This window comes from Novosphingobium oxfordense, from assembly GCF_044029435.1.
Lineage (GTDB): Bacteria > Pseudomonadota > Alphaproteobacteria > Sphingomonadales > Sphingomonadaceae > Novosphingobium.
In genome coordinates this window covers 3,446,580-3,504,250 of sequence record NZ_CP147005.1, presented here as the reverse complement: position 1 = coordinate 3,504,250, position 57,671 = coordinate 3,446,580, and the positions used below count along the sequence as shown (strand labels likewise).

At 62.0% G+C, this 57,671-nt stretch carries 51 protein-coding genes and 3 pseudogenes (2 of these 54 cut by a window edge); 31 read left to right on the top strand and 23 right to left on the bottom strand.

Going from position 1 to position 57,671, the window contains the following annotated elements; genetic code table 11:
* Positions 1-122, bottom strand: partial view of a ligase-associated DNA damage response DEXH box helicase gene (locus tag WBP07_RS16735; protein WP_395392738.1) — the start only. 2,374 nt of this gene lie to the left of the window's left edge; the window shows 122 of its 2,496 coding nt (coding positions 1-122); its start codon is at positions 120-122; its stop codon lies beyond the left edge, outside the window.
* Between the two features lie 104 nt (positions 123-226).
* On the opposite strand from WBP07_RS16735, the gene WBP07_RS16730 reads away from it, so the two are divergent.
* Positions 227-1,498 (top strand): MgtC/SapB family protein, encoded by a 1,272-nt coding sequence (locus WBP07_RS16730; RefSeq protein WP_395392736.1) that lies wholly within the window; start codon positions 227-229, stop codon positions 1,496-1,498.
* 11 nt (positions 1,499-1,509) lie between these two features.
* On the opposite strand, the gene pgmG is transcribed toward WBP07_RS16730, so the two are convergent.
* From pgmG to WBP07_RS16715, 3 genes are read right to left on the bottom strand one after another with little or no spacing between them, the layout of a single operon-like run.
* Complete coding sequence (gene pgmG / locus WBP07_RS16725) at positions 1,510-2,910, bottom strand: phosphoglucomutase/phosphomannomutase PgmG (protein WP_395392735.1); 1,401 nt, start codon at positions 2,908-2,910, stop codon at positions 1,510-1,512.
* A complete protein-coding gene (locus WBP07_RS16720; RefSeq protein WP_395392734.1) occupies positions 2,910-3,233 on the bottom strand; it encodes a J domain-containing protein in 324 nt (107 codons plus the stop codon). Before WBP07_RS16720 ends, pgmG begins: the two co-directional genes overlap by 1 nt.
* Before the next feature lie 10 nt (positions 3,234-3,243).
* Positions 3,244-4,056, bottom strand: a complete 813-nt coding sequence (locus WBP07_RS16715; RefSeq protein WP_395392732.1) for a division plane positioning ATPase MipZ — start codon at positions 4,054-4,056, stop codon at positions 3,244-3,246.
* Between the two features lie 138 nt (positions 4,057-4,194).
* On the opposite strand from WBP07_RS16715, the gene panC reads away from it, so the two are divergent.
* The 8 genes from panC (at position 4,195) to WBP07_RS16675 (ending at position 12,881) form a co-directional block, all read left to right on the top strand.
* Positions 4,195-5,052: a pantoate--beta-alanine ligase gene (panC, locus tag WBP07_RS16710; protein ID WP_395392731.1), complete on the top strand. Its 858-nt coding sequence runs from the start codon at positions 4,195-4,197 to the stop codon at positions 5,050-5,052.
* A 145-nt stretch (positions 5,053-5,197) separates the two neighbouring features.
* Entirely contained in the window at positions 5,198-5,980 is a 783-nt protein-coding gene (locus WBP07_RS16705; protein ID WP_395392730.1) for a CsgG/HfaB family protein, read from the top strand.
* Between the two features lie 105 nt (positions 5,981-6,085).
* Positions 6,086-6,775 carry a response regulator transcription factor gene (locus WBP07_RS16700; protein WP_395392728.1) on the top strand — a complete coding sequence of 230 codons (690 nt, stop codon included), beginning with the start codon at positions 6,086-6,088 and terminating at the stop codon, positions 6,773-6,775.
* Between the two features lie 5 nt (positions 6,776-6,780).
* Complete coding sequence (locus tag WBP07_RS16695; protein ID WP_395392727.1) at positions 6,781-8,136, top strand: sensor histidine kinase; 1,356 nt, start codon at positions 6,781-6,783, stop codon at positions 8,134-8,136.
* Between the two features lie 19 nt (positions 8,137-8,155).
* Positions 8,156-8,629 carry a hypothetical protein gene (locus tag WBP07_RS16690; RefSeq protein WP_395392726.1) on the top strand — a complete coding sequence of 158 codons (474 nt, stop codon included), beginning with the start codon at positions 8,156-8,158 and terminating at the stop codon, positions 8,627-8,629.
* Between the two features lie 63 nt (positions 8,630-8,692).
* Positions 8,693-9,097 carry a hypothetical protein gene (locus WBP07_RS16685; protein ID WP_395392725.1) on the top strand — a complete coding sequence of 135 codons (405 nt, stop codon included), beginning with the start codon at positions 8,693-8,695 and terminating at the stop codon, positions 9,095-9,097.
* Between the two features lie 89 nt (positions 9,098-9,186).
* Positions 9,187-11,478 carry a TonB-dependent receptor gene (locus WBP07_RS16680; protein WP_395392723.1) on the top strand — a complete coding sequence of 764 codons (2,292 nt, stop codon included), beginning with the start codon at positions 9,187-9,189 and terminating at the stop codon, positions 11,476-11,478.
* The gene (locus tag WBP07_RS16675) at positions 11,478-12,881 is read left to right on the top strand and encodes a PepSY-associated TM helix domain-containing protein (protein ID WP_395392722.1); all 1,404 of its coding nucleotides are present in this window, start codon (positions 11,478-11,480) and stop codon (positions 12,879-12,881) included. The genes WBP07_RS16680 and WBP07_RS16675 overlap by 1 nt, the downstream gene beginning before the upstream one ends.
* Positions 12,882-12,926: 45 nt before the next feature.
* Here WBP07_RS16675 and cydX read toward each other — a convergent pair whose 3' ends face one another.
* From cydX to WBP07_RS16660, 3 genes are read right to left on the bottom strand one after another with little or no spacing between them, the layout of a single operon-like run.
* A complete protein-coding gene (gene cydX, locus WBP07_RS16670; protein WP_395329407.1) occupies positions 12,927-13,043 on the bottom strand; it encodes a cytochrome bd-I oxidase subunit CydX in 117 nt (38 codons plus the stop codon).
* 10 nt (positions 13,044-13,053) lie between these two features.
* A complete protein-coding gene (gene cydB, locus WBP07_RS16665; protein WP_395392721.1) occupies positions 13,054-14,202 on the bottom strand; it encodes a cytochrome d ubiquinol oxidase subunit II in 1,149 nt (382 codons plus the stop codon).
* Between the two features lie 39 nt (positions 14,203-14,241).
* Positions 14,242-15,828 (bottom strand): cytochrome ubiquinol oxidase subunit I, encoded by a 1,587-nt coding sequence (locus WBP07_RS16660; protein WP_395392720.1) that lies wholly within the window; start codon positions 15,826-15,828, stop codon positions 14,242-14,244.
* 126 nt (positions 15,829-15,954) lie between these two features.
* Here WBP07_RS16660 and WBP07_RS16655 point away from each other — a divergent pair, with 126 nt between their 5' ends.
* The gene (locus tag WBP07_RS16655) at positions 15,955-17,532 is read left to right on the top strand and encodes an ATP-binding cassette domain-containing protein (protein ID WP_395392718.1); all 1,578 of its coding nucleotides are present in this window, start codon (positions 15,955-15,957) and stop codon (positions 17,530-17,532) included.
* Entirely contained in the window at positions 17,529-19,115 is a 1,587-nt protein-coding gene (locus WBP07_RS16650) for an amino acid ABC transporter ATP-binding/permease protein (protein WP_395392717.1), read from the top strand. The genes WBP07_RS16655 and WBP07_RS16650 overlap by 4 nt, the downstream gene beginning before the upstream one ends.
* 4 nt (positions 19,116-19,119) lie before the next feature.
* Here the strand turns inward: WBP07_RS16650 and WBP07_RS16645 are convergent, their stop codons facing one another.
* From WBP07_RS16645 to WBP07_RS16635, 3 genes are all read right to left on the bottom strand, one after another.
* Entirely contained in the window at positions 19,120-19,503 is a 384-nt protein-coding gene (locus WBP07_RS16645) for an ArsR/SmtB family transcription factor (RefSeq protein ID WP_395392716.1), read from the bottom strand.
* A gap of 1 nt (position 19,504) precedes the next feature.
* On the bottom strand, positions 19,505-20,146 hold the full coding sequence (locus tag WBP07_RS16640; protein ID WP_395392715.1) for a peroxiredoxin: 642 nt from the start codon (positions 20,144-20,146) through the stop codon (positions 19,505-19,507).
* A gap of 442 nt (positions 20,147-20,588) precedes the next feature.
* Positions 20,589-21,605, bottom strand: a complete 1,017-nt coding sequence (locus WBP07_RS16635; RefSeq protein WP_395392714.1) for a M48 family metalloprotease — start codon at positions 21,603-21,605, stop codon at positions 20,589-20,591.
* 95 nt (positions 21,606-21,700) lie between these two features.
* On the opposite strand from WBP07_RS16635, the gene WBP07_RS16630 reads away from it, so the two are divergent.
* Entirely contained in the window at positions 21,701-22,504 is an 804-nt protein-coding gene (locus tag WBP07_RS16630; RefSeq protein ID WP_395392713.1) for a metallophosphoesterase family protein, read from the top strand.
* Positions 22,505-22,664: 160 nt separating this feature from the next.
* Positions 22,665-22,916 (top strand): hypothetical protein, encoded by a 252-nt coding sequence (locus tag WBP07_RS16625; protein ID WP_395392712.1) that lies wholly within the window; start codon positions 22,665-22,667, stop codon positions 22,914-22,916.
* 312 nt (positions 22,917-23,228) lie between these two features.
* On the opposite strand, the gene WBP07_RS16620 is transcribed toward WBP07_RS16625, so the two are convergent.
* Entirely contained in the window at positions 23,229-24,377 is a 1,149-nt protein-coding gene (locus WBP07_RS16620; RefSeq protein WP_395392711.1) for a polysaccharide biosynthesis/export family protein, read from the bottom strand.
* Positions 24,378-24,584: 207 nt separating this feature from the next.
* Between WBP07_RS16620 and WBP07_RS16615 the strand changes: the two genes are divergently transcribed.
* The 9 genes from WBP07_RS16615 (at position 24,585) to WBP07_RS16575 (ending at position 39,554) form a co-directional block, all read left to right on the top strand.
* On the top strand, positions 24,585-25,748 hold the full coding sequence (locus tag WBP07_RS16615) for a capsule biosynthesis protein (RefSeq protein WP_395392710.1): 1,164 nt from the start codon (positions 24,585-24,587) through the stop codon (positions 25,746-25,748).
* 2 nt (positions 25,749-25,750) lie between these two features.
* Positions 25,751-26,548, top strand: coding sequence for an ABC transporter permease (locus WBP07_RS16610; RefSeq protein WP_395395821.1), 798 nt, complete (start codon positions 25,751-25,753; stop codon positions 26,546-26,548).
* Positions 26,545-27,192 (top strand): ABC transporter ATP-binding protein, encoded by a 648-nt coding sequence (locus WBP07_RS16605; RefSeq protein WP_395392708.1) that lies wholly within the window; start codon positions 26,545-26,547, stop codon positions 27,190-27,192. Before WBP07_RS16610 ends, WBP07_RS16605 begins: the two co-directional genes overlap by 4 nt.
* A 64-nt stretch (positions 27,193-27,256) precedes the next feature.
* Positions 27,257-28,150: a class I SAM-dependent methyltransferase gene (locus tag WBP07_RS16600; RefSeq protein ID WP_395392707.1), complete on the top strand. Its 894-nt coding sequence runs from the start codon at positions 27,257-27,259 to the stop codon at positions 28,148-28,150.
* A gap of 99 nt (positions 28,151-28,249) precedes the next feature.
* The gene (rfaE1, locus tag WBP07_RS16595; protein ID WP_395392706.1) at positions 28,250-29,713 is read left to right on the top strand and encodes a D-glycero-beta-D-manno-heptose-7-phosphate kinase; all 1,464 of its coding nucleotides are present in this window, start codon (positions 28,250-28,252) and stop codon (positions 29,711-29,713) included.
* Positions 29,710-30,696, top strand: a complete 987-nt coding sequence (gene rfaD / locus WBP07_RS16590; protein ID WP_395392704.1) for an ADP-glyceromanno-heptose 6-epimerase — start codon at positions 29,710-29,712, stop codon at positions 30,694-30,696. The genes rfaE1 and rfaD overlap by 4 nt, the downstream gene beginning before the upstream one ends.
* Before the next feature lie 9 nt (positions 30,697-30,705).
* Entirely contained in the window at positions 30,706-31,275 is a 570-nt protein-coding gene (locus tag WBP07_RS16585; protein WP_395392702.1) for a D-glycero-alpha-D-manno-heptose-1,7-bisphosphate 7-phosphatase, read from the top strand.
* A gap of 14 nt (positions 31,276-31,289) precedes the next feature.
* Positions 31,290-32,468: an AGE family epimerase/isomerase gene (locus tag WBP07_RS16580; RefSeq protein WP_395392700.1), complete on the top strand. Its 1,179-nt coding sequence runs from the start codon at positions 31,290-31,292 to the stop codon at positions 32,466-32,468.
* Between the two features lie 66 nt (positions 32,469-32,534).
* Complete coding sequence (locus WBP07_RS16575; protein ID WP_395392698.1) at positions 32,535-39,554, top strand: glycosyltransferase; 7,020 nt, start codon at positions 32,535-32,537, stop codon at positions 39,552-39,554.
* Between the two features lie 76 nt (positions 39,555-39,630).
* Here WBP07_RS16575 and WBP07_RS16570 read toward each other — a convergent pair.
* Positions 39,631-39,864 (bottom strand): annotated as a pseudogene (locus tag WBP07_RS16570) (integrase core domain-containing protein); the annotation flags it as partial.
* Between the two features lie 40 nt (positions 39,865-39,904).
* Positions 39,905-40,030: pseudogene (locus WBP07_RS16565) on the bottom strand (transposase domain-containing protein); the annotation flags it as partial.
* A 61-nt stretch (positions 40,031-40,091) separates the two neighbouring features.
* On the opposite strand from WBP07_RS16565, the gene WBP07_RS16560 reads away from it, so the two are divergent.
* The 3 genes from WBP07_RS16560 to tnpC (WBP07_RS16550) are packed head-to-tail and all read left to right on the top strand — an operon-like array spanning position 40,092 to position 42,401.
* Positions 40,092-40,490 carry a transposase gene (locus WBP07_RS16560; RefSeq protein WP_395392696.1) on the top strand — a complete coding sequence of 133 codons (399 nt, stop codon included), beginning with the start codon at positions 40,092-40,094 and terminating at the stop codon, positions 40,488-40,490.
* Between the two features lie 29 nt (positions 40,491-40,519).
* Positions 40,520-40,846 (top strand): IS66 family insertion sequence element accessory protein TnpB, encoded by a 327-nt coding sequence (gene tnpB, locus WBP07_RS16555; protein ID WP_395392694.1) that lies wholly within the window; start codon positions 40,520-40,522, stop codon positions 40,844-40,846.
* A 31-nt stretch (positions 40,847-40,877) separates the two neighbouring features.
* Positions 40,878-42,401 carry an IS66 family transposase gene (gene tnpC / locus WBP07_RS16550; protein ID WP_395392692.1) on the top strand — a complete coding sequence of 508 codons (1,524 nt, stop codon included), beginning with the start codon at positions 40,878-40,880 and terminating at the stop codon, positions 42,399-42,401.
* A gap of 151 nt (positions 42,402-42,552) precedes the next feature.
* Here tnpC (WBP07_RS16550) and tnpC (WBP07_RS16545) read toward each other — a convergent pair whose 3' ends face one another.
* The 3 genes from tnpC (WBP07_RS16545) to tnpA all read right to left on the bottom strand — a co-directional run bounded on the left by tnpC (WBP07_RS16545) (position 42,553) and on the right by tnpA (position 44,975).
* Entirely contained in the window at positions 42,553-44,196 is a 1,644-nt protein-coding gene (gene tnpC / locus WBP07_RS16545; RefSeq protein WP_395392691.1) for an IS66 family transposase, read from the bottom strand.
* 72 nt (positions 44,197-44,268) lie between these two features.
* A complete protein-coding gene (tnpB, locus tag WBP07_RS16540; protein WP_036524680.1) occupies positions 44,269-44,610 on the bottom strand; it encodes an IS66 family insertion sequence element accessory protein TnpB in 342 nt (113 codons plus the stop codon).
* A complete protein-coding gene (gene tnpA / locus WBP07_RS16535; protein WP_395392689.1) occupies positions 44,607-44,975 on the bottom strand; it encodes an IS66-like element accessory protein TnpA in 369 nt (122 codons plus the stop codon). The genes tnpB (WBP07_RS16540) and tnpA overlap by 4 nt, the downstream gene beginning before the upstream one ends.
* Positions 44,976-45,052: 77 nt before the next feature.
* Here tnpA and WBP07_RS16530 point away from each other — a divergent pair, with 77 nt between their 5' ends.
* The 4 genes and pseudogenes from WBP07_RS16530 (at position 45,053) to WBP07_RS16515 (ending at position 46,525) form a co-directional block, all read left to right on the top strand.
* Positions 45,053-45,184, top strand: coding sequence for a hypothetical protein (locus WBP07_RS16530; RefSeq protein WP_395392687.1), 132 nt, complete (start codon positions 45,053-45,055; stop codon positions 45,182-45,184).
* Positions 45,174-45,596: an IS66 family transposase zinc-finger binding domain-containing protein gene (locus WBP07_RS16525; RefSeq protein WP_395392686.1), complete on the top strand. Its 423-nt coding sequence runs from the start codon at positions 45,174-45,176 to the stop codon at positions 45,594-45,596. The genes WBP07_RS16530 and WBP07_RS16525 overlap by 11 nt, the downstream gene beginning before the upstream one ends.
* Positions 45,597-45,647: 51 nt before the next feature.
* A pseudogene (gene tnpC, locus WBP07_RS16520) lies at positions 45,648-46,315 on the top strand (IS66 family transposase); the annotation flags it as partial.
* Positions 46,316-46,384: 69 nt separating this feature from the next.
* Positions 46,385-46,525, top strand: coding sequence for a transposase domain-containing protein (locus WBP07_RS16515; protein ID WP_395395820.1), 141 nt, complete (start codon positions 46,385-46,387; stop codon positions 46,523-46,525).
* A gap of 192 nt (positions 46,526-46,717) precedes the next feature.
* Here the strand turns inward: WBP07_RS16515 and WBP07_RS16510 are convergent, their stop codons facing one another.
* The 7 genes from WBP07_RS16510 to WBP07_RS16480 all read right to left on the bottom strand — a co-directional run bounded on the left by WBP07_RS16510 (position 46,718) and on the right by WBP07_RS16480 (position 55,752).
* Positions 46,718-48,349: a glycosyltransferase family 2 protein gene (locus WBP07_RS16510; RefSeq protein WP_395392684.1), complete on the bottom strand. Its 1,632-nt coding sequence runs from the start codon at positions 48,347-48,349 to the stop codon at positions 46,718-46,720.
* A gap of 86 nt (positions 48,350-48,435) precedes the next feature.
* Positions 48,436-48,756 carry a hypothetical protein gene (locus WBP07_RS16505; RefSeq protein WP_395392683.1) on the bottom strand — a complete coding sequence of 107 codons (321 nt, stop codon included), beginning with the start codon at positions 48,754-48,756 and terminating at the stop codon, positions 48,436-48,438.
* A gap of 698 nt (positions 48,757-49,454) precedes the next feature.
* On the bottom strand, positions 49,455-50,504 hold the full coding sequence (locus WBP07_RS16500; protein ID WP_395392682.1) for an IS110 family transposase: 1,050 nt from the start codon (positions 50,502-50,504) through the stop codon (positions 49,455-49,457).
* 111 nt (positions 50,505-50,615) lie between these two features.
* Positions 50,616-52,211 carry a glycosyltransferase family 2 protein gene (locus WBP07_RS16495; RefSeq protein ID WP_395392680.1) on the bottom strand — a complete coding sequence of 532 codons (1,596 nt, stop codon included), beginning with the start codon at positions 52,209-52,211 and terminating at the stop codon, positions 50,616-50,618.
* Positions 52,212-52,386: 175 nt separating this feature from the next.
* Entirely contained in the window at positions 52,387-53,241 is an 855-nt protein-coding gene (locus WBP07_RS16490) for a hypothetical protein (RefSeq protein ID WP_395392678.1), read from the bottom strand.
* A gap of 125 nt (positions 53,242-53,366) precedes the next feature.
* Entirely contained in the window at positions 53,367-54,245 is an 879-nt protein-coding gene (locus WBP07_RS16485; protein WP_395395819.1) for a hypothetical protein, read from the bottom strand.
* Between the two features lie 202 nt (positions 54,246-54,447).
* Complete coding sequence (locus tag WBP07_RS16480) at positions 54,448-55,752, bottom strand: capsule biosynthesis protein (RefSeq protein ID WP_395392677.1); 1,305 nt, start codon at positions 55,750-55,752, stop codon at positions 54,448-54,450.
* 251 nt (positions 55,753-56,003) lie between these two features.
* Between WBP07_RS16480 and WBP07_RS16475 the strand changes: the two genes are divergently transcribed.
* On the top strand, positions 56,004-57,497 hold the full coding sequence (locus WBP07_RS16475; RefSeq protein WP_395392676.1) for an LTA synthase family protein: 1,494 nt from the start codon (positions 56,004-56,006) through the stop codon (positions 57,495-57,497).
* Between the two features lie 58 nt (positions 57,498-57,555).
* On the top strand, positions 57,556-57,671 hold the start of the coding sequence (locus WBP07_RS16470; protein WP_395392675.1) for a sterol desaturase family protein. It continues 658 nt past the right edge of the window; 116 of the gene's 774 nt are visible here — the first part of the coding sequence; its start codon is at positions 57,556-57,558; its stop codon lies beyond the right edge, outside the window.

Sequence of the window (57,671 nt, the reverse complement as noted above, 5' to 3'; positions counted from 1 at the left end):
GCTACCAGCATTTCCTGCTGGTGACGGCGCACACGCCAGCCGCGCCCGGCGAACCAATCCGCGATCTCGGCCGGGATATCGGGAACCTTCGGGTCGGTCTTTCGGGGTCTGCGCACCACCATAAGCAATAAGGTGGAGAGAAAAGCCTTCTGCCGCAAGCACGTCCGGCTTGCACTTCGTGTCCCGTCCGGTCACCATTGCACATCCAGCTAGCGGAGCGAGGCCCATGCCGATCGCCCTCGACCTTTCCGATCTGCTCAGACTGGCGGTAAGCCTTGCCCTGGGGCTGCTGGTGGGTATCCAGCGCGGCTGGGCCCAGCGCGAGCGATCGGCCGGCACCCGCTTTGCCGGCGTGCGCACTTTCGCCTTGATGGGCCTCGCCGGCGGCATATCCGGCATCCTGTTCCGGGGCGCGCCCGGCCCCGCCACCGTATTGCTGGCCGGCGCGGGGCTGCTGATCCTGATCGGCTATTTGCGCGACAGCCGCGTGAACGAAACCGTCAGCGGAACCACCAGCCTGGTCGCCCTGCTCACGCTGGCCAGCGGTTTCCTGGTCGGCGTGGGGGAGCGCATAACCGGCACCGCCATCGCCGTGGTCATGGTGCTGCTGCTGGCGCTGCGCGAACAACTGTACGGCTGGATCGACAAACTGAGCCAGCGCGAGGTGCTGTCGATCGCCCGCTATGCGTTGATTGCCCTGGTGATCCTGCCCTTGCTGCCGGACCAGCCTTTCGGCCCCTATGACGCGTGGAATCCCCGCAAGCTGTGGCTGGTGGTGGTGCTGGTGTCCGGCTTCTCGTTCGCCGACTATTTCGCCACGCGCGTGTTGGGCGCCAAGCGTGGGATCATCGCCACCGCTGCCGCCGGGTCGCTGGTCTCCTCCACGGCCGTTACCGCGTCGCTGGCGAGCCGGATGAAGCTGGGGGAGGAGCCGCGGGTCGTCTTTCCCGCCGCCATCGCCTTCGCCTCCGTCATCATGTTCCTGCGCGTCTTCGTGCTGGTCGCCCTGCTGGCCCCCGTGGCCCTGCCCACGCTGGCGCGGCTGATCGCGCCGGGGCTTGTCGTGGGTATCATCGCCGCCGGCTGGTACTTACGCCGCAGCCGCGCGGCGACCGTTCCCAATCCCGGCCACGAACTGGCGATGCGCAACCCGTTCGACATCGGCCCGGCGCTGATGCTGGCGGGGCTGGTCATGGTGCTGACGGTCGCCTCGCTATGGGTGCTGCGCAATTTCGGGGAGCGCGGACTGGCCGTGGTGCTGGCGATCTCCGGCACGGTGGACGTCGATTCCGCGATCATCACCATGGGCGGGCTGGCCGGCCAATCGCTCGACGCGCGCACTGCCGGGGTGGTGCTGGCCATTCCGGTGGCGCTCAACACGCTGTTCAAGGCCGGCGTGACGGTAAGCCTTGCCGGTTGGCAGCAAGGCAAGAGCGCGGCCTTGCCGCTGGCGGCCAGCGCGCTGGCGGTAGGCATCGCCGTCCTGACCCTGCCCTGAGCCTGTAGAACCTATCGCGACAATCCCGACGCCGCGAGTTGAGCGTCGATCTCGCCCAGCAGCCGCTGGAGCCCTTCCACCGTCTCGCTCTCCGCCCGCGCTGTCAGCATCGCCTGCGTGTTGGATGCGCGCAGCAGCCACCAGCCATCCGGCGTGGTGACGCGAACCCCGTCCACCGCCACGACATCCGCACCCGCAGCCAAGAGGCGCTCTCGCACTTCCTCGACAGCCGCGAACTTGCGGGCTTCCGATGCGGAGAACCGCAATTCGGGCGTGGCGATCAGGCGCGGCATGGCGTCGTGCAGTTCGGCGACGCTACGATCCAGCCGCAAGGTCGTCCCGATCAGGCGAAGCGCTGCGTAGAAGGCATCGTCGAAGCCGTAATAGTCGTCGGCGAAGAACATGTGCCCGGTCATCTCGCCCGCCAGCAGCGCGCCGGTTTCCTTCATTCTGGACTTGATAAGCGCGTGCCCGGTCTTCCACATGTCCGCCACGCCGCCCATCCGCGTGACGCCGTCGAACAGTGCGCGGGAGGCCTTCACATCGGCGATCACCTGCGCTCCCGGATTCCGGCGCAGCAGATCCTCTGCGAAGATCAGTAGCAACTGGTCCCCGGCCAGCGCACGCCCCGCACCGTCGATCACCCCGATCCGATCGGCATCGCCGTCAAAAGCGACACCGAAATCGAGGTTCTTCGCAGCGACGAGCGCGCGCAGGTCTGCAAGATTGGCGTCTTCGCTCGGATCCGGATGGTGGTTCGGAAATGCCCCATCCACTTCAGTAAAGAGAAGATGATGCTCCCCAGGCAATCGGGAAGTGAGCAGCTCCAGAACTGGACCGGCAGCCCCGTTGCCGGCATCCCAGCCGATCCGCAACCGGGCCAGCCGGTCTTCGGGCAAGCCGACCAGAGCCGGGAGCATTCCCGCGACATACTCGGCGATGACGCTGCGATCTTCTATGCCGCCATCCTTGAGGCCGGGGTCGTCCTGCCATTCCCCAGCTGCCGCCAGATCACCAAGCCGCTGGATCGCCGCCCCGAAAAAAGGGCGACCGTGCAATACCATCTTGAAGCCATTCTGATCGGCGGGATTGTGGCTGCCAGTTATCTGAATGCCGCCCTGCACGTCTTCGGCTGAGGCTTCGGCGAAATAGAGCATCGGGCTACTGGAGAGGCCGATCCGCACGACCCCCACGCCGCTGGCCGTAAGGCCCTCCACCAACGCGGCTTCCAGCGCGGGAGAACTGACGCGGCCATCGCGCCCGACCACCGCCTTGCGTCCGCCTTCGCGCCGCAACATGGTGCCGAACGCGCGGCCGATGGCATAGGCATCGTCCGCGCCCAGGTTTTTGCCGAAAGTGCCGCGAATGTCGTATTCGCGCAGGATCGTGGGATCGAACCGATGCGCCCGCATCAGGCCTGCGTGCCGCCGTCCAGCGTTTCCAGCAGCAGGTCGCGCGCGGCATTGGCCTCGTGAATCTTCTCGCTGGAACCGCCGCGATCGGGGTGGACCTGGATCACCCGGCGCCGGTGCGCCTCAAGGATCGCTTCCCGGCTGGCCCCCTCAGGCACGCCCAACACGGCGCGGGCCTGCGTCTGCGCGTGGATTTGCGCGAAGCTGGGGGCCTTGGACTCGCGCGATCCGGCAAGGTAGCGGCGCCAGTTCCGCCAGGGCCATTGCCCGGTGGCGAGTTTCCAGGCGATGCAGCCCAGCGCGATCAGCCAGATCAGCTTCATGGGAGGGGCTTCAGCCTTCGTCCGACAGTTCGAACTGCGGCTCACGCCGTTCGGGCATCGGCAGGTTCAGGCCAGCCACCAGCCCGCGCAGTTCCTGCCGGGCGACGAGGTGGCTGGTGCCCAGCTCGCCCAGATGCCCCTTGTCGAGCAAGGTCAGGCCCGACGGGAACAGCTCGCGGAAGATAACGCGTTCGGACAGGCCGGGCGAAATGCGGAAGCCCACGCGCTTGGCCAGTTCCTTCAGCGCGCCTTCCAGGCGGCGCATGTTCTTCGCTTCCACGTGCTGGACGCGGTTGCGCACCACCACCCAGTCCAGCTCGCGGCGGCCTTCGTTGATGGTCTTTAGGCCGCGCTTCTTGCGGGTTTCCCACATGAGTTCGGCGTAGAAAGACAGCTTCTTCACGCGGAAGGTCTCGTTCTCCACCTGTCCGATCAGGTCGAAGTCCACGAAGCTGTCGTTCAGCGGCGTCACCAGCGTATCGGCAGTGGCGGCCACGTGGCGGGCGAACTGGTCGTCGCGGCCGGGCGTGTCGAACACCAGGAAATCGTAGCCGTCGGCGATCTGCTCGGCCAGTTCGTCCAGTTCGTCGATATTGTCGCCGTCGTAGACCGCGAAGCGGGCGCCGGGCAGCGCGATTTCGCGCTGGCGTTCCGTCTCCATGCGGTTTTCCAGATAACGGTAGAGCGTGCGCTGGCGCGGATCGAGGTCGATCGCGGCCACCTTGGCGCCCTGATAGGCCAGTGCGATGGCGACGTGGACGGCTGTGGTGGACTTACCGGTGCCGCCCTTTTCATTGGCGAAAACGATGCGATGCGCTGTCACGGACCCTAGCTTTCCCTGTTACCGCCGGCCCTGCCCGGCAGGCGAATTCTCAACCGCTTCTTGCCGCCCGGGGCACGCCGGCGCTAAGGGCTGGCGCGAGGACCGGTCAAGTCCATCCTAACGGAGCAGCCACCCCCAATGCAAACCGTCCACAGCCTTGATCCACTGCGCAGTGCCATCGCGACCTTGCGCCAGACCGGGACTGTAGCCCTTGTCCCCACCATGGGCGCGCTTCATGAAGGTCACCTGACACTGGTGCGCGAAGCGCGGAAACGGGCGGATCACGTGGTCGTTTCGATCTTCGTGAACCCCCTGCAATTCGGCGTGAACGAGGATCTGGACGCCTATCCGCGCCAGCTCGAGCGCGATTGCAATCTGCTGGCGCCCGAAGGCGTGGCGCTGGTCTGGGCGCCCACGGTGGATGCGATGTATCCGCAGGGCTTTGCCACCAATATCTCCGTCACCGGCGTGTCGGACGGCCTGTGCGGCGCCTCGCGCCCCGGCCATTTCGATGGCGTCGCCACCGTCGTCTGCAAGCTGTTCCATCAGGTGCTGCCCGATGTAGCCCTGTTCGGGGAGAAGGACTGGCAGCAACTGGCCGTGATCCGCCGCATGGCGCGCGATCTGGACCTGACGCGCCCGCATGTCGATGCGATCATCGGCGTGGAAACGGTGCGAGAGGAAGACGGCGTCGCCCGCTCCTCACGCAATGCTTACCTCACCGCCGAACAGCGCGCGGCGGCGGTTACCCTGCCCACCGCGATGAAGGCCGCGATTGCCGCCATCGAAGCGGACGCACCCGTTTCCGCCGCTCTGGCCGATCTGGAGAAAGCGCTGCTGGCCGGCGGCTTTGCCTCGATCGACTATGCCGAACTGCGCGATGCCGAAAACCTCGTCCCGCTGGATGCCCGCTCGGATCGGCCGATGCGACTGCTGGTCGCCGCGCGGATCGGCAAGGCTCGCCTGATCGACAACATGGCCGTCGTCCCGCTTTGAGGCGTTTTCTTACGCGAGAAACTGTCAATAGGGATTGAATCTGACAGAAATAGTCATTTGTTTGCAAACGATTCAACCTTAAGGTCCCCGCGCAATGGGCACGCCGCGCCAGGTCACCGCGCGGCGCAACAGAGGGACCAACATCATGAAGACGTTCGCATGCGCGCTCGCCGCGCTTGCCATTGTGGCAGGCGCTCCTTCGGCTTTCGCGGAAGACAGATCCTCCGGCCGCAAGCTGCAGGACAAGGGTACGCAGCAGATCCCGGTCTGCCGCAAGAACCTGGGCACCGTCGCCATTATCGAGCCGGATAGCCAGTGGTGGCGCGAACTCAGCCTGGGCAGCCCGGAAGCGATCCTGCGCGTGTTCGTGCAGCAGTCGCACTGCTTCACGCTCGTCAACCGTGGCCGTTCGCTGCAGAACAGCGCCATGGAGCGCGCGCTGGCCGAACAGGGTGAGCTGCAGCGCGGTTCGAACGTCGGCAAGGGCCAGATCAAGGCGGCGGACTACTTCCTGCAACCGGACATCGTCTCCACCAACAACAACTCCGGCGGTGGCGGCGTGGGCGCCGTGCTGGGCGGCGTGGGCGGCCTGTTCGGCCATGGCATCGGCGCCATCGCCGGCGGGCTGAACGTCAAGAAGGGTGAAGCGAACGTCACGCTCTCCATCGTCAATTCGCGCACCACGGTGGAAGAGGCGCTGACCGAGGGTTATGCCCGCAAGTCGGACGTCAGCTTCGGCGGCGGTGGCGGCGGCTTCTTCGGCGGCACCTTCGGCGCGGCCGGCGGCGGCGGCTATCAGAACACGCAGATCGGCCAGATCATCGTGCTCGCCTACCTCGACGCTTATACCAAGCTGGTCACCCAGCTCGGCGGCCTGCCCGAGAATGCCTCGGCAGCAGCGCCGACGGCCACTTCGGCCCCGCGCTGAGGAATACCTATCTGGACGGGGGTCTTTCCGAAGGTCCCCGCCAGAATGAGGCAACTGCATGACCGAAACAGCACGAAGCGCTGAAGCGCGGGGACGCGCTCCGGCATGAGCGCGCTTCGCATCCTCTATATCGAGGACGATGCCCGTGCCGCCGCGCAAGTGGCGGAAGTGACCGAAAGCGCCGGCCTTGCCCTCACCTGGGCCGCGAACGGGCAGGACGGGTTGAAGCGCGCCGGCGTCAATCGCTACGACGTGATCATCCTCGACCGCATGCTGCCCGACCTTGACGGGTTGACCATCCTGGAACGCCTGCGGGAATCCGGCGTCGGCACCCCCGTGCTCATGCTGTCCGCACTGGGCCGCACATCGGACCGGGCAGAGGGGCTGGACGGCGGGGCGGACGACTATCTGGCCAAGCCGTTCGAGGCGGAGGAACTGCTCGCCCGCCTGCGCGCGCTGCACCGCCGCGCTTCCGGCCGCGAACACAGCGCGGTGATCCTCTACGGCGCCTTCGAATGCCACGTGAAGGCTCGCACCGCCTTCCGCGACAACCGCCACCTTGCCCTCAGCCCCAAGGAATTCGACCTTTTCCGCTACTTCATGGAAAATGCCGGTGAAGTGCTGACTCGCGAGATGCTGCTGCGCGACGTGTGGAAGATGAATTTCGATCCCCAGACCAACGTGGTGGACGTCAACATCGGCCGCTTGCGCCGCAAGCTGGAGGACGGGTTCGACAGCCCGGCGCTCGAAACCATCTGGGGTTCGGGATACCGCCTGCTCGACGGCGCGCGCTGACCGCAATGGCCCGGCTGGTTGACATCCGCCGTTCGATCTTCGCCCAGATCGTGCTCTGGGGCATCGCGATCGCCGCGATCATCACCGCAAGCCTTTGGGCGCTGACCGATACGACGATCCAAAGCACCAGCCGCATCGCGCTGCAACGCGCGGTGGATGTCGATCTGGCCGGCATGATCGATATCCACGCCAGCGGCGGGCGCGACGAACTGGCCCGCCGCATCGACGATCGCTTGGCGCTCCAGCCCCGCGACGGCCATCTGGCCCATTACATGCTGGCAGACCGGGCAAACCGCCGCGTGGCAGGCGATTTCGACATATGGCCCGGCCTTCACGCCGCGATGTCCGAAAGCCGCGACATCGCCACGCCCGACGGCGCCCGGGCCTATGCCCGCGCGACCCAGCTCGGCCCCGACCTGAAGCTGGTGGTCGCGCATGAAGACCGCGATATCGGCCCGCTGCGCCGTCAGGTCGCCCTGGTCTACGTGGCCGGCGGACTGCTGGCGATGATGGCCGTGGCGCTGGCGGGCCGGCTGGCCGTATTCAAGCTGGGCGCCCGGATCGAGCGGATCAACGCCGCCTTCCGCCACCCGGACGACGATGCCCTCGCCCGCCTGGGAAAACGCCATCACGATCGTGACGAGATCGACGAACTGACCCGCCATTCGGCCGACGCCCTCGCCCGGCTGCGGCGCCTTGCCGGGGCCCAGCGCGAAACCACCGACCAGCTGGCGCACGAGATGCGCACACCGCTGATGCATCTGGACAACCGGCTGGTGAAGGCGCTTTCGGCGACGCCCGATGCCGAGACCGCCGCGCGCATCGCCGATGCCCGGCAGGAGATCCGCCGTATCGTCCGCATGCTCGAATCGCTGCTGGACATCGCCACCAGCCAGGCGCGGCAAGGCGACCGGCACGGGCTCTGCCCGGTCGACCTCAGCGCGCTCGCCAACCGGCTGGGCGAACTCTATGCCGACAGTGCCGAGGAATCCGGCCACACGCTGAAGCTGGACATCGCGCCCGGCGTGGTGATCGAGGGGGAGGAGATGCAGCTGACCCGCCTGATCACCAACCTTTTGGACAATGCTTTCAAGTTCGTGCCGGCCGGCGGCACCGTGGAACTGCGGTTGAAGCCCGGCCCCTGCCTTACCGTCAGCGACGATGGGCCGGGTGTGCCGGAAGCCGACCGCGGCCGGATATTCGACAAATTCGCGCGGGGGAACGAGCCGGGATCGCAGGATGGGGCGGGCCTGGGGCTAGCCCTGTGCCGGGCGATCGCGGAACGCCACTTGCTCGAAATCGTCCTGCAGCCCTCCCCGCGCGGCGCCTGTTTCAAGGTCACCCCACGGGCCGGACGGTGATCGCAAGGATGTTGGAATCGTGAGAAAGGCCGGCTTCCCGCGCGCCTGCCTGTCACTTTGCGGCGGGCTTGTGAGCGCCGCTGCGGCCGCCAGTCCGGCTTACGACGGAACCTCCAGCACCGGGCAACTGGTAGCAATGGCGCTGGCCGAGGCGCAACTCGCGCGCGATGGAAGCGACGATGCGGCGCTTACCACTGCCTCGAGCGCGATCTTACGCGGCAGCCCACTGGGCTCCGGCTATCGGCTGGGGCAAGTCGCCGCCGGGCAAAGCGAGAGTTTCGAGCAGGTCTTCTTGTCGGGCCGCAAGGCCAGCGTCTCTCTCGCGGCGCGCGGCGGCCAGCCGGTCAATCTGCGCGTGACCGACCGCAATCGCCACACGGTCTGCCCGTCCGGCCCCGCCTGCAACTGGGTGCCACGGTTCACGCAGCGCTATCGCATCGAAGTGCGTAACGAGGGTCGGCAGCAGGCCAACTACTACCTCGTCGTCGACTAGATCGTCGGGGCGGGACAACTTGTCCGATGACGGCGCGACGATTTCCCGCTAGTCACGCTTTTCGTGGGCACCCTTCGGCACTTCTTCCGGACTCATCCGGGCCTCGCGGCATTGCTGCTGGCGCTGACGCTGTGCCTCAAGGCGGTGGTTCCCACCGGCTACATGCCGACGGCGCAGGGCAGCACGCTGACGGTGGAGCTATGCTCCGGCTCGATGCCCGGCGCGAAAGTAACGATCGTGCTGCCTACCAGAGACGGCCACGCCAGCGAGAATGCCGGCAAGACGATGGACCATCCTTGCGCCTTCTCGTCGCACGCAGCGGCGGCCATCGACACCGTGCTGCCGGCGCTTCTGGCTGCGGCGCTGGCCTTTGTTTTCGTCGCGGCAATCCTGCGCGAACCACTGGCCCTGCGCGCCATCCGCGCGCAGATCCGCCCGCCCTTGCGCGGACCACCCGCCCAAGCCTGATCCCCGCCATCGCCGCGCGTTCGCGTGCGGCCCTTCCGGCTTGAGTGCACGTCGCCGCAATCGCGCGCGTGCCGGTCAGGTGACTTTCGATGACCCGTATTCTGCTCGCGCTCGGCGCGGCTCCGCTTGCCCTTATTTCTTTCTCGGCACTGGCCGACGAACCTGCCGATGCCCCTGCTTCCGATTCCATTCTCGTCGTCGGCCAGCGCAATGCGCCGATCAGCCTCGACGCGCGCGGGCTGTCGGTCAGCCTTGGCGATGAGCAATTCCAGGGCGTGAACGCCCAGAACGTGGAGGATCTGATCAAGTACGCGCCCGATTTCTTCGTGCGCAAACGCTTCGCCGGCGATTCCAACGGCGTGCCGGGCTTTCGCGGCACCCATTCGACCCAAAGCGCGCGTACGCTGGTAATGGTGGACGGCTTCACCGTCTCCAACTTCCTTGGCAACTCCTTCGCCTATGCCCCCAAGTGGGGCGTGGTCGGCCCCGGCGAAGTCGAGCAGTTCGACGTGGTCTACGGCCCCTATTCGGCGCGCTATGCCGGCAATTCCATGGGCGGCGTGGTCAACATCACCACCCGCTCGCCCGAACGGACCGAGGCTTTCGCCACCGTGCAGGGCCTGGTCCAGCCCTACGATCAGTACGGCACGCATGACACGTACTGGGGCTGGTCCGGCGAGGCCGGCGTGGGATTCCGGCAGAAGGATGGGCCCTGGTCGCTGCGCCTATCCGGCCGCCACTTCCGCAACACCGGCCAGCCGATGATGTTCTACGGCCTGACGCCATCGACCAGCACCGCCGCCGCCGCGGCAGTCACCGGCGCGGTGGTCGATCCCAAGCAACACATGACCGGCGCGCCCGGCACTGCCACCAACCCGATCTTCGCGGCGCAGAGCCCTGCCGAAATCACGCAGGATCAGGCCAAGCTGCGCCTCGGCTACGACGGAGCCTCGGGCGTGACCGGCGAAGTGCTGCTCGCCTATTGGCACAACCTCGACAACGAGACCGCGCCGGACTGCTACTTGCGCAATGCTGCGGGCGACGCGGTCTGCGAGGGGCTCGTCTCGATCGGCGGGCAGAAATACACCGCCAGCGGCGCCAACTGGTCGCGCGCAATCCGCGACGAACTGCTGGCCGGCGCGAAAGTCTCCGCACCGGTTTCGGACGCGCTGACGCTGGATCTCAATCTCTCGACCTACCAGATCCTGCGCTCCGACGGGTTCACCTCGAAAGGCTACGCGGCCGGAGCATCGGATGGCGCGGGTACGCTGGCGCGGCAGGGGCCAACATACTGGTACACCGGCGACTTGGCGCTCACCGCCGATCTGGGCGGGGCCGAGCTGGCCGGAGGGCTGAGCGGCAATCTCTACAAGACCGATCAGGTCAACTACACGCTCACGAACTGGCGCAGCGATGCCGGCAAGGCGTTCTCGACCGAGACTTTCGGCAAGACCCGCAACCTTGGCGCCTGGGCCGAACTGCGCGTGCCGATCGAGACCGTGACGCTGACATTGGGCACCCGGTTCGAGGATTGGCGCGCTTTCGATGGCGGGCTGGGGCGGCTCAATAGCGGCGGCCAGCCGGTGTTCAATCGCTACGCCAGCCGCCACGCCACCGGCTTCCAGCCCAAAGCCTCGGCCGAATGGGCGATCGATCCCGACACGCGGCTCCAGCTCAGTCTGGCCAAGGCCACTCGTTTCCCGACAGTGGGCGAACTTTTCCAGGGCAGCCTCAACGGTGACGGCAGCTTCAATCCGGACAGCTTCGATCCCAACCTGAAGCCCGAACGTTCGACCGACGCCAACCTGCTGCTCGCCCATCAATTCGGCAAAGTGAAGCTGACCGGATCGGTGTTCTGGCAGCGGGTGAAGGACACGATCTTCAGCTTCACCGGCTTCAACCAGAACGGGGTGACCACCTCCAGCTTCAAGAACATCGACCTGACGCGCCAATATGGCCTGGAGCTGATCGCCGAGGCGCGCGAAGTGCTGCCCGGCCTCGACGTGGACGCCAACGCGGCGTGGATCGATTCGGTCACCCTGCGCAACGATGCCGCCCCCGCTACCGAGGGCGTGCAGTTCCCGCGCATCCCGCGCTGGCGGCTCAATGGCAACTTGCGATACCGGGTGATCGAGCCCGTCCTGCTCTCTATCGGCGTACGCTATGCCAGCCGCCCGAATACCGACCTGTTCGGCCTGCAGCGCGGCGATACCTACGGCTATACCTCCGAACTCTTCGCGCTCGACGCCAAGGTCAGCTGGGATGTGACCGAGCAACTGCGCCTGAGTGCGGGCGTCGACAACCTCACCAACGATCGGGCCTGGGTCTATCACCCCTACCCGCAGCGCAGCTTCCTTGTCGAAGCGGGATGGAAGATGTGATGACGGCCGAGATGCGCCCCGAAATACGCCCCGAAATACGCCCCGAAATACGCAGAGAACGCTGGTACCGCGCGGTCTGGCGCTGGCACTTCTATGCCGGGCTGTTCTGCGTGCCGTTCGTGCTGTGGCTCTCCGTCACCGGCGGGCTCTACCTGTTCAAGCCGCAGATCGAGCAGGCGCTCTACGCCCCCTATCGCAATGTCGCGAGCGGGCCGGCCCCGCGCCTCTCGCCCGACCGGATCGCCGCGCAAGCGGTGGCGGCGGTGCCGGGATCGATGCTGCACAAGTATGTCCTGCCACGCTCTGCGACGGACGCAGTGGAAGTGCTGGTGGGCAAGGGCGCCGGCGAGATGCGCGTCTGGGTCCACCCGCAGACCGGCGCGGTGCTTTACAAAGTGCCAGAGGAAAGCCGGTTCATGCGCGTGGTCTTCCGCCTGCATGGCGAATTGCTCTCGGGCGACTACGGATCGGCGCTGGTGGAAACAGCTGCGTGCTGGACGGTGGTGATGCTGCTGACCGGACTGTTCCTCTGGTGGCCGCGCGGGGCGAGCGGGCTGGCCGGCGTGCTCTACCCCCGCCTGTTCAGGGGGCGCACGCTGTTCTGGCGCGATATCCATGCCGTCACCGGCCTGTGGATCTCACTCGGCGCGCTATTCCTGATTGCAACCGGCCTACCCTGGGCCAATGCCTGGGGCGACTACTTCCGGCAGGTGCGCATCGTCACCGGCACGGCGGCGGACCGGCAGGACTGGTCCGCCGGGTCTTCCGCCGAAGCCCAGCAGCGCATGATGGCGGACGCAGGAATGCGCGCGATGATGTCCGAACATGCCGAACATCACGGCATGACGATGAGCCACTTGCCCGCCAACCCCGCCGCGCTCGATGCCGTGGTGGCGCGCGCCGGTGGCCTTGGCTTCGCGCATCCGGTCGAGGTCAGCCCGCCAACCGCGCCGGACGGCCCGTGGCAGGTGCGCAGTCAGGCCGAGAACCGGCCGATGCGCGACAGTGCCGAAGTCACAAATGACGGCACGCTGATCGGGATCGAGCGCTTTTCCCAGCGCCACTGGATCGACCGCGCGGTGGGCTACGGCGTTGCCATCCATGAGGGCGAGTGGCGCGGACTGGCGAACCAGCTGGTCAATCTGGCGGTCCTGCTCGGCCTCGTCACGCTCTGCCTGTCCAGCGTGGTGTTGTGGTGGCGGCGCAAGCCGCAGGCCATGCTGGGCGCCCCGGCGACATTCGCGCCGCTGCGCCATAGCTGGGCGCTGGTCGCGCTGGTGCTGCTGATGGCGATGCTGATGCCGCTGTTCGGCCTCTCGCTGGGCCTTGCCGTGCTGGCGGAATGGAGCCTCAAACGCCTGGCGCCAAGGCTGGGCCCGTGGATGGGCTGGCGCACCGCATAGGAAAACGGCGGCGCTCCGGATGGGAGCGCCGCCGCTTTCATGACGTCAATCGAGGACCGTCTTCTCTTCGGACGGATCGGTGTGGAACTCATGCCACACGCCGTTGATGATGCCGAAGCCAACCGCCAGGCCGACGCCGAGGATCCAGGAAAAGTACCACATAGTCGGCTCCTCAATAGAAGTCTGGGTTCATGCCCACTTCGTGCTGCGTCACCCGGCCGAACATCACCTTGTAGGCCCAGGCCGTGTAGAGCAGCACGATCGGCAGCAGGATCACCGTCACCAGCAGCATGATGAACAGCGTCGTGTGGCTGGACGACGCGTTCCACGCCAGCAGGCTGGAGCGGGCGTCGATCGAGCTGGGCAGGATGTACGGGAACATCGAAAGGCCTACCGAGGCGATGATGCCCAGGTTCGCCATCGACGATCCGGCGAAGACCAGCGTATCCTTGCGCCCGCGAATGCCGAAGAAGGCGACCAGCGGCCCAGTCAGCCCCAGCAGCGGGGCCAGCACCATCCATGGATAGGCGCTGTAATTCGTCAGCCATGCGCCGGGGGCATGCACGCTTACGGCAAGGCGCGGATTCGATGCCCCCTGCGGATCGACGGCGCCGACCAGCGCGTAGCCGATGTCGCCCATCGCCAGCCACAGGCCGCCCACCGCGTAGAGCGCGAAGGCAACCAGCGCCGCCACTTGTCCGTAAGCCTGCGCCCGATCGCGTGCAGGCCCATGTTCCAGCTTCAGCGTCAACCAGCCGGCGCCATGGAGCACGATCATCGCCACCGACACCACCCCGCAGAGCAGCGCGAACGGCGTGAACAGCCCCAGCAGCGTTCCCTCGTAGAAGCTGCGCAAGTCGCTATCCAGCCGGAAGGGGACGCCCAGCAGCACGTTGCCGATCGCCACGCCGAACACCAGCGAAGGCACGAAACCGCCGACGAACAGCGCCCAGTCCCAGCGCGAGCGCCAGGCCGGATCGGGCCGCTTCGACCGGTACTTGAAGCCCACCGGGCGCAGGATGAAGGCGGACAGCACCAGGAACATGGCGATGTAGAAGCCGGAGAAGCTGACCGCATAGACGAAGGGCCAGGCGGCGAAGATCGCGCCGCCGCCCAGGATGAACCACACCTGGTTGCCTTCCCAGGTGGGGCCGATGGCATTGATCACCATGCGGCGTTCGGCATCGGTGCGCCCCACGAAGGGCATCAGCGCGGCCGAGCCGAGGTCGAAACCGTCGGTCAGGGCGAAGCCGATGAGCAGCACGCCCATCAGCGTCCACCAGATCAGCCGCATCGTTTCATAGTCGAAGGGAATGGACATCGTTGCCTCCATCTTATTGGGGCGTCTTATTCGGGCGTCTTACTCGGCCGGGATCGCGGTGAAGGTGGTGGCAGGCGCACGCTCGGGAGCGGGCTCGCCATCGTACCCTTCGTAGACCTCGGGCCCCTTGCGGATCGTCGCCAGCATCAGCTTGACCTCGATCACCGCCATGATCCCGTAGAGCGCGGTGAAGCCGAAGATGGTGGACCAGATCTGGGGCACCGTCAGGCTCGATGCGCCCAGGAAGGTGGGCAGCACGCCGTCCACCGCCCAGGGCTGACGCCCCAGTTCGGCAACCAGCCAGCCCACCTCGATCGCGATCCACGGCAGCGGCATCACCAGCACCGCCGTGCGCAGGAACCACTTGCGGTCGAACCGGCGCCGGACGGAGAAGGCGAAAGCGGTGGCGAAGAAGGCGATGAAGAAGAAGCCCAGCCCCGCCATCACGCGGAACATCCAGAACAGCGCCGGCACATTGGGCACCGTGGTCCACGCCGCCTTCAGGATCGTGGCATCGTCCGCCGTGCGCGGGTCGGCCACGAAACGCTTCAGCAGCAGGGCATAGCCAAGGTCATCCTTGTTCCGCTCCCACGCCTCACGCGCGGCAAGATCGGTGGGATTGACCTTCAGTTTCTCCACCGCGTCATAGGCCAGTACGCCGGTGCGGATGCGCTGGTCGGCGCGTTCTACCAGCGGAATGATGCCGGTGACTTCGCCCGTAAGGCTGCGCGTCGCGATCAGGCCCAGCACATAGGGGATCTTGATCTCGTGCGTAGTCTCATGCGCGGTGTTGGAAGGCAGGCCGAACAGGTCGAGGCCGGCAGGCGCCTTCTCGGTTTCCCACATGGCCTCCATCGCGGCCATCTTCATCTTCTGGTTGTCCGAAACCGCGTAACCGCTCTCGTCCCCCAGCACCACGACCGAGAGCGAGGAGGCAAGGCCGAAGGCCGCCGCCACGGTGAAGCTGCGCTTCGCCAATTCCAGATGACGCCCGCGCAGCAGATAATAGCACGAGACGCCCAGCACGAAGAGGCTGGCGCAGACGTACCCCGCGCTGACGGTGTGGACGAACTTCGCCTGCGCGACCGGATTGAAGATCACGTCCTTGAAGTTCGACACTTCCATGCGCATCGTTTCGGGATTGAACACTGCGCCCGTCGGATGCTGCATCCAGCCGTTGGCGACCAGGATCCACAGCGCCGAAAGGTTGGAGCCGATGGCGACCATGATGGTCGTCAACAGGTGCCCGCGCTTGGAAAGCCGGTCCCAGCCGAAGAACATCAGGCCCACGAAAGTCGCTTCCAGGAAGAAGGCCATCAAGCCCTCGATCGCCAGCGGCGCGCCGAAAATGTCGCCCACGTAGTGCGAGTAATAGGCCCAGTTCATGCCGAACTCGAACTCCATGGTGAGGCCGGTGGCCACGCCAAGGACGAAGTTGATGCCGAAAAGCTTGCCCCAGAACCGCGTCACGTCCCGCCAGATGGGACGATCGGTTATCACATAGACACTTTCCATAATTACGAGAATGAAGGAAAGGCCAAGGGTCAGGGGAACGAAGAGAAAATGGTACAGCGCCGTAAGGGCGAACTGTAACCGGGAGAGTTCAACCACTGCCATGTCGATCATGTCGAATCCTGCCTTTTGAGCACTCTGGCGAGACAGATTAGGTTGCCTCGAACAGGTTGGTTTCGTAGGGTCGCGTTAGGCTTAGCCACTTGGGCTGTCAAACAATACTTACATGGTTTCCGTAATTTGATCTATGTCAAAACAACAGTGCCGTGGCTGGCCGACGTTGCCGGCGCAGCGCTCCTCTCCTGGGGATTGGCCAGTGGTGTTGGGCTGATTGCCGGACACGCGACTGGGCCGATTGCCGCGCCCGCATCCGGACCCAGCCCCCTGCTGCTGCCCGCCGCGTTGATACTTGGCGGGGCGACCCTGCGTGCCGCTGCGGCTTTCGCCGTCGATCGGCTGGCCGTCGGCTCCGCGCAGGCCCTGGGCCGTGAACGTCGCCGCCGATTGTGGTCAGCCCTCCTCGGCGAACCGCTTACGGATCCGCTAAGCACCGGGGAAAGCACCACACTTGCCATTGACCATAACACGGCAATCGAGAATCGCGATGTCAGGTTTTCCCCTGTCCGCCTGAATGCCGCGATCGGCCCGCTGGTGGTCGCCGCAGTGGTGGCGCCGGCCAGTTGGGTGGCCGCCGCGATCATGCTGGCAACGCTGCTGCCCTTCGTGCTCGGCTCGATCCTGGCCGGCACCGCCGCCCGCCGTGCTTCCGAGCGCCAGCTGGCTGCCCTATCCGCACTGTCCGGCCTGTTCGTCGACCGGATCACCCACTTGCCGCTGATCCGCCACTACGGCGCCGAGGCGCGCATCTCGCAGCAAGTGCGTGAGGCCACCCGGCAGGTCGCGAAGCGCACGGTCGCGGTGCTGCGCGCGGCCTTCCTCTCGAACGCGGTGCTGGAATTCTTCGCGGCGCTCTCGATCGCGTTGGTCGCCGTCTACTGCGGCTTCTCATTGCTCGGCCTGCTGCCGTTCCGCGCCCCGGAAACGCTGACCTTGGTTCCCGCCTTCTTCGTGCTGGCCATGGCGCCCGAGTTCTACCTGCCGATGCGCCGCCTTGCAGCTGCCTATCATGAGAAGCAGTTGGGCGAAGCCGCTGAGGCAGCACTGGCACCCTTTGCGGCGTCCCCCAGACAGCCCGCCGCCGACCACAGGTTCGATGGCTTGCACGTCAACGACCTGACACTCGCCTTTCCCGGCATCGCGGTGGGGCCGCTCAGCTTCACGCTCGCCGCAACCGATCTGGTCGCGCTGACCGGGCCGACCGGCAGCGGCAAGACCAGCACGCTGGCCGCAATCGCCGGACAGCTGGCCCCTGCCGCCGGCTCCGCCACCGGCATGGACGGCTCCCCCCTCCCCAACGCAGCCGTGGCATGGGCCGCCCAGCGCCCGTTGCTGGTAACCGGCACGCTGGCGCGCAATCTGGCGCTGGCCGCCCCGCAGGCAACCCCTGCAGAGATCGGCGCGGTAGCCGAACAGGTTGGCCTCGCCCCCCTGCTCGCAAGGCGGGGAGGCCTGGACATGGCCATCGATCACGCCGGATCCGGCCTTTCGGGCGGCGAGCGCCGCCGGATCGGGCTGGCCCGCGCAATCCTCTCAGGCCGCCCGCTGATGCTTTGCGACGAGCCGACCGCAGACCTCGACGCGGAGTCCGCCGCCGCCGTGATCGCGCTACTGAAGGACCTTTCCTCCTCGCGCTGCATCCTCGTCGCCACGCACGATCCCATGCTCGTTCGCGCCGCAGGGAAGGAGATCGCGCTGTGACCGCCCCCCATCGCAATCCCCTCGCCGTCGCCGGCCTTGCCCGCGGCCGCCTGCTTTTTGCCAGCCTCTGCGCCGGCCTTGCCGCCATCGCGGCCATCGGCCTGCTCGGTGTGTCGGGCTGGTTCCTGACCGGCGCGGCGATGGCGGGCGCCGGCGGAACCGTGGCCGTAGCCGCCTTCAACTACCTCATCCCCAGCGCGCTGATCCGCCTGCTCGCCATCGTCCGCACCCTGGCCCGCTACGGCGAACGCCTGCTCTCGCACAAAGTCGCGCTGGAAAGCATGGCGGACTTGCGCGGATCGCTGTTCGACAGGCTTGCCGCGCAGGACAGCCGCCACGCGCAGGACTCCTCGCCGGGTGAGGCCAGCAACCGCCTGATCGACGACGTCGCCGCGCTGGAAGACCTGGTAATCCGCGAACCCGCATGCCATGCCGCATTGGTTTCAGCGGCAGTGGGCCTGGCCGCCGCATGCCTTGCCGGGATTCCGGCGCTGATCTGGCTCGGTGCCATGCTCGGAATGCTTCCAGCCCTATTCGGGCGCGTATCGCTGGCCCTGACGCGCAAGCCCGCAGACGCCGCCGCCGAAGCACTGGGCAACTTGCGCCGCCATTACATCGAGCTCGCCGCATCGCGCGCCGAGATCGCCGCCTATGGATTGGCCGACGAAGCGCTGGCCGAACTCGAACCCATCGCCGATCGCCTCGATAACGCACGCGCCCGCCTGTTCCGCGCCGAAGCGCTGCAAGGCGGATTGCTGACGCTCTACGGCGCTGCCGCGATGGCCGGCATCCTGCTGCTGGCGCAGGCGAGCGCCCCGATCGTGGCGCTCGCCATGCTGGCAACCGCCTCTGCGGTGGAAGCGATGGGCGGCTTCGCACGCAGCCTCCTGCGCCGCGCATCGCTCGATGCCGGTCTGCGCCGGCTCGCCGTGCTGAGCGCGCTCGATCCCACGCTTGCTCAGCCGGAAACAGCGAAAAACGCGGCGGTCGTGACTCTCGGCGGCCGACAATTCGCGCCGGGCGCCCGCATTGCACTCACGGGCCCATCCGGCGCAGGCAAGACCCGCGTCCTTCTGGCGCTTGCTGGAATGCAGGAGCCCACCGTTCCGCTCGCCGTCGACGGCGAGCCAGTGGACCAGTGCCCTGCCCGCAGACTTGAAGGCCAATTCGCTCTCTCGCCGCAGGACGCGCCGATGCTCATCGGCACCGTGGCAGACAATCTCCGCCTGGCCCGTAAAGGCCTCACCGAAGCGGAAATGTGGCACGCGCTGACGGTAGCGCAGCTTCGGGAACGTATCGCCGGCAGCGAACTGGGCCTGGACACGCCGCTCGGCGAGGCAGGCGGCACACTATCCGGCGGTGAACGCAAACGCCTCTCACTCGCCAGGGCTCTGCTCGCCGGACGGCCATGGCTGCTGCTCGACGAACCCAGCGAAGGATTGGACGCGAAGACAGAAGCCGCGCTGGTAAAAAGCCTCGACTCATGGCTCCGGGAGACGGGAACGGGGCTGATTCTGGTGTCCCACCGCAGAGCCCCGCTCGCACTGTGCGACGCGGAAGTGGAGATCGCTTCGCTGGCCTGAGCGCTCAGCGCAAAACGCGTGCGAAGCCTGCTGCGCCGCCCGGAGACGTACTCACCACATCCACCTGCCGGGAAACCTGCGCGACGCCCGCTTGCGCAGAGCCGGTGCCCGCCTTGGCGATGCCATCGAGAAAGGCGCTCAACGCGCCCATGCGCTCGCCATCAACGCGATAGAAGACTTGCTTGCCGGTCCGCTGCGTCGCCACAAGCTCCGCCTTGCGGAGCACCGCAAGCTGTTGCGAGAGGCCCGGCTGCCCGATTCCGGTCACTTCTTCGATCTCGCCCACCGAAAGCTCGGCAGCGCGAACCGCGTAGAGTATCTGCAATCGCAAGGGATGCGCCAGCGCCCGTAACAACTCAGCGGTCGCGTCAAGGTCATCCTCCCCCACGTCAGCCCTCCTTACCCAACGGCGCGTAAAACCACGCAGCGGGATCCGCCGCCGCGAATGCGGCCGCCGCAGTATCTTCCGGCGCACGCAGCAGATCATCGCCGGCCTGCCAATCGGCTGGAGCCAGCCCCCTGCCACCTCGCACCTGCTGGAGCGCCGCCAATAGTCGCAGCATTTCGGGGATCGAGCGGCCGACAGTCAGTGGATAGCTATTCAACGCCTGCAACACGCCTTCAGGATCGATGAAATAGGTCATCCGCACCGTAGCGCTATCGCCGGCATCAGCCCCGACCATGCCGAAGCCGCGCGCAATCTCCATCGTCGGGTCTTCGATAATGGGAAACTCGACGGCGACCCCGGTCGTGTCGCGAATAAGGCGAATCCAGGCGAGATGCGAATAAAGGCTGTCCACAGACAGCCCGACCAATCGACAATCCAGCGCAGCAAACTGCGGCGCGCCACGTGCCAGAGCAAGCACCTCGCTGGTGCAGACCGGCGTGAAATCGGCGGGGTGCGAAAAAAGAATGAGCCACCTGCCCCGATAGTCCTGCAGATCGAACGGCCCTTGAGTACTGCGCGCCACGAAACGCGGGACGCGATCGCCGATGCGCAACGGCTGTAGCTCGCTCTCCTGCGTTTCCACTCAATCCTCCACTTACCGAAACGAGAACACTTACACGATTATGCGCTATGGCAAATCATGCCATTCAATTATCGGGGGTATCCTGCCGCTCTTTCGCGTTCAACGATGAAATGCACCGAGCATCATCGGATATGCCTTAAGTGAACAATAGCGGGAGCTGATAAGCAAACAGCCCGCATCTCGCCTTCATGAGGGCCCAAATCGAAGCCCCTTGATGGGTTTCCACAATACAAACGGCCAAGAGCCCATTCAACAATCCGCTATGTGCAAGTTCTGCGACAGCGGCCCAGCCCATCAGCCTCGGCCGGGGCATTTCCTCTTACTCATCAGGCTGCCTTACCATAGATCGCTTCGCAGACGCCGCCAGCGCCTACTCCCATCGCCATGCCCTATTCAAAGGGACGTTCGAGATTCAAGTGTCCCTATTTGCGGATCATCCCCATCACCGGCCCGCGACCTGCAGCCTCTGCCAATCGCCATCAAGCGGCTTGTCTCGCTCTGCCAGTATCGCTGGATGAACGGGGCGCTCCGGCCCCAAGGACTTGATGGCATGCTCGATCGTGGCAAGGCGATCCTTCCATGCCGGGTGCGTGCGGCTCCGCAACATCCCGCCGGAATGATCAGGGCCGAACAGGCGCCAGAACCGAACGGCGATCTGCGGATCGTAGCCCGCGTTGGCAAGCAATGATACGGACAGAATGTCGGCTTCCAACTCGGTTTGCCGGAAGTAGCCTATGTTCCGACCGAACTCGGACATCATGCCGTATGCGGCGCCCTTAGCCTCAAGTCGATCCCGATGATGCAAAATGTTGTGCGCCAATTCATGCGCGATCGGTGCTGCCACCAGATCCGGATAATCGGCAAAGAAGCGGCTGCCGATCTGCACCATCTCTCCGTCCGCCTTCGCGATGAACTCGGGACCGGCCACCACCTCAAAACGGGTTCGGCACGCAGGCACCGGATCGACCGTGTAGGCGTAATCGACGCCATCGCGGCGACCGTAGAGTTGCAGCGGTTTATCGGCGGGCAGATGGGCAATCTGTCCGGCGATCTTGATGACCGCTTCCGTGCTCCCCTCGGCATGCAAGTCGGATGGCGCGAAGCGTATCGGGCCGGCGCCAAGCAGGGTATCGTCCGGCTTTACGCCTGCGCCAGCCGCTGGAGATCCATCGATCACGGCCTCCACACCTGCGGGACCATCGAGATGAAAATGGCGAAGGGCTATATCGCGAACATTCAACCCATATTGAGTCGGTGTATGAACGAGAATGCCAAGGCCGGGTTCTTGCCGATCGCACAGGGAAGCGTTGGCGACAGCAAGGCGATAGCCGATTTCCGCCATCTCTGCATCCACGGCGCGGATATCCTCGAGAGGCGGCGGCGGGTCGCTGGCAAGCGATAAAGCGGGATCGCCAAAGGCGATAGTGGAGGCTAACAATATGCAGACCGTACGGCGCATGCCAACTTTCCGGCGTTTTGTGCTTGCAAGTCGGCCGAGTTTCATCATTGCGAACATTCTTCGCTCATTACGAATAAGAGGTACTGCATCTTCCGATGCTTGCGAAATTTTTCTCTCGTACGGCAAAGCCCGTTGCGCCTGTTGCGTGCGCGCCCCACGGGCGACGCATCTACGCCATCGGTGACATCCATGGCCGACTGGATCTGCTGAATGGCCTTTTAGAGCAGATTTTTCGCAACTCAACAGCTCTGGGCGGTCCTCCGGCCGAACTGATCTTCCTCGGGGATCTGATTGATCGCGGCCCGGATTCGGCGGGGGTTATCGAGCGTCTCATGTCCGTGAAGGCCGAACGGCCGGAAACGCGCTTCCTCTTGGGCAATCATGAAGAAGTTTTCCTGAAGGTTTTGGGCGGTGATCGCAAGGCATTACGCCTTTTCCATCGTATCGGTGGTGCTGAGACTGTGCAGAGTTACGGAATAAGCCCTGAAGTTTACGCTGCCGCAGATTTCGACGAGTTGGCCGCAATGCTGGAGGCCGCTGTGCCCGAATCTCATCGAGTCTTCCTTGCCGGTTTCGAGGACTTGATCGCGGAAGGCGATTACGTCTTCGTCCATGCGGGAATTCGCCCCGGCGTTCCCCTCGAAAACCAGAATGCCAGCGATCTGCGTTGGATTCGCGACGAATTTGTCTCTCCTGCGACCGGTCAGCAATGCGGCATACCAGGCAAAGTCGTCGTTCACGGCCATACAATTACCGAGGGCGTCGTCGAAAAACCCCATCGTATTGGCCTAGACACGGGCGCCTATCGCTCAGGCATTTTGACAGCGATGGGATTTGAAAACGATCAGCGCTGGATTCTACAGGAAGAACGCGTTCGCGAATGCGACATGGTAGGTTAACAAAATTTTATTCAATGAACTATTCTGTCAGGGCCGCCTGATTATGGCGCTTTCGCAACAAGCACGCAGGAATTTGTCGTGCAGTATCAATTCGCTTGCGCCGGCGTTCACGCGTTGCTAGCGAATTTAACTCTAGTAACGTTTTCTAGAAAAAAGGCCAATGGATATGCGTATCAGCAACCTCCTCGTCGCCGCAGCCGTAGCATCGTCCCTCGTGGCGGCTCCGGCTATGGCTAACCCGGCAGCTTCGCTGTCGATCGCCAAGGCGAGCAACGTTAAGGCTTCGTCGAAGGGCAAGAAGTCCAGCAACCTGACTTCGACCGCTGTCATCCTCGGCGGCCTCGCCGGCGCTGCTGCTATCGGTGGTATCGTCGCTGCGACCACCGGCGGTGGCAATAGCGACAGCAACTAAGCTGTTCGCTTGCGAATAAAGAAATGGCGGCCATTTGGCCGCCATTTTTTTTGGACACTTCCCTACGTTTGATTGGAAAGCAAGAAGGCAAACAGTGGATAGGCCTTCTCTCCAATCAATCATGCCGTGATCTGACTAACTGGCCTCTGGCGTGCTTGGATGATCAAGCGCCGCTGACCGCGCCGCTCCCGTATCAGCACCATCTCGGGCGGGCTTATCGCAACAGCCTTCGTGCGTCAGGCTCGGTAGTGGATGCGAGTGCTAGACGGACACATCGCATCGCACGTTACCTGCGAGCCGGCATCCCCAACGTTATTTGCTGTTCTGAATGACCGAGACTGCGCTGGTCACCGTCATGATCGGCGAGAATAATTGGCTAATAAGCTGAATCAGCTTGCTGGGCTGGTTCGCCGCTGCATTACCGAAGTAAAGCACATCCTTATCCTTCATGGCGAAGCGCTGTGCCACGAAATAAGTACCGGTCTTCATCATGTTGAGGTGATACACAATCGGTACCTCCTTGCCCTGCTCATCCTGGACATAGCGAAACACAAAGATCGCAGCAGGATCGCCCAGATTCGGGTTCGTACCGCCAGCGGTCGCGATCGCCTCGGCCAACGACACCTTTGAACGGGGGAACGGAATCTGCTGGACAATTCCCGGCGCGCCCATAACGGAATAGGTACGCGGGTTGCTGATGAGCATCAGTCGGTCGCCAGGATAGGCACGCACGTCGAGATTCGGTGTATCGATCAGATCGTTAATGGGAATGTCGACACTGCTACCGTGCCGATACACCCTCAAAGTCAGGTCTTTGGCATTCCCGCGATAGCCCCCGGCCAACGCGACCACATCGGACAGCGTCTCACGGTTGGTCTGCAAAACCAGGCGGCCGGGCCGTGCCACTTCGCCACTGACGATAACCGAATTGGTGATCGCCTGGCCCAGCGTTATCAGCACCTGCGGGTTCTGCGACAGCCCACGCAGCGAGCGGCGGACCATGACCTCGACCTCACCTACGGTGCGGCCTACCACATGAAGCTTGCCGGCATAAGGGATTGAGATGTCGCCATTGTCGTCCACCCGGCTCGGCGGCAGGTGTTGAGCCTGTACCCCCGGATTGGCGCCGATCTGACCAAGCGACCCAGCAGTGCCGACGGATCCGCCGGCAGAAAACAATGTGACGCCAGCCTCATAGATATTGATGTCCAGAACGTCGCCCGGCCCGATCATATCGGTCGGCGGCGGCGGCATATCGGCCAGGGTTGCTGGTGGAGAATCGTTCCCGGGGGCGGGAACGTCGGCGGTCGATTCGACCTGCACCAACTTGATCGGCAGTTCCCCATCAGCCTCGCGCGCCGACTTTTCCACCTGGCTGCCCGTAGGGCCGCTCGCAGGAAGTGTGGCGCAGCCGGCAAGACCCGCAAAGAGGGTCACGGCAACGAACTTCTTTACTTGCATCGTTGGATGAACTCGGGACCACTTGACCAGTCCTCGCTTTAGCACTGCGCTTTGAGAGTGGACAAGGGTGCGCCTTGTTTTTGCGACTGAATGCAGACGGAATAATGGCCAAGCCCACCGCCGGTCTTGCACCCTGCGACATGTTGGCTTAGCCCAGCACTATGCCGTGGTATGGCAAACCGCCCCTGAGGTGCTGCAAAGATATTTATGAACGTTGAGCATTCGTTCCTGTCCGACACGGTCGCCGCAGCTCGCCCTTCCGTTCTCTCCCGATGGATGAAGAAACGGCGCTGGTTCATCATTTTTGTTATCGCGCCGACGATGTTGGCGGCGTTATATTTCGGGCTGTTCGCTTCGGATATCTACGTCTCCGAATCCCGCTTCGTCATTAAGAGCCCCGACCAGAAGCGCGCGCAGCTATCCTCGTTGGCAAATCTTATCCAGACCACCGGGTTGTCGGGCGGACAGGAACAAGCCAACGAAGTCCTCGATTTCGTTCGTTCGCGCGATGCCCTCAAGGCGCTGGAGAAAACCCCCGGTTTCCGCGCCCGCTACGCCTCGCATGATGTAGACTTTCTCTCCCGTTTTCCTCAGCCACTGCACGACAACACGTTCGAGGATTTGTACAAGTACTACGGGAAGCAGGTCGAAGCCCAGCTCGACACGGAGACCGGAGCCTCGGTCATTAGGGTTAAGGGATACACGGCACAGGATGCCTATGAGGTGAACCGCCGCCTTCTCGAACTAAGCGAAGATCTGGTCAATCGCCTCAACGACCGTGTCCGCACCCGCGCCATTTCGGAAGCGCAGCGGCAAGTCGACCTCGCCACCGACCGAGCCAGAACCGCTCGGATCGCCTTGGCTCGATACCGCAATTCTGAGGAACTGATCGATCCTGCGAAGCAAGCGGTGGGTGTACTGGAAATTTCGAACGGCCTGATCGCCCAGCGCGCCGCACTCCAAGCGCAACTCGATCAAATGCGGCGCGTCACTCCCGAGAATCCCTCCATCCCGGCCCTGCAGAACCGAGTGAATGCGATATCTGGCCAGATCGGCGCTCAGGACAATCGTGTGGTCGGATCCCCAAGCGGCATTGCCTCCAAGCTTGGCGGCTACGAAAACCTCCTCGTCGAACAGGAATTTGCAACTCAAAACCTTAACGTTGCCAACGCCGCACTGGTTCAGGCCCGCGCCGACGCCCAGCGCCAACAGTATTATCTTGAACGCGTCGTCGAACCTAACCTGCCCGACATGCCGCTGTTGCCGCGTCGCCTACTGGACATCATCATTGTCGCGGCCGTCGCAACCTGCCTTTACTTCATCGGATGGATGCTGGTTGTCGGTATTCTTGAGCACGCACCGGAAGAGTGACCATGGCGCGCTCAAACCTAGGCAGGCTGCAAGAAGGATGGCGCATCCAAACGCGGGTAATCCACGCGCTCATGATCCGCGAGTTGAACACTCGCTTCGGGCGTGAGAATATCGGCTTCCTATGGATCATGGTTGAGCCCCTGCTCTTCGCCAGCCTGGTCGCGATCCTGTGGCGCTTCATGAAAGGTCCGCAGGAGCACGGCATAAGCATCGTTGGTTTCGTGGTTTCAGGATACATCCCTCTCACCATGTTCCGACACTGTGTGTCCAGATCGGTCAGCATCTTCGTGGCCAATGGCAGCATGATGTATCACCGCCAAATCAAGGTCATCGACTTCGTCCTGGTACGCTTCCTGATCGAGATGCTGGGCAGCATGATGGCATACCTGTTCATCGGCGTAGTGCTTATTCCATTTGAACTATTCCCGATTCCGGCTGACATCGGCATGTTCGTGATCGGATGGCTTCTCTATTCGTTGTTCTGCCTTTCCTTGTGCCTGATCATCGCTCCATTGTCTGAGATGTCGGAAGTGCTTGAGAAATTCATCCCCGTGACCACTTATATCATGATACCTGTCTCAGGCGCGTTCACGATGTCTTCGTGGCTGACGCCGGCTTTGCGCAAATACCTGATGTGGTCCCCTTTCGTGAACTCCATGGAACTGATGCGCGGGGGCCTCTGGGGCGAAAAGGTGACGCCTCATTATGACATCGTGAACCCACTCATCTGCTCTATGATCGGGGCACTGATCGGTTTGGCGCTATGTCGGCACGTACGCCGTACGTTGGTGGTCGAATGATCGTATGCCGCAACCTGAGCAAGAGCTACGCCCATGGCGGAACACGCAAGGACGTGTTCAAGGACGTCAACTTTGCTGTCCAACGGGGCGACCGGATTGCCCTGCTAGGCCGCAACGGCGCGGGCAAATCCACACTAATCAAGCTCATCGGCGGCGTAGAGATGCCTACCGCCGGCAAGGTCGAGCGACGCATGTCTGTATCCTGGCCGCTGGGTTTTGCAGGCGGTTTCCAAGGCAGCCTGACTGGTTATGACAATGCGCGCTTTATCGCCCGCATCTACGATCGCAGTTACAGTGAGATGCGAGACTTCATCGAGGATTTTACCGAGTTAGGTCGCCAGTTGAAGATGCCGGTTAAGACCTACTCATCCGGGATGCGCGCACGCTTGGCCTTCGGGCTCTCGCTGGCAATCGAATTCGACTGTTATCTTATCGACGAAATTATTCTGGTGGGCGATCAGAATTTCAATCGCAAGTGCGCGCAGGAATTGTTCGAAAAGCGCAATGATCGCACCATGATTTTAGCGTCCCATAGCACGGAACTGATCAGCCAAGTCTGCAATCGAGCCATCCTCATCCACGACAAGCAGGCGATGGAATACGAGGACGTGGGTCAGGCAGTGGAAGCCTATAAACAGCTTTGATTGGTCCAGCCTGCTTACCCAAGATAACCTGGACCCTGGTACTGCTCATGATTAGGTAGAGGACATGGATAGCGAAACAAGGCAATCGGCAGCCCATTGGGACCAGATGTATGCAGCGGCACGAGGGGCAACCTGGCATACCGATGAAACGATAAGTGCTTATATCGAGCAGCGTCAGTTCGGTAAGCAGGGGCATTGGCTTGGTCACATATTCCAGGACGTTGTCAAATTTCGCCCCAAACGTCTGCTATCGATCGGGTGCGGCGCCGGTGATCACGAACTGGCTATTGCCAGGGCAGGATTGGCTGAAGAAGTTCACGCCTTTGATGCATCCGAGGTGGGCATCGCGCAGGCACAGCAAACTGCCTTGGCGGAAAACCTCAACGCAAATTTCTTCGTGGATACTTTTGAAACATTCATCGACAGAGAATTTCCTCAGAAATTCGATACGATTATGTTCGTCGGATCGTTGCATCACGTCGAAAACATGAATGACATGCTGGCAAAAGTCAGTTCACTACTGACCGATGACGGCAAGGTCATGTATAACGAATATATCGGCCCGTGTTACATCTCGTTTCCGGATGAACGGGTCGCGCTGATCAACCATGTCTTGCGCAGCATACCCGCCGAGTTCAAGGTCAGCCCCGACGCCCAATGGCGCAATCCCACCATGCAGGAAATCCAGAAGCTCGACCCGAGTGAGGCAGTGCGTTCCGCGTTGATCCCGCAGTTCCTGCGTCTCTATTTCGATGTCGAATGGGAGCGAGGCTTTGGTGGAGGGTTGCTCCATCCCTTGTTCCAGCAGCTCAATGTCAATCGCCTGGCCGTGGGGGATGCTGCAAGCGATGCAGTCGTCTCCATGTTGATTGGGATCGAACAGTTGCTGGAGGACCAAGCTATTCTGCCGTGCGACTTCGTTCTTGGCATTGCTTGCCAAAAGGCGAATGCTGCTTGAAAAGCCTTCGGGTCATGTCTGGCACACTGACCAGATTTAGGATGCCATCGATGTGACCCAAGGCACCGCCGTAACCTTGTTTGGGCGTGAAGTCTCTCTATGAATTTGCCTAATTTTGGACATGTCCGGGTACTTTGCATCGGCGACATCATGTTGGACCGCTTCGTTCAGGGGCGCGTCCGGCGGATCTCTCCCGAAAGCCCGGTTCCGATCATCGAAATGGACGAAGTCGAGAATGTCCCCGGAGGCGCCGCCAATGTCGGCCGCAACATCTGTGCACTGGGTGGGGGCTGCACACTGATCGGAGCGATCGGGCGAGATCAGGCAGGGGACGAGCTGAAAGCGTTGCTGACCTGCGACGGCATGATACCGGTACTCACCTTGGACGATACGCGCCCGACCATCGAAAAGGTGCGCTATGTCGCATTCGGCCAGCACCTGCTTCGCGCCGACAGGGAAATCCCCGGCGACATTTCCGATGATACGGCAGCCGAAATCATCCGTCAGGTGACGGAGCAAATAGCGGATCATCACGTTCTAATCCTCTCCGATTATGCAAAGGGCGTGCTGACGGATGCGGTCATCTCGACCATAATCGGGATTGCTTCCCAGGCAGGGGTTCCAGTTGTCGTTGACCCCAAGTCGATACGGCTCGAACGATATGCCGGTGCAAGCGTAATCACCCCCAATGCCAAGGAAACATCGAGCGCAACCGGCATCGACATTGTCGGAGACGCCGATGCCGAACGCGCCGGGGCGAAAGTCCTGGCGGATACGAAAATCGCCGCGCTCCTGATGACCCGATCAGAACAGGGCATGACCCTCATGACACGGGACGGAGAGGTTGTCCACGTACCCGCCAGTGGCCGCGAAGTTTACGACGTGGTCGGAGCAGGCGACACCGTGGTGGCCACGTTGGCATTGTGCATGGGCGCGGGAATGCCGATGGAAGCATCGGTTCACATTGCCAACGCGGCCGCCGGCGTCGTGGTCGGCAAGCGCGGAACGGCTACGCTCACCCGATCAGAACTGCTGGACGAGCTTTCACGACTGAGCCGCCTCGGCATGTCTTCGAGCAAGGCCAAAGTCATGTCTGCCTCGAGTGCGTTCGACCTTCGCACCCAATGGGATGCGGATGGATTATCGGTAGGCTTCACCAATGGTTGCTTTGACATTCTGCATATCGGGCATATCCGCATTCTGGAGTTTGCGCGCAGCCAGTGCGACCGGCTGATCGTCGGCGTAAATTCCGATGCTTCGGTAAAGCGGCTGAAAGGCCCGACACGCCCGGTAAACGAAGAAGCTGATCGCGCGCATATTCTCGGCGCGTTCGGCTTCGTGGATGCAGTCGTGATCTTCGACGAGGACACGCCCTACGACCTCATCGCCCAATTGCAGCCTGATGTGCTGGTCAAAGGAGCGGACTACAAGATCGAAGAGGTCGTGGGATGCGATATCGTGCAGAAGCGGGGCGGCAAGGTCGTAACCTTCGAACTTGTTCCGGATCGCAGCACGACCGGGATCATCGCCAAGGCGGCGGCAACTTCGAAGGATACAGCATGATTGTCGTAACCGGCGCAGCAGGTTTCATAGGATCCAACATCGTCGCCGACCTGGAAGCCAGAGGTCTGGGGCCGATTGCCGTCGTTGACTGGTTCGAACACGACGAACGCTGGCGCAATCTGGCGCGACGCCAGATCGATGCATTCGTCCGTCCGGACGAATTGGGTCCCTGGCTCAAGGCCCATGTCAGGGAGGTGCGGGCAGTCATTCACATGGGGGCCATATCGGCAACGACCGAGCGTGACGTCGACAAGCTCGTCGCCAATAATATCAACTTCACGATCGGGCTGTGGGACTGGTGCGCGGAACACCAGGTACCTTTCATCTACGCCTCGTCTGCGGCGACATACGGCGGTATCGAGAGCCGCTTCGTCGACGATCAAAGCCTTGAGGCCATGAGCGCACTACAGCCTCTGAACGCCTATGGCTGGAGCAAGAAGGCCACCGATCTGGTTTTCGCCCGGCGCATCGCGCAAAATCGACCCAAGCCTCCTCAATGGGCCGGTCTGAAGTTCTTCAACGTCTATGGGCCTAACGAGTACCACAAGGGCGACATGATGTCTGTGGCCTGCAAGGTGTACGATCAGGTCATGCGGGGCGAGAAACTTCGCCTGTTCAAGTCCTATCGTGACGGGATAGGGGATGGCCAACAACGTCGCGACTTCGTCTACGTGAAGGATTGCGCGGCATTTGTCATGTGGCTGCTCGACAATCCTGACATGAGCGGGATTTTCAACGTGGGTTCCGGCCATGCCCGTTCATTTTTCGACGTAGCGCAGGCGCTTGGACTTGCTACTAGCCGTGAGATCGAAATCGAATTTATCGAAATGCCTGTCCAAATCCGGGATCGATATCAATATTTTACGGAAGCCGACATGACGAAGGCCCGAACCTGCGGCATGACAACCCCACCCCATACTTTGGAGGATGGTATCGGCGAGTACGTGCGTGAGTATCTGGCTCGCGACAATCGCTATCGATAAGTTCTCTTTATGATCCAGCCAGGTGCTATTCTGCTTGATCGCGACGGGACGATCATAGTCGAACGCGACTACCTTCGCGATCCGACGTTGGTGGAGTTGGAGGCGAGCGCTGTCGAGGGGTTACGCAAGCTGACCTCGGCAGGTTGGCGACTGGTCGTTCTTACCAACCAGTCCGGCGTCGCCAGAGGCTATTTCGATCGCCAGTTGGTGGACACAATCAATGCCGTAGTGCACAAAAAGCTGGAACAGCATGGTATTTGCGTGTCAGGCTGGTTCGTCTGTCCCCATGGTCAATCGGACGGCTGCGCTTGTCGCAAACCTATGCCAGGGCTTGCTGTGGAAGCTTCCGTGATGTTGGGAATAGATCTGAAAGCGAGCTGGATGATAGGAGATAAGGTGTCCGATATCGCTCTGGCTCAAGCGATCGAAGGGCGCGCGATTCTCGTCCGAACAGGGCATGCAACAACGATGGACGAAAACGCAGCCCATGCTTGCAACGCCTGGGTCGCCGACAACCTGGACGAAGCAGCAGAAATTGTCTTGAGCAATACCGTCGGGAGAAGCAGCTCGTTGCGATGAGGCAGGGTCAAGGCATGGGTCCTCCTGACGTTGGCGAGGCTGGTGCTAGCGCATCCCTGCCTGACGAATTGTGCCGTGCGTCCCGCTGGCTGCGCGACGCGGCACTTCCATTGTGGAGTAGCGCCGGTTTCGACGCAGTGCGTGGTGCATTCCACGAGCAGCTCGACTTCTCGTTGACGCCATTGGTCGATAGGCCATCCCGCCTGATGGTTCAGGCGCGTCAAATCTCCGTGTTCTGCTCGGCCGCCCTGTCCGGGCGCTTCGCAGCCGGCGAAGAGCCAGCCCTCACCGCAGCGCAGAACATGATCGACCGTTATGAAAGCGTCGACGGACTGCCTGGCTGGGTTTTTTCACGCCGCGAAGACGGCTCGCTGGACCCTTTGAGGGATCTCTACGCGCATGCCTTTGTCTTGTTCGGATTATCGTGGGCAATTAGACTGGCGCCCCGGCGTAGCTTTCTCGACGCCATTGAACGCACGGTATCGTTCATCGAAGCCAATATGCGTGATGCTGAGCACGGGGGCTACTGGGACAGCCTGCCCCTAATGGATGCGCTCAGACGGCAAAATCCACATATGCATCTATTTGAAGCGTTCATCGCGCTGCATGAGGCCACCGGTGAATCGCGCTTTCTAGTCGCGGGAGAAAAGCTTCGTGAACTGATGGTATCACAGTTCCTTGCTCGCGAGGGCGGCGCTCTGCGTGAATATTTCTCACAGGACTGGACGGTTCATCCAGCCCAGGGAGCTGGCAGTGTCGAGCCTGGACATCTTTTCGAATGGTCTTGGCTATTGACGCGGTATGAAACGTTCAGCGGCAAGGACCAATCGAATCCTATCGGGCGCCTGATGGCCATGGCACTCCGGCATGGGCTCGACAAGCGAACCGGCCGCATCATTGACGAGATCACTGAAGACGGCCGCCCCGTCCGAACATCCAGTCGATCATGGCCCCATGCCGAAGCGTTGAAGGCACTCAGTACCGTAAAGTCAGAACTGGGCGGTGGCGATAGTTCGGCAATGGCGGCTATCCTGCACCGCCTCATGACTGTGTACTGCCCGCCCTTCCTTAATGGAGGATGGCAGGATCAAATGGACAACGAAGATCATCCGTTGCGCCCAGACATCCCTGCTAGCACGTTTTACCATATCTATTTCAGCATAACTTGTGCTGAAGATTACTTGGCCCACTGAATTTTTCTCAAGATACTTTGCCGCAAAATCTATTCGTAATATTCTATTCAGGAATGGTTTCCAGCGATGGGCGAACTGATTAAGCAGGAAGTTCCAGAAACTCCCATGACCTTTTCTGGGGAGCGATATACAACTGAGAGCCTCGGCCAAACACTGATGGAGCATCTCCATCGCGCCTTGATGGCGCGCACCTTGTGCCGCGGGAAAGACGTTCTGGATATCGCATCCGGAGAGGGATACGGCTCGGCGTTAATTTCGCAGGTCGCCCGCAGTGTCATTGGCGTCGATATCTCAGAAGAAGCTGTAGCCCATGCCACCGCCGCCTACGGTCGTGAAAACCTGTCATTCAAGCAGGGAAGCGCCCATGCAATACCTGTGGCCGATGCGTCCGTCGATGTCGTCATCTCCTTCGAAACCATCGAACACTTCTCCGGTCACGAAACATTCCTCTCCGAGATTCGGCGCGTGCTCAAGCCAGGTGGGCTCGCTGTCATCTCGACCCCCGATATCGCCAACTATTCGCCTGAGAGAGAACCACCAAACCCCTACCACGTCCATGAAATGAGCCGGGACGAATTCCGGGACCTCATGGACAGTTTCTTCCCTCACGTGGTGTATCTTGGACAGCGGACCCTGATCGGCTCAGCGCTGATCCTCGACGAGCCCCTGACAGGAACGCATATCGAGGCATCGATCTCAACGTACGAGGCTCGCTCGGTAAATGCCTTCGAAAGGCTCAAGGGGCTCGCGCGGTCCAAATATCTCGTCGCACTTGCCTCCGACGATCCGGCAGCCCTGAACGGACTGGAGCAGAGTCTATTCGTCGCGACGAGCGAAATAGATCACGTCACACGCAGCAACGAAGGTCTCCAGCGGGAAGTCGATGCGCTACGCTCGGCGATCCACGAACGCGACCTGGTCGAAAGTCGCTGGCAACAAGATCTGGAGACGGTCAGAGGCAGCTACGAAAGCGCTAAGGAACAGATAGCGGCCATGCTGGCCCATCTGAATGCATCACAGCGCCAATTGGGCGAGAAAATTGCATTGGCCAACCAGTTGGAAACACAAGTCGACGAGGCGAACACCGAGGCCGCCGCGGCTGCCGGCAAAGCTGCTGCCGCCACAGCCGAAGCTGCCATCGCCACCGCCGAAGCCACCGCAGCTACAGCAGAGGCGGCACGACTGAGGCTGGAACTGGAGCGGGTGATTGAAAATCCGCGCGGCATTGCCGATCCCGTAAACAGTCGAGTCTGGTCCGACAAAGCCGCCGACCTCCATCGCCAGGAAGCCTGTCACGCCGCATCGGCGGCCTATCGGCGTTCGGTGATCCTGGACGATGATAACGCCCTAGCATGGAAGGGTCTTGGCATAACCTTGCGGGAAATCGGATCGGAAGAAGAAGGCGTCGCCGCTTTGAAGCGGGCTTTCGCACTGGCACCCTGCCTGTCCGACGTCGCGGTAAATTTGCGCAGATCGGGCGTGACGTTTCAGGAGATGCTGGATCTGGCAATGCATTCGGCGTCGAAACGGACCTCTGAACGCGGGTTCACCGCTTGGCTGGGATCGGTTCTGGATCAACGGGAAGCCCTGAATGCTGAACGTGGCGGAAAACCAAAACTGGCAGCAAGACAGTATCGTGAACTCGCCGATCGAAGCACTAAGAGCGCACGGCTTCTGGCATTCGGTGATGCCGCTGCGCGCAATGCCGGGCTCGACGTCGCTATCGGCGCCTATATGAAGGCGTGGTCCTTAGCTCCAGAAAATCCGCGCATAAATCGAAGGTTGGCCGACCTTAAGCACAGAAGCTTCGGCTTTCTCGTCGATGCCAAAGCCAATCTGAAAGCCCTGGCCGGCGGCTCCTGGCAAAGCCTTTCAGACGACCCGCAATTCCTTCTTAATCCAGACGGACGCCGATTTCCGTCGGGATGGACGCTCATTTCCATACGGGCAGAATCTCATACCCATTCGCTGCGCCCCATTCTCTATGCCTGGTACGGCAAGCGCGGGAGGGAAATGAAAGCATTCACGCTCCCTTCCATCGAAGGACGCGGAGAAATACAATGCCTTCTTCCCCTGCCAGAAGGAATTACATCACTCCGTCTAGACCCGACGAGTCACGCGAATGTGTCGTTCCGCTTGCATCGCGCCGGATGGTCATGCGGCGCGATGCTCGAAGGGCGGCAATTCATGCCTGCCGTGGCCGGTATTGCGTTCGTTGGGGAACAGCCGACTGCCAACGGCAGTATCGCCACGACATCGCACCTCGAAACGCTAGAACTTATCCCGGCCCATCACCTCGCCCCATTACCCGATGGCTGGTTCCAGGCCGTCGGTGATGATCCCCAATTCGACGTACGCACTCCTAAAGCACTGCCGCAGGGCTGGAGTTGGGTCGAAATCGAGGTCGGCGATCTGGATGCACCACTCGATCCAGTCCTGTACGCCTGGAGCGAGAATGAGAGCATAACGATCGAAATGCCCCGGATCGAGCGACCAGGCACCCTTCGTCGGTTGGTCTGCCTGCCTGAGAAAGTCACAGCGCTACGCTTCGACCCCACTGCGATTTCCGGAACTGCGTTTCGTATAAGCGCCTTGCGCATCGCACCGGCCGCACCAATCGATCGCGTCTATGTTCCGTCAGATCTGTCGACCAGATCAGCGACAGGCGAATGGCTTGAGGTTGAAGAACGCTTCACGCAGCAGAAATGGCGCGTTGAGCCTGCACAGAATCTTGAGGTCGCCCAGAATGACCTCTTCCGGTCGACCGATAGCCACTCCACATTCACCATCCAGGATCATACATCGTCATCCCAGGGTTTGGTAAAAATCACGATCGAATTCGACGAATGCCCCCACCCGTTCAAAGCTACACTACGTGCTTTAGGCAATGATGGTGAGGTAATTACATATCGCCTGGAGGACATCACAGCGCGTCGTCCGCTTGAATACCACGTCTACTTCCCTCGAAACACCACCGATCTGGAGCTTCGCCTCGACGTCGAAAAAGGCAGCATCCTCGCCCGCCCTCGTATCTCTGCCCTGTGCCTCAATGATGAGAGAAGCACGCGCTACACTTGCTCTTCAGAACTGCCACTGACCGGCCTCGACGCCAGCAGCTTTGCATTTGCGCAATTGGTGCCGAAAGAGCAGATCAAGACAATCGCAGATCATACTTATTTGGCAACGGGCGATGATCCGCAGTTTTCCGTCCTGCTGGATGGACACCCTATTCCTGCAGGCTGGACAGTGGTGTCAGTAGGCATGGACGTCGAGCGGGAACTGGCCCGACCGACACTTTACCTTTTTCAAGGTGATCTTGTTACAGAGATCATGTTTCCGGAAATGGGAAGCAGTCGCAGACAGGAACTGGTATATTTTCCATATGGAATCAATGCCATACGTCTAGATCCGACGGACCGTGCAGATGTTGCCTTTTCCAATATCACATTGAGCTTCGCTCCCGCCGACGTCATGGCGGGGCGATTGCTGACACGCCATGCTACCAGCGACGACACCCTTTCATATGCTGCCTGGTGCAAGGAATACGACACGCTGAGTTCTCAAGACGAGTCTCTGATACTGCAGTCGATCGAGCGAATGACCGACCTGCCGCTCATTTCCGTCCTAATGCCCGTCTACAACCCGGAACCGCACTTCCTACGCAGGGCGCTCGATACCGTCCGCAGCCAGCTCTATCCGAACTGGGAGCTTTGCATTGCGGACGACTGCTCCACGAATCCGGAAATTCGTGTAATTCTAGAAAATTATCGCGATCGCGACGATCGTATCAAAGTTGTATTCCGCGAAGAAAACGGACACATCTCCCGTTCATCAAACTCGGCACTGGAACTCGTCACCGGATCGTTCATCGCACTGATGGACCATGATGATGAGCTGGCGCCTCACGCACTGTATCTTGTCGCCCACGAACTCAATCTGCACCCCGATTCCGACATCATCTACTCCGATGAAGACAAGATCGATTCATTGGGACGTAGGCACGACCCTCATTTCAAGACCGATTGGAACCAGGAACTTTTTTATTCGCAAAACATGGTTGCCCACTTGGGGGTCTACCGCACTTCTCTCGTCCGTGCTGTGGAAGGGTTTCGGGCCGGCTATGAAGGCAGCCAGGATTACGACTTTACTCTGCGTATCCTGAAGCTGACTTCGCCCGAGCGTATTCGTCATATTCCGCATGTGCTGTATCACTGGCGTATCTTTGAGGGTGTTCGTACATTTTCCAGTAATAACCCCTCCCGATCCATTGACACTGCAAGACGTGCGTTGATCGAGTACTTCGACGATGCAGAGCCTGCAAGTGAGGTTCTACCGATTGAGGATTTTCCGAGTTGGTGGAGAATTCGGCGCACACTGCCTGAAACACTTCCCTCTGTTACGATAATCATCCCCACGCGCGACCGGATTAATCTCGTTCGAAGCTGCCTGGATGGCATCTTAAATCAAACTTATTACGCAAACCTGGATGTCATTATAGTCGACAACGGTAGCAAAAAGCAAGAATCCCTCGCGTATTTTGAAAAAATCGTTGCAGATGAACGAGTGCAAGTCATCCGCGACGACGGTGCCTTCAACTATTCACGATTGAACAACATGGCGTCTACCAAAGCACGTGGAGAATATTTGTGCTTCCTGAACAATGACATCGAAATCATCACCCCCGACTGGCTGAGCGAGATGGTTGCCCAAGCTATTCAACCCGGTGTGGGCGCTGTTGGAACGCGCCTCTTATATGCCGATGGCACTCTTCAGCATGCAGGTGTAACGCTAGGTGTTTACGGAGTCGCCGCCCATGGGCACCGTCATTTAAACGGCAATTCAATAGGCTATTTCGGCCACCCGCAGCTGGTGCGTGAAGTTTCGGCGGTAACCGCCGCCGCGCTTCTCATGCCAAAGGCGATCTTCGATGAGATCGGCGGTTTCAACGCCAATGACCTCGCAGTCAGTTATAACGACGTCGACTTGTGTTTGCGCATTGGTGAAGCCGGATACCGCATCATCTACACTCCCTTTGCCGCTCTATTTCATCTCGAATCGGCGTCGCGTGGTCCCGATGTTCGCCCCGAGCAGAAGGAGCTCCAACGGGTCGAACGCGGTTACATGCGCGCCCGTTGGGGAGCGCAACTGGATAACGATCCGTTCTACAACCCCAACCTGACACTCGCAGACGAAGACTATAAACTTGCCTTCCCCCCCAGAGCATCGCGCCCCTGGAGGGAAGAGGCCGACATCGCAGAACATCTCGCTCGCATCGGTCGATGTGCCCTTCCGGAGGCGCCGGAACAGGAGCTGCGCAAACTCGCTTCGGATACGGCAATTATCATCGCCTCCGCCACGCCCTACGCGGTCCTGTCAGGGCTTGCACGAACGTTTTCTCCAAGCCTCGTTCCCGCAGCAATCTGGCTGGTCGACAATACGCCCCGTCGCGATGCCTTCGACGGCAATGGGCATCTCGCGGCCGTGAAAGCATCGTGGCCGAGCCTCGCGATCCATATCGTCGATGACCAAACGCAGGACTTCAATGCCTCGCGAACGGCCAACCTCGGCCTAGCAGCCTTCGAGGAAGCCACAAGGGAGGAAGGAAAGCCCAGCCATCTTGTGATCCTTACAGAGGACTGCGACTTCACCAGTTCCTGGTTCATGGCACTCTTGTCCTCTTGGCACGCGGTTGACGCCCCAAGCTCGGTGCTCTCACCAAGAGTACTCGTGAGGGAAAATCCAATCGATAGGAATTTGCAAGCCAACGGCTTCATTGAGGAGCCGGTTTCCCTGGTCGCGCCGGATATCGCCGATGTGCTGCCGATGGAGGAGGGCTACGGTCGCCTTCCCGTTGCCGGCCGTATCTCGACACAGGACATCGCAGAGGCCGGGCTGCCGGAGCGCGCCGCGATGATCCAGAGCGGGATCGTCATGCTTCACCGGCGCCTGTTGGCTCCGTTAAAGCATGGTGACGGAAATTACTTCGATCCCATCTACCAGACCCAAGCCGCGCGCTGGGAAGACTTAGGCCGACGCTTGCAGGAATGCGGCGCCACCGTTCATGCGGCGCTCGCCCCACTTGCAGTCCTAAATGCGCCCCGTCCGCGCGCTCGCGAACAGCGCTGGCAACACTGGCACGATTATTTCACCATCAACCGTAGATACCATGGCAATTCCGGTTCGGGCGTGCTGGAATTCATCTGCCCGTTTCATCGTGGAGACGTGCTGATCGGCTTGCAGGTCGCCAACACCGCCCACCGCCAGGGTATTCCGCTCCGCTTTCATGTGGCTGAGAGCTTGATGAGTTGGGTGGAAGAGTTCGCCCCCCCCTTCCCCGTGGAGCCACTACCGGTACCCGTTCCCCCCGCGCACGAGACGGCACTTCACCTCCTCCGGTCTTATGAGCATGTCATCGGCCGCACGGACGCCAGTTCGAACGTCGCCGCCTCGCATCCTGCGCGCGGCCTCGATGCCATGAACGGCAACCTTGCATCAGCCATGCTGGGGGCCCTGGGCCTTCCGCAAGATGCGCCGCTCGAAAACCTGACTCCTGAGCCGACAGAAATGCAAACTCGTGCCGCCGTCGCGATGATGGCGCCTTTCGGAGATCGCACAGTACTGCTGCATCGTTCAGGCGGGTGGGGACTCAAGAGCTTGCCCGACGCAGCCTTGTCCGATTTCGCCGCCCTCGTGAAACAGGAAGGCTTCAGGCTGATCCAGATCGGCGGACCCAACGATGTTCCATTTGAAGTCGCAGATGGCGCGATCAACCGTAACTTGTCTGTGGGCGAATGGACTGCGCTCTTCCGCCGCGCAAGTGTCGTTGCGGGCGTGGATAGCTGGACGTCGCACATGGCAGCTCTTCTCGACGTACCACAGATCACGTTTTACGGTTCGACACATCCCAAGCACGTGGCATCCAAAACGAAGTTCCGTCGACAAAATGCCCCCGCACTGCTGATCGCCCCTACCGTGGCCTGCTCGCCGTGCAATTCGCTTTCCTGCCTCTATCAAACCGAACTTTTCTGCCCCGGCTATAATGTCGACGGAGCCCAAATTCGTTCGTTTCTGCGAAATCTGAAGTGACAATGCTGCGCGTCGTCACGCACCGATAATCTCGGAGTGCTTTCCAATCATGCGAAATTGACCTGCCACGGGATTTTCATCCAGCTCTGATTAGAGCCTCGGCGGTTGTGGTTATGCCTTTCGGCGCCTTGTTAGCAATGGGACCAGGCATGCTTGACCCCATTGCAAAAGTCGTTTCCGCGTATCTGGTCGGGGTCTGGTATTCGATCGAGGAGTGAGGACAGCAGGTGTGGTAATCCTCCGCCCATTCACGGATTATGGCCCGGGCACGGTCGAGGCCGCGGAACGCCTTCTCTTTCAACAGCTTGCTCGCACCCGTCCGGTGAAGGCCGTGGCGTAACGCTGGTCAGTCAGCGATAAGGGGGTTGTGCTGGGCGCCCGTTCCATGGGAGCAACTGCTCGAGTTGGCGGACCGGGTGCTCGGCAATGCGAGCGAGCACATTCGCAAGCCAAGCCTGCGGATCCACGTTGTTAAGTAAGCGATGTTGTGGCCGGGGCTGATGTGGTTAGATGGACAACGCCAGCCTTACGACCGCATTGGACACCGACATTGGAGTGCCTCTGAAGCCTGTCCGGCGGATTGAGGTTCTCGCGGGCATGGCAGGTCGCCGCCGCGTCTGGACGCTGGAACAGAAGCTCGCGTTGGTCTCGGAGATGAAGCGCTGCGATAACGTCGCGGCCTTTGCTCGAGAGCGGGAGGTCAGCACGGCGCTACTGTACACATGGCGCAGGGAGCTGCGTTACGCCATGGAGGCCGCCAAGCTTCCTCCACGCGACGAGCCCATGTTTGTGCCGGTCGTGGGTGGGACGTCGCAGCCGAGCTCGCACGATGGCATTGAGGTCGAAGTTGGTGGAGCTGTGATCCGGGTCGGACGGGCAGCCCGGACCGACCTGGTCGTGGCCATCATTCAAGCTCTGCAAGAGACTGCCGCGTGATGCTCGGGATCGGCCCGGGCACCAGGGTGATGGTAGCAACGCGTCCGGTGGATTTCCGTAAAGGCCCGGACGCGCTGGCTGCGCTGGTCGGCGCCGAGTATGGAGGTGACCCGTATTCGGGCGTAATCTACGTGTTCCGGGCCAAGCGCAGTGACCGGATCAAGCTGGTATGGTGGGACGGCACGGGACTGTGCCTGATGGCCAAGAGGCTGGAGTCCGGCGGGTTCAAGTGGCCAGCGATCCAGGATGGCGTGATGCGCCTGACTGCAGCCCAACTGGGTGCCTTGCTTGAGGGTCTGGACTGGCGCCGGGTGCACGGTGGACGCCGCCCGATTGCACCGCAGATTGCCGGTTGACGCGGGGTTCTGCTCCTGATTCACTGCCTCCATGCTCATGGAAGCGGACCTTCCCAGTGACGTCGAAGCGCTCCGCGCGCTCGTCCTTGAACAAGCCCGCGAGCTTGATGCGCTCAAGCTTTTCCAAGCCGAGGTCGAGCGCCTGAAGGCGATCATCGAGGCCCTGCAGCGGCACCGGTTCGGCCGCCGTTCCGAGCAACTCGATCCCGATCAGTTCGAGCTTGCCCTTGAGGAGGTTGAGACAGCTCTGGCCGAGGCCGAGCATGCCATAGACAAGGCAAATAGGGCTTCCGCAGATCGGCCGCGCAAGGCCAACCGGGGCTCGCTACCTGCCCACCTGGAGCGGATCGAACAGGTCGTCGACATCGAGGATAAGGCGTGCCCGTGCTGCCGTGGCGCGCTCCATCAGATCGGTGAGGACGTAGCCGAGCGTCTCGACGTCGTGCCGACCACCTTCCGCGTACTGGTCACCCGCCGGCCGCGCTACGGCTGCCGCTCATGCGAGAGTGCGGTCGTCCAGGCGCCGGCGCCGGGGCGCATCGTCGAGGGTGGCATCCCCACCGAAGCGCTGATCGCGCAGGTGCTGGTCGCCAAGTACGCCGATCACCTGCCGCTTTACCGTCAGGCGCAGATCTACGCCCGTCAGGGCATCCAGCTCGACCGCTCGACCTTGGCGGACTGGGTGGGCCGGGCGGCTTGGTATTTGCGCCCCTTGCGCGATCATATCCTGGAGCGATTACGACGATCCGAGCGGCTGTTTGCTGACGAAACGACCGCACCGGTGCTTGATCCCGGGCGAGGCCGGACCAAGACCGGCCAGCTCTGGGCCTATGCCCGCGACGATCGACCATGGGGCGGTGATACTCCGCCCATGGTCGCCTACGTCTATGCAGCCGACCGCAAGGGTGAGCGGGCGGAGGCGCATCTAGGCAACTTCGCCGGCATCCTGCAGGTCGATGGCTTTGGCGGCTATGCCGCCCTCGCCAAGCGCCGGCAGCAGGTGAGTCTGGCTTTCTGCTGGGCACACGTGAGGCGTAAATTCTACGAGTTGGCCGACAACTCACCGGTCGCGACCGAGGCGCTGCGCCGGATCGCCATGCTCTACGCGATCGAGGACGAGGTTCGCAGCACCCCGGCAGAGCACCGCCGCGCAGTGCGCGCCGAACAGGCCCGGATCATCGTGGATGATCTGCACATCTATCTCGAGGCACGACTTCGGCAGATCAGCGCCAAAAGCAAGCTCGCCGACGCCATCCGCTACGCACTCACCCGCTGGCCCGGGCTGTCACTGTTCCTCGACGACGGCCGCGTCGAGATGGATTCCAACACCGTCGAGCGATCGATCCGTCCGCTGGCCCTCAATCGCAAGAACGCGCTCTTCGCAGGCTCTGACGAGGGCGGCGACAACTGGGCGGTCATCGCCACGCTGATCGAAAACTGCAAGATCTCCGGCATCAACCCGCATACTTGGCTGGCCGAGACGCTCACGAAGCTCGCTGAAGGTCATCCTGCAAACGCCGTGAGCGAACTCATGCCATGGACCGCCGTGGGCTGAGAACATCGCTTACGCTGCTTTACACGTAGAGCAGAGAGCTCCTCTACGCCATCGAGGCTGCCAAGCTTCCGCCCCGTAACGAGCCGATGTTCGTGCCTGTGGTGTTGTGGTGGGCGGTAACCATCCGATGAAGGCCGCCGCACAGCACTGACTAGATGATAATGGATCGCTGGTTGGGCTGCCACTTCCAGGGCAGCAACTCGTCGAGTCGGCGGGCCGGATGCTCGGCAATGCGAGCGAGCACATCGGCGAGCCAGGCCTGCGGATCGACATCGTTCAGCCGGGCGGTCTGGGTCAGGGTGTAGAGGATTGCTGCGCGCTGGCCGCCGCGATCGGATCCGCAGAACAGCCAGGCCTTCCGTCCGAGCGGCACGCAGCGCAGGGCACGTTCGGCGGCATTGTTGGTCAGGCAGACCTGGCCGTCCTCAAGGAAGCGAGTGAAGGCATTCCAGCGCCGGAGCATGTAGTTGATGGCCTTGGCGAGGTCATGGTTGCGCGAGAGCTTGGTGAGTTGGGTAGTCAGCCAGGCATGCAGCTCAGCCATCAGAGCTGCGCTCAGCTCGCGGCGCACGGCGAGGCGCTCGTCGGCATCCTTGCCATTGATGCCGCGCTCGATATCGAACAGAGCATCGATCCGCTGCACGGCCTCGATCGCGATCGGGTAGATCATGCCGGCATGCTTGCCGCGGCTCTTCTTGCGGGCCGCACTGGCAACGTCGGCCAGTTCGAAGAACTTGCGCCGCGCGTGGGCAAAGCAGCCGGCCTCCAGCACGGGCGCAGGCATGCGTCCGGGAGCATAGAGCTCGCCGTAACCACCATAGGCATCGGCCTGCAGGATCCCTGACCACGACGATAGATGCGCTCTTGGATGATCTCCGCGCCGATCGCGCGAGTAGTGGAACAGCGCTGCGGGCGGATCGGCGCCGGCGAACGGTCGGTCATCGCGCACGTAGACCCAGAATCTGGCCGTATCGGTCTTCACCTTGGCCATGACGGGCACGGTCGTATCGTCGCCATGCAATCGCTCGGCGGCGAGGACGTGCGCCTCGATGAGGCGATAGAGCGGCATCAGCGCAAAGGCGGCGGCACCGACCTGGTCGGCAAGCGTCGAGGTGCTCAGCGGCACGCCTTCGCGGGCGAAGCGCTCGGCCTGGCGGTTGAGGGGCTGGTGCTGGACGTACTTCTCGAACAGCAGCATGGCGAGGAAGCTGTGGCCAGCCCAGCCACGCGGCACGACGTGGAAGGGCGCCGGCGGCTGTGTGATCGTCTCGCAGTCCCGGCAGGAGAACTTCTCGCGCACGGTCTGGACGACCTTCCAGGCGCGCGGGATTACCTCGAGCGTCTCGGTGACGTCCTCGCCCAGCTTGGACAGCCTGCTGCCGCCACAGGCCGGGCAAGAGCACGGCGCCGGCACGATGACCCGCTCGCGCGGCAGGTGTTCGGGAAACGGCTTCCTGGCCGGCCGCTTGCGTTCGAAGGCGGTGACGGTAGCGGTCTTCTCGGCCGCAACCTCGGCAGCAAGATCGTCCTCGGCGGCGTCGGCTTCGAGATCTTCGAGCTGCAGTTCCATCTGGTCGAGCAGGCGGCGGGTGCGCTCGGCGCTGGCACCGTACTGCTCGCGTCTGAGCTTGGCGATCTGCAGCTTGAGGTGCGCGATCACCGCCTCGGTGGCGCTCTCCCGGGCATGGGCATTGGCGAGCTTGGCTTCGGCCTCATCGGCCCGCTGGGTCGCACTCGCCAGCAGCGCCTTGAGCGCTTCAATATCGTCAGGAAGGGGCGAAACGACGGCTTCCATGACCGCGATGGAATCACAGAAACCCGGCCAAATGAAGCGCAAAATGCTCCGCTGGAGAAGAAAACGACGCCCCTATCCAGCGCTCTGCGGACGCCAGGAATACTGCGGGTTCCGCCAGTCGATCCCGTCGAGCAGGCAGGCGAGTTGCGAAGCTGTCAGCGACACCATCCCGTCCTTCGCCGATGGCCAGACAAAGCGTCCCTTCTCGAGCCGCTTGGCGTAGAGCGACATACCGATCCCGTCGTGCCAGATCAGCTTCACCAGAGATCCGGCCCGCCCGCGGAACACGAACAGATCGCCGCCATGGGGATCGCGCTTGAGGCCCTGTTGGACCAGCAAAGCGAGTCCCTGCATCCCCTTGCGCATATCCGTGTGCCCCATCGCGATCCACACACGGGCGCCTGAGGGGATCATCGCAATGCCTTCAACGCCGAGGCCACCAGCGCCGGCGAAGCCGAGGCAAAAATGCTGATCCGCTTGCCGCGCGCCAGGTCGATGACGATCGCGGGCTGCAGGCCGGAAGGAGCGACGTCGATATCTTCGATCATCACGGCCGCGGCGAAACCGGGAGCCGCCAAATCGTCCGGTTCGGGCTCGGAGTGAGCATCGCGCAGCTTACGCCGCCACGTGTAGACCAGCGCGGTCGGCACATCACGTCGCCGTGCGACCTCGGCGACGCAGGCCCCGGGCGCGAAGGCCTCGCTCAGGATCTTCAGCCGTTCCTCGTCGCTCCAACGGCGACGCCGCTCAGGCCCGGAAAACACTGTCATCTGACCCATCGACCGCTCCTAAGCGCACTCTTAAGAGCGCACTTAAGACCGGTCCCTTACCTCATCGACAAGGCGCGAGCCACCGGATGGGTACGGTGGGCGAGGCGTCGTCGCCGACTTTAGATGACGTCATAGAGGTGGAGATCGGCGGGGCCGTTGTTCGGATGGGCAAAGGGGCCCGGACCGAACTGGTGGTGGCGATCATCGATGCCTTGTAACGCCACCGTTTCGGCCGCCGTTTCGAACCACTCGATCCCGACCAGCTCACTGGAAAAAGTCGAGACGGCATTGGCTCAGGCCAAGCATGCCCGCGACAATGCGAAGCAGGCGCCGGCAGATCGGCCCCGCAAGACCAACCGCGGATCATTGCCAGCTCATCTCGAACGGATCGAACAGATTGTCGATGTCGAGAACGCTGCTTGTCCATGCTGCGGTGGCGCACTCCGCCAGATCGGCGAGGATGTGGCCGAACGGCTCGATGTAGTGCCCACTACCTTCCGCGTCCTTGTCACGCGCCGCCCGCAGTACGGCTGCCGTTCGTGCGAGAGCGCAGTAGCGCAAGCCCCGGTGCGGATCGTCGAAGGGGGCCTTCCGACCGAGGCGCCGATCGCGCAGGTGGTCGCCAAGTAATGCCGACCACCTGCCGTTGTACCGCTAGGCGCAGATTTCGCCCGGCAGGGCATCCGTCTCAACAGATCCACCCTGGCGGACTGGGTCGGCCGGGCAGCCTGGTATCTGCGCCCCTTGCGCGACCACATCCTCGCGACGATCGAAGCGGCTGTTCGCCGATGAGACGACAGTGTCGGCGCTCACCCCAGTACCGGACGCACAAAAACCGGACAGCTATGGGCGTATGCCCGCGACGACCGGCCATGGGCTGGCGGTGATCCACCAATGGTCGCCTACGTTTACGCGGCCGATCGCAAGAGCGAGCGAGCCGAGGCGCATCTCGGCGACTTCGCCGCCATCCTGCAGGTCGATGGCTGTGGCGGTTATGCCGCGCTCGCCAAGCGCCGCCAACAGATCCAACTCGTCTTTTGCTGGACACATGTCAGGCGCAAGTTCTATGAGTTGGCCGACAACTCCCCGGTTGCCTCAGAAGTCCAGCAGCGCATTGCCGGGCTCTATGCCATCGAGGACGAAGTTCGTGGCGCCGCTGCCGAACAGCAGCGGCAAGCTCGTACCGAGCGCAGCCGCGGCATTGCCTCGAGGCCCAGAGCCGGCAGGCCAGCGCCAAGAGCAAGCTCGGCGAGGTGATCCGTTACGCGCTTACCCGTTGGGATGGCCTCTCACGCTTCCTCGATAATGGCCGCATCGATCTCGACAGCAACACCGTCGAACGTTCAATCAGGCCCCTCGCGCTCGATCGGAAGAATGCCCTTTTCGCCGGCTCCGATGAAGGCGGCGACAACTGGGCGATGATCGCCACGCTCATTGAAAACCGCAAGCTCTCCGGCATCAACCCGCACACTTGGCTAACCGAAACTCTCGCCAAACTGCCCCCGGGACATCCTGCAAACGCTGTCGGCGAACTCATGCCTTGGATTGCCGTGACCTGAGAACACCGGTTACGCTCTTCCGTAAACCTCTTGCGCTTCATCTCGTCCGTCCTTCCGGAGGCCGGACTCTAATCGCAACTGGAGGAAATGACCCTTGGCAGGTCAAAATCGCCCGATTGGAAAGCACGACGAAGCGCTTGCCTCGTCCCAACGCATGCGAGCGCCGTTTTGATCAAGTCTCGTTAAGCCCTCTCACTGGCTGATCCGCACTACGAAGCGTTCGCTGTACCGGCTGAGTTGCGGATGGTGGTAAGGGTCGACCCGCGCCTCCATGTCTGCGATGCCCCAGCGTTCTCGCAACGCAGCCAGTTCTCCTGCCAGACGCGCGGCGCCCACGGGGTCGCGGTCGAGCCCGCGAGAGACGGATTCATGGTGCACGAGCGTCGCGCGAGGCTCGTAGAGCGATTGCCACCCCCGCGCATTCAGTTTCAGACACAAATCAACGTCATTGAAGGCAACCGCGAATTTCGATTCGTCCAGCCCGCCGACCGCCTCGAAACTTTCTCTTCGCACCACCAGACACGCTGCGGTCACCGCGGAGACGAATTGCGGCAGCGAATGACGGTGGAAGTAACCCTCTTCGTCCGGCTGCAACAGGCGATGGGCGTGACATGCGCCGCCGCAAATCCCCGTCACTACACCCGCGTGCTGGATGCGCCCATCGGGATAAAGCAGTCGCGCACCGACCGCGCCAACCTCCGGCCGCAGCGCCTGCCGGACCATGATCGCCAACCAATCGTCGCCCAGCATCTCGATGTCGTTGTTCAGCAGGCAAAGCAGTTCGCCGCTCGCCAGCCTGGCCGCGCGGTTGTTGAGCGCAGAGAAATTGAACGGCCCATCGTCGCGCAGCACCCGATAGTGGGTGGGGTCAAGCCCGGCCAGGTATTCGAGGCTCTCCAGATCGTCGCTACCGTTATCGACGACGATCACCTCAACATCCGGATAATCCGTGCGAGCTAGCCCGGCGATACAGGTTGACAGGAGATCGACACGGTTGCGCGTCGGAATGATGACCGTGACCCGCGGCAGCGCCGCCTGCGCGGACTCGGTTGTTGCAGGCAACGCCGTTACCGGCAATCGCGGCGTCGGACGGACCCGGCGGTGATGAAGGACGTGCGGAATATGGACCGCCCGCCCCACCCCAGTCTTTGTCGAGATCAACCGCGCGGCCCAATCGGGGCCGGAAACAGCAGCAAGATCGGCCGTCGAAGCACGTAGAACGCAAGCGCCCGTCAGATAGTCGAAATGGCTTTGCAGTTCGGCGTTCCACGAGGGCTTGAAATGCACATCGACGCGCCGCCCCTTCACGTCCAGCAGGTCATCGTCCGCATAGACGATGGCGGCGGTGGTCGCTCCCGCAGCGGCGCGATAGGCGGCGGCCGCGCCGGGAGCGAGCACATCCCCGGCGGCAAGCGGCATTAGCCAGGGTCGGGCACTCCAGTCGATCCGGGCAACCGCATCCGATGGTTTCGGGATTTCGGCAGAACCGATAACCAACGCCTGCACGCCCTGCCTGGCAAGGCTGTGCAACGTATCCTCCTGGCCCGGCCCCTCCGCCACCAGGGCGACGATCGCGGGCCCTTCGTCCGGTGCGTCTTCCAACCTCGTTTCGCTCCGCAGCCACACCCGGTAGGCATGAGGAGAAGCGGCGAAGAGCGCCGCAAAGCGGGCACGAGAGCGCACCTTCTTGCCCACGATGCGCCACCATAATGCGGCAAGCCACGCCTGCGGCGATCGGCGCACGGCATCGAAATGAAGCGTCAGCGCCAATCCCGCGCCCAGATGAATTCTGTTGGCCGTGCCATGTGTTTGCCGCGCCGTCATCTCATCCGTCGATAGCGGTTTGAATGGGGGCAACAAGGAGAAAGCGGCAAGTATCTGCCCGGATATGCCGCATGGCTCTCCCAATTTCAGAGGCGTGCCCGCTGCGACGCCAGCGGGCGAATTCGAACGCCCAAGCTTATTACGAAAGGCCAAAAAAAGGTATTTGCGAGGTCCGCATAGGTATCCGCCGCTCGCCAGCCGTAATGAAGATAATCCATCAGTTCGTTGGCGAACTCGGCCCCCACGACGAAGGCAAAGGGAATGAAGGTCCCCAGCGATCGTCCTGTCACAAGGCGCGCCAGCATCAGAACCGCCATGCCGGCGTGAATATGCAATATGGAATCGGGCAGCCCGGTGCCGTCTCCGATCCAGTCGATCCATGAATGGTAAATACCAGGAATATCCATGAGCGCGTTGTGACGCGTCCAGCAATTATGGCAACCCCGTCGTTACGGCCGCTGGCTGGATGCGGCGATGAACGTGCAAAGAAACGAATTTTTCGTCAGAGATACAATGGCGACAATAAAACAGCCCAAAGCATCAATGATAAAATCAGAGCCAGCAAGAAACCCCGACCAAAAACCCATTCCGAATGCGTATCGATGTGTCGCGTTCTCATGTGAACCGGGATAACCATTCAAGCCACCCTTTCGATTCTATGCCTGTCCGCGAATTGTGCGCTCAATTCATGCGTTTTTCAACCATCACAAATAAGGATGATTCCTGAAACGGGATATGCGCAAAGTTCGTGATTGTCGGCTGTATCTGCATCGTTCGGCCTGCCCACAATAGGTCGAAGGGCCCCCTCACAGGTTTGGCGGCGCCCAAAGAGTCTTCTGTGGTTGCCGCCCGTGAGGCGAGAAGTTTCTGATCCGGTGAGCAGGTGATCGAGCGCGGTCTTCTGTCAGGCCTTTGCTTGCGGCGATTTCCAGAAGCCGCTGGCCGGTATGGTGATCCGCAAAGCAGGTCCAAATCTGTTTAACGAGCTCGCGGCTCGGGACTCTCAACTGGTTTTCCTGCTCCAGATCTGTTCGATCATTTTGCCCATTCGGGTCGTCGCCTTCTCACTCCCTCTTTCCGGTTCGGGCCTTGCGCTACCTTTCGATCAGGCTGCGATTGCCGTTGCCGGGGGTCGATAGTCTTCCTGGTTCGCCAACATCGCCCACATCGTGCGAGCCATCTTGTTGGCCAATGCGATTGCCACCAACATCCGCGGCTTGCGCGCGAGCATGCGGGCCAGCCATGAAGTGCCTGGGATCGATTTTCGTCCCATCCAGTTCAATCGCGACATGGCGCCCATGATCAGCAACTGGCGGATGTCGCTCTGCCCGGCCTTGGAGACGCGGCCGAGCCGCTCCTTGCCACCGCTTGAATGCTGTTTCGGGACGAGGCCCAGCCAGGCGGCAAAGTCTCGGCCGCAATCGAAACTCTCCATCGGTGGAGCGAACGCTTCGACTGCCAGCGCCGTCAGCGGCCCCACGCCGGGCATGGTCTGAAGCCGTCGCGCGATGTCCGCTTGTCCCGCGAGGGCTTTGATGCGGCGGTCACTTGTCGCGATCCGCCCGGTCATCGCCGCAATTTGCTCCAGCAAATCGTGGCATTCCATGCGTGCAATCTCAGGCAGGTCGTTGTCACAATCCCCCACGATGTTGGCTATTCGCGGCAGATTATGAATGCCTTGCGGTACTACATGGCCAAGCTCATAGAGAAAGGCACGGAGCATGTTCGTGAGTTCGGTCCGCTGCCGGACCAATCTGGAGCGTGTGCGAAACAGCATTGCTCGACATTGCTGTTCAGCCGACTTGGTTTCGACGAACCGCATCTCCGGCCGCTGTGCCGCGATCACAATCGCCTCGGCATCGGCTGCATCATTCTTCTGACGCTTCACGAACGGTCGCACATATTGCGGTGGGATCAGCTTAACCTCATGGCCGTATTGAGCCAACTCGCGTGCCCAGTAATGCGCGCTGCCACAGGCCTCCATCACAATAGTCGCTGGCGGATGCTCCGCCGCGAACTTTGCGAATGCCGACCGCGACAGCTTCTTCCGAAACAAGAGCTGCCCAGTCGCTGAGGCTGCGTGCAGTTGGAAAACAGACTTTGCCAAGTCCACGCCGATCATCGTATCGTTCGTCACGGTTGCCGTCCTTCCCATTCAGTGGGCTTCAACACCACTATCTTGGCACATCGCGATGCCGTCGAGGGAGGGCGGCAACCACCCCATCTGTTTGAAAATTCGCGAAATACGAATTTTGCGGCACGGGCCTTACGCTGCGTAGATAGTGAAATCCTCTGAATCTCGATCGAGTTGTGGATGGTGCAGCGGGTCGACGTAATGATCCGCCCCCCAGCGCTGCTGGAGAATCGCCAGTTCGACCGCATATTGTTCCCGGCGCCGGGCCGAAACATCCCTGGCCCGCGATTTCGATTCGTGATGCAGCATCACCGCCTGCGGAGCGTAGAGATTGCGCCATCCGGCCTGCTGCAACTTGAGGCACAAGTCCACGTCGTTGAAAGCGATCGCCAGTTGCACTTCGTCCAGACCGCCTACAGCGTCGTACTTGTGCCGAGCCAGAACGAGGCAAGCCGCTGTCACCGCGCTCACATATTGCGGCACGTGAGGATAACGGAAATACCCCGGCAGTTCGGGTCGCGAGAAACGATGTGCATGGCCCGCGGCCTGCTTCAGGCCGACAACCACACCCGCATGCTGAATGGAACCGTCATCGTAGAGCAGCATCGCCCCTACCGCGCCGATCTGCGGCCGCACGGCATGGCGCATCATCTCCGCCAGCCACATCCCATTCGTGACTTCGGTATCATTGTTGAGCAGACACAAATATTCGCCGCGCGCCTGCGCAACGGCAAAATTGTTGAGCGCCGCATAGTTGTAAGGATAATCGTAGCGCAGCACCCGCACTTCGGGCCGCACCTCAAGTTCGCGCATATAGTCGAGCGCGGCGGATTCCGTGCTCCCGTTATCGACGACAATGATCTCGAGGGGGGCGTAGGCGGTCCGTTCCAGCAGTCCGCTGATGCAGGCCCGCAGCAGCTTCCCGTGGTCACGCGTCGGCACGATGATACTGACCAATGGCGGAGGCGTGGGCAGCGGCCACTGCACCCGCAACGTGCCGAATGGTCCGGGATGGACTTCGACGCCATCCGCCAGCGCACGCCGAACGGCCAGCAGACGCTCGGCCTGGTGACCGTTTTCCGGGCTATCCAGCCGCAAATGCGCCTGCACATGGGGAACATGGACGAAATGCGCCCCTTCCCTCAGCCCCAACAGAAGCGCATAGACCGCGATATTGGCCAGATCGGCGTCGACAGGCGGCGCGCGACGGGCGATTTCGGCGCGGATGACGCAGGTAGGTGCAATGTAGTCCTGCGCCAGGAACATCTCTTCGTTCCATTGAGGCTTGAACCAGGGATGGATGCGTTCGCCGTTCGCATCCATCCAGTCGTGGTCGCCATAGAACAACTCCGCCCCGGGCGTGCCCTGCAAGGCCTGAGCATAGCGGTAGAGCGCCGTGGGGGGGAGCAGGGCATCTTCGCGCAAAGGTAGGATGAATTCTCCCTTCGCCTCTGCCACGCCGATCGCAAGCGCTTCTGCGGCATTCCCGGCCGCGACGGATGCCATACGTACGGCAGCACTGGGTTCGATCGTCAACCGGCCTGCGGCGGGAACGACGATCAGTTCCCAATGCGGATAGGATTGGCGATCGAGCATGGAGAGAATTTCCCCGAGCCTTGTCGCATCCGGCACCTCGGCTTCGTGCACGACGACGGAGAACAGCGGGCGCAGGCTCCATCCGGCCATCACCACCGAGGCCGTGGCCAGAGCGTGTTCCTGCTGTTCCACCGTTGCGATCCATGTCGCGTAAGCGTCCGGCGATTGGCCCCTGCTCAACCGCAGGCGATTGCGCGCGCGCACCTTGCGGCCGCGAACATACCAGTAAAGCGCGTCCAGCGCCTGAGGCGGGCGCTGTATAAGAACGCGCAGGAAAGCGGGCCAGAAGCCGATCGGCCGCGTATTCTCAGCCAAGATCAAGCACCTCGCGCCATATTGCACGCTGGGCAGTACGATCGTGACAGGGGGCCATAGAACGCGCGGCCTGCCGCACAAGTCCAGGCCATTCCGCACGGCGACCGACCGCATCCTTCAGCGCCGCCGCCCAGTCGGCCGGGTCCGCGGGAGCGGTAAGACAGCCTCCTCCGGCCAGATCGGCCAGGGGCCAGTCCTCCGGATAAAGCCCCACTGCGCCGACGATCGCGTGTTCGACGACCTTGTTGGCGGACCGCGCCACGTCGAACGGGGTGGGCTCCAAAGGGTAAAGCGCCAGATGAAAGCGCTGTCGCGGCAGCCAACGGCGATAGGCCGGCCAGCGCATCGGCGTCAGGCGGGCAATTCGGGGATGGCGGTTCGGAAGCGCGGGTGGCAGTTCCCTGCCGAAGCAGGTCAGATGGACGTCGGCAGATCCTTCCAACAATTCCGCCAGGGCGGGAGCCACGGCAGCGAAGGCCCCTGCATGACTACCGCTGCCCAAATGCGCGATGCGCAGCGGCGCTCCTCGCTCCAGCTCTGCAAAATGCCGGTCATCGGCGTAATCGAACGGCCAATAGGGGAATATCCGAAGCACTTTCGCGGTGATGCGCGGATCCTGCGCGAACAACCGAACCAGCGGCTCAGAAGGCACCAGCAACACATCCGCGCGTTCCAGCAACGCGCGATGGTACGCCTGGTCGAACTCCGCCAGGCGGCGCCGATAATCCGCCGGCAAGTCCGGGCTTTGCGCCGCACCGGCAATGTCGTCATCAATCAGGTAGACCAGACGCCCCGGCCAATCGAGCGCCCGGCACATCAGCGCATCCTTGTCGCGCCTGATCAGCAACAGGGTGTCTCCGGCGACGAAGCAATTGTTTCCCAGCGCCTTCACGCTCCCGCGTGACCACCGTCCTCCTATCCAATCCGAGCACGCATGCGCGAAGTAGAGGTCGGTTGTGGGCAGGCGCGCTATCATGATTCGGCGACGTACCGGCCGAATCCGGCAGCACGCCGCCGCGCCACATAGGCGATGGCCTGCTCTGCCTTCCAGTGCGCTCCATCGGTGGGATCGGCGTAACGTGCCTGCGCCACCAGCGCGGCATGGACCAGGTCTTCCACCCGGGCGTGCCCCCGCCGCACGGGTGGGGAGAGATGATCGTGCGTCAGGCCCCAGCCGGCATAGAATGGCATGCCGAAACAACGCACGGGCCGGCTCCAGAGCAACGCCTCGAAGCCGATGAGCGAAGTCACTGCGTAAACGCATGCCGCGTTGCGCAGCAGACGGGCCGGGTGGCAGCCATCCGCGATCAGCCGAATACGGGGATGCTGCAAATCCCGTGGCACAAGATTTCCGCGTTTCCGGTGCGTCAGCACATCCGGATGGATTTTGACGAGCACCGTGTGGTTCGGATTCTCGGTCAAAGCTGCATGAAGCATCGCGGTAAAGCTTGCCGCGTCCGCCAACCCGCCGATCACCGACAAGTCCCCGAGGCTTTGATCCGCCACCAGGACATAGTGTTCGGGAAGCGCGCCTTCGTAATCCAGCGCGTGGTTGTACTTGGAAATCCCACCGTCACGCCAAGCCGCTGCCAACTGACGCGCCCGCTCCGATTGGGCGCCATCCGCACCGGCGGCAATCACGCGCTCCATCCGCGAGACAACGCGGGCGTCGTAATAGACTCCGAGATCGTCGACGATCACCGAAAGGCTTGGCGCATTGCGCTCGAAAGAGCGAATGAAACCATCTTCCAACAGGGCAAGCGGGCGCCGCAGGATACGGGCGATCCATTCAGCACGGCGACCGGAACGCTTGCGCCCCCATCCGATCACGGCATGGGGCTGATCGGCCATGAATGTCCGAAGATAGGGTAGCCCGGCAAGACGCGCATTGGTCGGAATTATCATAGATGGCTGTTCTGTCTATCCGTATACAGCTATCCGGAGTTGCAGTGCCGGTGTCAAACGGACACCGTAAAGCCTTGCAAGTCCCGTTGTCCCGGAGTGAGCGGCCAAGGCCGGCCCCGCCTTTTGCACACCACCTCTAGCCAGTTCGTCAATACGCCGACGCAGAATGCGTCGGTTCTCGCTCCGTCGGCAACCTCCTGCCCTCAAAGCGCTCCACCGCATGACGTACGACGTTGGCCAAGGCATCTTCGGAGAAAAAGCCTCCAGGGATCAGGCAGCGGTCAACGAGCACGCGACGGAATGCCGCGAATGTTTGGGCATCCGGCGGGACTGGGTCTCGCCAGAAGGAATCCAGCCCACCCTGATATGTAATGTCGGGAATATCATACACAGCGTGCCCCAACGCGACTACCGGAACGCCCATGGAGAGGCCAAACGTCCCGCTCGTGCTGTTGATCGTCACGATCCCCCGTGCCTGCTGCGCAATGCAAACGATATCGCCCGACGGCAGGTAATCCACGCGATCTCCAACTCCGAACCGATCGGCAAGATCCGCCGTTTCCTGCTGCCAATCGCGCACCCCATTATCCAGCGGGTGTTCTTTCACCACCAAGCGCACATCGTTCGGTGCATAATCGGCAAACGATTCAATAATCAGGTGGAGGGCCGGAAGTATTCCTGCGAACGGTGAATGAAGGCGAATCTGCGCGTCGGAATCGAGCTGCAGCGGAAACAGGAAATAGGGTTCCTCGGACGCCTTCAGCCGCGCCAGAAGCTCTTCACCGAACGTATCCCGTTCCTTTTGACGACGTAGCTTGCGGAGCCACCCGACGCCTTCGACCACCGGATGCCAGGGACGATGATTATTCCAGTGCCGATAGTACCAGCGCGTGAGCACATCGGCAGCGTTGTACAGCAATCCCTCGGTCGCCCGGCGCCGAAAGGAGGCGGTAAACCGGGCGGGCTGTTCAATCGCGGGCAAGGCGGCGGCCGTTTCACGATACCACGCCGGGTCGCGAGGAAGCGAGGAATGTCCGTTCACGCCGCCCAATTCGAGCGTAACCCAATCAGGCCGGATATAACCCTCTTCGAAGACGTGCACCGGAATGCCCAATTCGCGGCAGATTCGGATCGCCGGCACGTGGTGGTCCCGGCAATCCCCGAAAAGGGTAACATCGGTAATATCGTGTTCACGAAGGAGGCTGGCGAAAGCCTGGGGCCACTCCTCCAGCGATCCGCAATAATCGATACCGTTGGGCAGGCCCCAGAACAGACGATCGCCGCCGTTGAAGTTGACCTTGAATACCCTGTGGCCGGCCTCCATCAGCCCTTGCCCGAACCGACGAAACAAGGGCCCCATCAACCCCTGAAGCATCAGGACATTGCGTTTTTGTACTTCCGCCAAGGAAGCCTCGTCACCGGGGAAAATTGGAGAGGCGTGAAGGTCCTGCATCGTAGAATGGGCGCTCCAAATGGCTTCCGAATTGCGGCGCAAAGCGCCTTGAAGGTTGCGCCCACGGCGTGAGGAATTTCCCGTCAAACCGTCAGTTCGCATCAATGAACACAGGAAGACCAACTTCCGCTCCCTTCAAGGACGGAGACGCCGGATGACAGCCTTGATACGTCTCGCTATCACCGCCTTTCCGCCCGCTGAACGGTGCTCAAACGGGGCTGGGCTACAGATCTGGTTTGCGCGGCAGAACGATGACGATTGACGAACTCACATTGGTAGCCCTTCCGCTTGGCTTCCTTCTCCTCGACGGTCTGATTCGTCCCAGGCGCGGCAGCATGCCGATTGATTTGATTCCACGCAGCGCTGCCGGAACATGGCTGCTGATCTGGATGACGGCCGCCCTGTTCGGCCTTTGTCTGATGTGTTGCGGCAATGTCTCAGTCTCTGCCGGTCTCGTTCTTGCAATGTTAGCCCTGATCACGGTTGCTTCTAACGCCAAGTACGCGATGCTCGGCGAACCGTTGCTTTTTTCGGACATGGCGCTGATCGGATCGATATTCCACCACCCACAGTTTTATTTGTCCGCTGTTGCCATCTGGCAACGCATCGTCGCCGGGTTCATTGCCGTTGTTCTTTTCGCATTGCTTGCTTGGCTCTTCGTGCCGGCACCGCTGCCGCATGCAATCGGACTTGGTCTGCTGGCGCTGAGTTTGGCGGTGCTTGCCGCCTCCCTAAAGTTCACCGCGATCCGCCGTCTTGCGCAAACCCCTTCGGCACACGCAGACGTGCTGCACCACGGCCTGCTCCCGACACTGCTGCTCTATTGGCTGCGTTGGCGCAAAAGCAGCAATCCCCCCCCATGCCGCGACGTCCCGCGAAGCGCGCCGAACACGTCGCCCGATCTTGTTGTCATGATCCAGTGCGAGAGCTTCGCAGACCCCGCCGAATTGTTTGTCGACCCCAGTCTCGCCCTTCCCGGGCTTGCCACCGCTCGCCAAAGCGCCTGGCAACGGGGGCGACTGCTGGTAAGCGGCTTTGGCGCCTACACCATGCGCACGGAATATGGCGTACTGTTCGGCCTTGATGAGGACGAACTCGGCTTCCGACGCTACGACCCTTTTCTCACCGCGACCGGCGATGCGACCTATGCCCTTCCAGCGCGCCTAAAGGCCGCCGGTTGGCGCAGCCTGTTCGCCCATCCCCACGACATGCGGTTCTATGGTCGCGATCGGATCATGCCGGCCGGCGGCTTCGACGAATTGGTGGGGGAGGATCGCTTTGCCCCTCCGGCGCCGCAGGGAGGCCGCTATGTAACCGATGCGGCCATGACCGAAGAGATCCTCCGCCTCTGCGAAACGGCCATCGGCCCCACTCTGATCTATGCGGTCACTATCGAAAACCATGGCCCCTGGGCGCCGGATGGGCATCCCAGCGGCGATCTGAAGCAGAGCTACTTGCGCCTTGTCCGCAACAGTGATGCCATGCTGGCCACGCTCATGGAACGCCTCGGCTCCATGGGGCGACCGGCAATGCTCGTCTTCTTCGGCGATCACCGCCCCAGCATCCCCGGCGCCACCGCCCCCGGCGAAGACCGCCACACCCCCTACGTGATCGTCCGCCTCGATGCTGCCGGCCAAATCGTTACGGGCGGCAACCGACAAGTGGATCTGACGCCGGCGGAATTGCATCACACCGTACTTACGACCGTGCTGGGTGAGATCATTCCCGAACCCGCCCATGCCTAAACTGCTGCCTGACTGGGGGCAATCCTCCAGCAGCTTGGAGATACGGTGGCATGAAGCCATGAACCGCGCCATCGGGCATGGTCCCCTGCAATTTTGGCTTGCAGAGAGCCAGAGGCATGACGGCGCCGTCGTGCACCGGGCCTGTAATGTTACCATCTCGGCCAGTTGTGGGTA

Coding starts and splice junctions, on each gene's coding strand:
- WBP07_RS16730 (WP_395392736.1), top strand. CDS start 227: ATGCCGATCGCCCTCGACCTTTCCGATCTGCTCAGACTGGCGGTAAGC.
- pgmG (WP_395392735.1), bottom strand. CDS start 2,910: ATGCGGGCGCATCGGTTCGATCCCACGATCCTGCGCGAATACGACATT.
- WBP07_RS16720 (WP_395392734.1), bottom strand. CDS start 3,233: ATGAAGCTGATCTGGCTGATCGCGCTGGGCTGCATCGCCTGGAAACTC.
- panC (WP_395392731.1), top strand. CDS start 4,195: ATGCAAACCGTCCACAGCCTTGATCCACTGCGCAGTGCCATCGCGACC.
- WBP07_RS16705 (WP_395392730.1), top strand. CDS start 5,198: ATGAAGACGTTCGCATGCGCGCTCGCCGCGCTTGCCATTGTGGCAGGC.
- WBP07_RS16700 (WP_395392728.1), top strand. CDS start 6,086: ATGAGCGCGCTTCGCATCCTCTATATCGAGGACGATGCCCGTGCCGCC.
- WBP07_RS16695 (WP_395392727.1), top strand. CDS start 6,781: ATGGCCCGGCTGGTTGACATCCGCCGTTCGATCTTCGCCCAGATCGTG.
- WBP07_RS16680 (WP_395392723.1), top strand. CDS start 9,187: ATGACCCGTATTCTGCTCGCGCTCGGCGCGGCTCCGCTTGCCCTTATT.
- WBP07_RS16675 (WP_395392722.1), top strand. CDS start 11,478: ATGACGGCCGAGATGCGCCCCGAAATACGCCCCGAAATACGCCCCGAA.
- cydX (WP_395329407.1), bottom strand. CDS start 13,043: ATGTGGTACTTTTCCTGGATCCTCGGCGTCGGCCTGGCGGTTGGCTTC.
- cydB (WP_395392721.1), bottom strand. CDS start 14,202: ATGTCCATTCCCTTCGACTATGAAACGATGCGGCTGATCTGGTGGACG.
- WBP07_RS16660 (WP_395392720.1), bottom strand. CDS start 15,828: ATGATCGACATGGCAGTGGTTGAACTCTCCCGGTTACAGTTCGCCCTT.
- WBP07_RS16635 (WP_395392714.1), bottom strand. CDS start 21,605: ATGCGCCGTACGGTCTGCATATTGTTAGCCTCCACTATCGCCTTTGGC.
- WBP07_RS16630 (WP_395392713.1), top strand. CDS start 21,701: ATGCTTGCGAAATTTTTCTCTCGTACGGCAAAGCCCGTTGCGCCTGTT.
- WBP07_RS16625 (WP_395392712.1), top strand. CDS start 22,665: ATGGATATGCGTATCAGCAACCTCCTCGTCGCCGCAGCCGTAGCATCG.
- WBP07_RS16620 (WP_395392711.1), bottom strand. CDS start 24,377: ATGCAAGTAAAGAAGTTCGTTGCCGTGACCCTCTTTGCGGGTCTTGCC.
- WBP07_RS16615 (WP_395392710.1), top strand. CDS start 24,585: ATGAACGTTGAGCATTCGTTCCTGTCCGACACGGTCGCCGCAGCTCGC.
- WBP07_RS16610 (WP_395395821.1), top strand. CDS start 25,751: ATGGCGCGCTCAAACCTAGGCAGGCTGCAAGAAGGATGGCGCATCCAA.
- WBP07_RS16605 (WP_395392708.1), top strand. CDS start 26,545: ATGATCGTATGCCGCAACCTGAGCAAGAGCTACGCCCATGGCGGAACA.
- WBP07_RS16600 (WP_395392707.1), top strand. CDS start 27,257: ATGGATAGCGAAACAAGGCAATCGGCAGCCCATTGGGACCAGATGTAT.
- rfaE1 (WP_395392706.1), top strand. CDS start 28,250: ATGAATTTGCCTAATTTTGGACATGTCCGGGTACTTTGCATCGGCGAC.
- rfaD (WP_395392704.1), top strand. CDS start 29,710: ATGATTGTCGTAACCGGCGCAGCAGGTTTCATAGGATCCAACATCGTC.
- WBP07_RS16585 (WP_395392702.1), top strand. CDS start 30,706: ATGATCCAGCCAGGTGCTATTCTGCTTGATCGCGACGGGACGATCATA.
- WBP07_RS16580 (WP_395392700.1), top strand. CDS start 31,290: ATGGGTCCTCCTGACGTTGGCGAGGCTGGTGCTAGCGCATCCCTGCCT.
- WBP07_RS16575 (WP_395392698.1), top strand. CDS start 32,535: ATGGGCGAACTGATTAAGCAGGAAGTTCCAGAAACTCCCATGACCTTT.
- tnpB (WP_395392694.1), top strand. CDS start 40,520: ATGGTAGCAACGCGTCCGGTGGATTTCCGTAAAGGCCCGGACGCGCTG.
- tnpC (WP_395392692.1), top strand. CDS start 40,878: ATGCTCATGGAAGCGGACCTTCCCAGTGACGTCGAAGCGCTCCGCGCG.
- tnpC (WP_395392691.1), bottom strand. CDS start 44,196: ATGGAAGCCGTCGTTTCGCCCCTTCCTGACGATATTGAAGCGCTCAAG.
- tnpB (WP_036524680.1), bottom strand. CDS start 44,610: ATGATCCCCTCAGGCGCCCGTGTGTGGATCGCGATGGGGCACACGGAT.
- tnpA (WP_395392689.1), bottom strand. CDS start 44,975: ATGGGTCAGATGACAGTGTTTTCCGGGCCTGAGCGGCGTCGCCGTTGG.
- WBP07_RS16530 (WP_395392687.1), top strand. CDS start 45,053: ATGGGTACGGTGGGCGAGGCGTCGTCGCCGACTTTAGATGACGTCATA.
- WBP07_RS16525 (WP_395392686.1), top strand. CDS start 45,174: ATGCCTTGTAACGCCACCGTTTCGGCCGCCGTTTCGAACCACTCGATC.
- WBP07_RS16515 (WP_395395820.1), top strand. CDS start 46,385: ATGATCGCCACGCTCATTGAAAACCGCAAGCTCTCCGGCATCAACCCG.
- WBP07_RS16510 (WP_395392684.1), bottom strand. CDS start 48,349: ATGACGGCGCGGCAAACACATGGCACGGCCAACAGAATTCATCTGGGC.
- WBP07_RS16505 (WP_395392683.1), bottom strand. CDS start 48,756: ATGGATATTCCTGGTATTTACCATTCATGGATCGACTGGATCGGAGAC.
- WBP07_RS16500 (WP_395392682.1), bottom strand. CDS start 50,504: ATGGGAAGGACGGCAACCGTGACGAACGATACGATGATCGGCGTGGAC.
- WBP07_RS16485 (WP_395395819.1), bottom strand. CDS start 54,245: ATGGCCGATCAGCCCCATGCCGTGATCGGATGGGGGCGCAAGCGTTCC.
- WBP07_RS16480 (WP_395392677.1), bottom strand. CDS start 55,752: ATGCAGGACCTTCACGCCTCTCCAATTTTCCCCGGTGACGAGGCTTCC.
- WBP07_RS16475 (WP_395392676.1), top strand. CDS start 56,004: ATGACGATTGACGAACTCACATTGGTAGCCCTTCCGCTTGGCTTCCTT.